This is a genomic window from Allobosea rubneri (assembly GCF_032464875.1).
GTDB classification, from domain to species: domain Bacteria; phylum Pseudomonadota; class Alphaproteobacteria; order Rhizobiales; family Beijerinckiaceae; genus Allobosea; species Allobosea rubneri.
Genome location: NZ_JAWDID010000041.1, coordinates 1 through 46,144, shown reverse-complemented (window position 1 = coordinate 46,144; position 46,144 = coordinate 1). Strand labels below are relative to the sequence as shown.

Annotated in this window: 35 protein-coding genes; 23 read left to right on the top strand and 12 right to left on the bottom strand. The window is 67.3% G+C overall.

Annotated elements, in window-relative coordinates; translation table 11 throughout:
* Positions 1–1,249, top strand: a 1,249-nt coding sequence (locus RKE40_RS21520) for a metallophosphoesterase family protein (protein ID WP_316020256.1), incomplete at its 5' end; no start/stop codon positions are given.
* On the opposite strand, the gene RKE40_RS21515 is transcribed toward RKE40_RS21520, so the two are convergent.
* The 11 genes from RKE40_RS21515 to RKE40_RS21465 form a co-directional block, all read right to left on the bottom strand.
* Positions 1,239–2,300 (bottom strand): AI-2E family transporter, encoded by a 1,062-nt coding sequence (locus RKE40_RS21515; protein WP_316020255.1) that lies wholly within the window; start codon positions 2,298–2,300, stop codon positions 1,239–1,241. The two genes, RKE40_RS21520 and RKE40_RS21515, sit on opposite strands and share 11 nt — an antisense overlap.
* A 42-nt stretch (positions 2,301–2,342) precedes the next feature.
* Complete coding sequence (locus RKE40_RS21510; RefSeq protein WP_390893478.1) at positions 2,343–3,410, bottom strand: patatin-like phospholipase family protein; 1,068 nt, start codon at positions 3,408–3,410, stop codon at positions 2,343–2,345.
* Between the two features lie 37 nt (positions 3,411–3,447).
* Positions 3,448–5,184, bottom strand: coding sequence for a hypothetical protein (locus RKE40_RS21505; protein WP_316020254.1), 1,737 nt, complete (start codon positions 5,182–5,184; stop codon positions 3,448–3,450).
* Positions 5,181–5,699, bottom strand: a complete 519-nt coding sequence (locus RKE40_RS21500) for a DUF1269 domain-containing protein (RefSeq protein ID WP_316020253.1) — start codon at positions 5,697–5,699, stop codon at positions 5,181–5,183. The genes RKE40_RS21505 and RKE40_RS21500 overlap by 4 nt, the downstream gene beginning before the upstream one ends.
* Positions 5,699–7,261, bottom strand: a complete 1,563-nt coding sequence (locus RKE40_RS21495) for a leucyl aminopeptidase (protein ID WP_316020252.1) — start codon at positions 7,259–7,261, stop codon at positions 5,699–5,701. Before RKE40_RS21495 ends, RKE40_RS21500 begins: the two co-directional genes overlap by 1 nt.
* Before the next feature lie 87 nt (positions 7,262–7,348).
* A complete protein-coding gene (locus RKE40_RS21490) occupies positions 7,349–8,497 on the bottom strand; it encodes an efflux RND transporter periplasmic adaptor subunit (protein WP_316020251.1) in 1,149 nt (382 codons plus the stop codon).
* Positions 8,494–11,589 carry an efflux RND transporter permease subunit gene (locus tag RKE40_RS21485; protein ID WP_316020250.1) on the bottom strand — a complete coding sequence of 1,032 codons (3,096 nt, stop codon included), beginning with the start codon at positions 11,587–11,589 and terminating at the stop codon, positions 8,494–8,496. Before RKE40_RS21485 ends, RKE40_RS21490 begins: the two co-directional genes overlap by 4 nt.
* Positions 11,586–12,692 carry an efflux RND transporter periplasmic adaptor subunit gene (locus RKE40_RS21480; protein ID WP_316020249.1) on the bottom strand — a complete coding sequence of 369 codons (1,107 nt, stop codon included), beginning with the start codon at positions 12,690–12,692 and terminating at the stop codon, positions 11,586–11,588. The genes RKE40_RS21485 and RKE40_RS21480 overlap by 4 nt, the downstream gene beginning before the upstream one ends.
* A 247-nt stretch (positions 12,693–12,939) precedes the next feature.
* Positions 12,940–14,148, bottom strand: coding sequence for an MFS transporter (locus tag RKE40_RS21475; protein WP_316020248.1), 1,209 nt, complete (start codon positions 14,146–14,148; stop codon positions 12,940–12,942).
* Positions 14,145–15,191: a helix-turn-helix domain-containing protein gene (locus RKE40_RS21470; RefSeq protein WP_316020247.1), complete on the bottom strand. Its 1,047-nt coding sequence runs from the start codon at positions 15,189–15,191 to the stop codon at positions 14,145–14,147. The genes RKE40_RS21475 and RKE40_RS21470 overlap by 4 nt, the downstream gene beginning before the upstream one ends.
* A 255-nt stretch (positions 15,192–15,446) precedes the next feature.
* Complete coding sequence (locus tag RKE40_RS21465) at positions 15,447–16,601, bottom strand: alpha/beta hydrolase (RefSeq protein WP_316020246.1); 1,155 nt, start codon at positions 16,599–16,601, stop codon at positions 15,447–15,449.
* Between the two features lie 374 nt (positions 16,602–16,975).
* Here RKE40_RS21465 and RKE40_RS21460 point away from each other — a divergent pair, with 374 nt between their 5' ends.
* The 19 genes from RKE40_RS21460 to fabI all read left to right on the top strand — a co-directional run bounded on the left by RKE40_RS21460 (position 16,976) and on the right by fabI (position 41,857).
* Positions 16,976–18,526 (top strand): AbgT family transporter, encoded by a 1,551-nt coding sequence (locus RKE40_RS21460; protein WP_316020245.1) that lies wholly within the window; start codon positions 16,976–16,978, stop codon positions 18,524–18,526.
* Positions 18,527–18,573: 47 nt separating this feature from the next.
* Positions 18,574–19,785: a M20/M25/M40 family metallo-hydrolase gene (locus RKE40_RS21455; RefSeq protein ID WP_316020244.1), complete on the top strand. Its 1,212-nt coding sequence runs from the start codon at positions 18,574–18,576 to the stop codon at positions 19,783–19,785.
* Between the two features lie 55 nt (positions 19,786–19,840).
* Positions 19,841–21,679, top strand: a complete 1,839-nt coding sequence (locus RKE40_RS21450; protein ID WP_316020243.1) for an SLC13 family permease — start codon at positions 19,841–19,843, stop codon at positions 21,677–21,679.
* A gap of 258 nt (positions 21,680–21,937) precedes the next feature.
* Positions 21,938–22,726, top strand: coding sequence for an enoyl-CoA hydratase/isomerase family protein (locus RKE40_RS21445; RefSeq protein ID WP_316020242.1), 789 nt, complete (start codon positions 21,938–21,940; stop codon positions 22,724–22,726).
* 1 nt (position 22,727) lies between these two features.
* Complete coding sequence (locus RKE40_RS21440; protein ID WP_316020241.1) at positions 22,728–23,567, top strand: ABC transporter ATP-binding protein; 840 nt, start codon at positions 22,728–22,730, stop codon at positions 23,565–23,567.
* On the top strand, positions 23,567–24,445 hold the full coding sequence (locus tag RKE40_RS21435; protein WP_316020240.1) for a branched-chain amino acid ABC transporter permease: 879 nt from the start codon (positions 23,567–23,569) through the stop codon (positions 24,443–24,445). The genes RKE40_RS21440 and RKE40_RS21435 overlap by 1 nt, the downstream gene beginning before the upstream one ends.
* A 4-nt stretch (positions 24,446–24,449) precedes the next feature.
* A complete protein-coding gene (locus RKE40_RS21430) occupies positions 24,450–25,490 on the top strand; it encodes a branched-chain amino acid ABC transporter permease (RefSeq protein WP_316020239.1) in 1,041 nt (346 codons plus the stop codon).
* Between the two features lie 71 nt (positions 25,491–25,561).
* A complete protein-coding gene (locus tag RKE40_RS21425) occupies positions 25,562–26,743 on the top strand; it encodes an ABC transporter substrate-binding protein (RefSeq protein ID WP_316020238.1) in 1,182 nt (393 codons plus the stop codon).
* A gap of 30 nt (positions 26,744–26,773) precedes the next feature.
* A complete protein-coding gene (locus RKE40_RS21420) occupies positions 26,774–27,583 on the top strand; it encodes an ABC transporter ATP-binding protein (protein WP_291638071.1) in 810 nt (269 codons plus the stop codon).
* Positions 27,584–27,594: 11 nt separating this feature from the next.
* The gene (locus RKE40_RS21415) at positions 27,595–29,418 is read left to right on the top strand and encodes an AMP-dependent synthetase/ligase (protein ID WP_316020237.1); all 1,824 of its coding nucleotides are present in this window, start codon (positions 27,595–27,597) and stop codon (positions 29,416–29,418) included.
* A gap of 12 nt (positions 29,419–29,430) precedes the next feature.
* Entirely contained in the window at positions 29,431–30,612 is a 1,182-nt protein-coding gene (gene bktB / locus RKE40_RS21410; protein ID WP_316020236.1) for a beta-ketothiolase BktB, read from the top strand.
* A 5-nt stretch (positions 30,613–30,617) separates the two neighbouring features.
* Entirely contained in the window at positions 30,618–31,286 is a 669-nt protein-coding gene (locus tag RKE40_RS21405) for a TetR/AcrR family transcriptional regulator (RefSeq protein ID WP_316020235.1), read from the top strand.
* A gap of 248 nt (positions 31,287–31,534) precedes the next feature.
* Positions 31,535–33,835: a DUF3141 domain-containing protein gene (locus RKE40_RS21400; RefSeq protein WP_316020234.1), complete on the top strand. Its 2,301-nt coding sequence runs from the start codon at positions 31,535–31,537 to the stop codon at positions 33,833–33,835.
* An 8-nt stretch (positions 33,836–33,843) separates the two neighbouring features.
* A complete protein-coding gene (locus RKE40_RS21395) occupies positions 33,844–34,830 on the top strand; it encodes a phosphate acetyltransferase (RefSeq protein ID WP_316020233.1) in 987 nt (328 codons plus the stop codon).
* A gap of 3 nt (positions 34,831–34,833) precedes the next feature.
* Positions 34,834–36,048 carry an acetate/propionate family kinase gene (locus RKE40_RS21390; RefSeq protein WP_316020232.1) on the top strand — a complete coding sequence of 405 codons (1,215 nt, stop codon included), beginning with the start codon at positions 34,834–34,836 and terminating at the stop codon, positions 36,046–36,048.
* A gap of 123 nt (positions 36,049–36,171) precedes the next feature.
* Complete coding sequence (locus RKE40_RS21385; RefSeq protein WP_316020257.1) at positions 36,172–37,152, top strand: HlyD family secretion protein; 981 nt, start codon at positions 36,172–36,174, stop codon at positions 37,150–37,152.
* Positions 37,152–39,890: a ribosome-associated ATPase/putative transporter RbbA gene (gene rbbA, locus RKE40_RS21380; RefSeq protein ID WP_316020231.1), complete on the top strand. Its 2,739-nt coding sequence runs from the start codon at positions 37,152–37,154 to the stop codon at positions 39,888–39,890. The genes RKE40_RS21385 and rbbA overlap by 1 nt, the downstream gene beginning before the upstream one ends.
* A 1-nt stretch (position 39,891) precedes the next feature.
* The gene (locus RKE40_RS21375) at positions 39,892–41,076 is read left to right on the top strand and encodes an ABC transporter permease (protein ID WP_316020230.1); all 1,185 of its coding nucleotides are present in this window, start codon (positions 39,892–39,894) and stop codon (positions 41,074–41,076) included.
* Positions 41,077–41,080: 4 nt separating this feature from the next.
* The gene (gene fabI / locus RKE40_RS21370; RefSeq protein WP_066479676.1) at positions 41,081–41,857 is read left to right on the top strand and encodes an enoyl-ACP reductase FabI; all 777 of its coding nucleotides are present in this window, start codon (positions 41,081–41,083) and stop codon (positions 41,855–41,857) included.
* A 69-nt stretch (positions 41,858–41,926) separates the two neighbouring features.
* Here the strand turns inward: fabI and RKE40_RS21365 are convergent, their stop codons facing one another.
* Complete coding sequence (locus RKE40_RS21365; RefSeq protein ID WP_316020229.1) at positions 41,927–43,339, bottom strand: short-chain fatty acyl-CoA regulator family protein; 1,413 nt, start codon at positions 43,337–43,339, stop codon at positions 41,927–41,929.
* Positions 43,340–43,443: 104 nt separating this feature from the next.
* Here RKE40_RS21365 and RKE40_RS21360 point away from each other — a divergent pair, with 104 nt between their 5' ends.
* The 3 genes from RKE40_RS21360 to RKE40_RS21350 all read left to right on the top strand — a co-directional run.
* On the top strand, positions 43,444–44,973 hold the full coding sequence (locus tag RKE40_RS21360) for an acyl-CoA carboxylase subunit beta (protein WP_316020228.1): 1,530 nt from the start codon (positions 43,444–43,446) through the stop codon (positions 44,971–44,973).
* Positions 44,974–44,978: 5 nt separating this feature from the next.
* Entirely contained in the window at positions 44,979–45,143 is a 165-nt protein-coding gene (locus RKE40_RS21355; RefSeq protein ID WP_316020227.1) for a hypothetical protein, read from the top strand.
* A gap of 10 nt (positions 45,144–45,153) precedes the next feature.
* A partial coding sequence (locus RKE40_RS21350; protein ID WP_316020226.1) for an acetyl-CoA carboxylase biotin carboxylase subunit occupies positions 45,154–46,144 on the top strand: 991 nt, incomplete at its 3' end.

Genomic DNA, 46,144 nt, shown 5'->3' with positions numbered 1-46,144 from the left:
GGCCTGGCCGGCGACACGCTGGTCCGGCGAATTCGCCGACCTCGCCCAGCCCTTGCGGCTGATCGTGCCGTCGCTCGCCAATACGGTCACGGTCATGGCGGGCTATCTCGCGCTCGCCTCGCTCGTCTGGGGCCTCGCCGATGGCCTGATGGACCAGCCGCGCGATCTCGGCGGCTTCGACGAGGCTCCAGCGGGGGCGCGGCGCTGGCGGGTGGCGCATCTGTCCGACATCCATGTCGTCGGCGAGCGCTACGGCTTCCGGATCGAGAGCGGCCGCGCCGGCCCGCGCGGCAATGAGCGCCTCGCCCAAGTGCTCGACAGGCTGGACGAAATCCATGGCGAGGAGCCGCTCGACCTCCTGCTGATCACCGGCGACATGACCGATGCCGGGCGCTCGGCCGAATGGGCGGAGTTCCTCGACGCGATGGCGCGCCATCCGACGCTGGCGGAACGCTGCCTGATCCTGCCCGGCAACCATGATCTCAACATCGTCGACCGGGCCAATCCTGCCCGCCTGGAACTGCCGACGAGCCCGGGCAAGCGTCTGCGCCAGATGCGGACGCTCTCGGCGATGGCGGCGATCCAGGGCGAGCGGGTCCAGGTGCTCGATCGCGAGCGGGCGGGGTTTGCAGGCACGCTCGCGGCTGCGCTGGAGCCGCATCGCGAGGCGATCGGCGTCTTCGCCGATGCCGGCACGCTGCGGCTGTCGGCGGGGCTTTCCGCGGTCTGGGCCGATGTCTTCCCGATGGTGCTGCCGCCGGCCGAGGAGGACGGGCTCGGCGTCATCCTGCTCAACTCCAATGCCGAGACGCATTTCTCCTTCACCAATGCGCTCGGCCTGGTGGCGGAGGAGGATCTGCAGGCGATGCTCACCGTGCTGCGGCGCTTCCCGAAGGCGCGCTGGATCATCGGCCTGCACCATCACCCGGTCGAATACCCGCAGCCCGCCAAGGCCTTTTCGGAGCGGATCGGCACCGCCCTGATCAATGGCAGCCGCTTCGTGCGCCAGCTCAAGCCGATGGCGCACCGGCTCGTCGCGATGCACGGGCACCGCCATGTCGACTGGATCGGGCGCTGCGGTCCGCTGAAGATCGTCTCGGCGCCGTCCCCGGTGATGGAGGCGACGGACGACATGCCGACGGGCTTCTACATCCACACTTTGGCGGCCGCCGCCGATGGCGGGCTCGCCTTGCTCGCGCCGGAGCGGATCGAGATCGCGCCCCGGCCGGTCGCCACTCTCAGTTCCTGAGGACGGCGGCGTCGGCGTCCGATGCTTCGTCCTTCTCCGGCGATCCGAACAGCTCCGCGAGCCAGAGGCTCGACGGGTGCTGGGCGCAGAAGGTCAGGAAGGCGATGGTGATCGGCACGCCGATGAAGGCGCCAAAGACGCCCCAGAGATAGCTCCAGAAGAACACCGAAAACAGCACCATCGCTGGCGAGATCGAGAGCGCGCTGCCGGCGACGCGCGGCTCGATATAGCTGCCGACGGTGAACTGGATCAGGTTGAGGCAGGCGAAGACCCCGAGCATCGCCTGCCAGGAGCCGAACTGCGTCATCGCGAACAAGGTCGGGAACAGCGTGGCGACGAGCGGGCCGAGGAAGGGAATGTAGTTCAGCAGGAAGGCGATGAAGCCCCATTCCTCGGCGAGCTGCAGGCCGATGAGCTTGGCGAAGGCCCAGACCAGCACGCCGGTGATCACGCTCATCCAGGTCCGAACCAGCATGTAGCGGCGGATCTTGCGGGCGGTCGCCATGGCGCCGCCGAGCAGGACCTGGCTGGTCTCGCGGTTGCGCATGCCGCGCAGCTTGCGGCCGAAATCGTCGACCTCGAGCAGGCCGAGGATCACATAGACCATCACGACGATCCAGAAGCTCATCGTGGTGTTGAGGCGTCCGGTGATCGTCTGGGCGGTGCGCAGCATCCAGGAGACGTTGAAGTTCTCCGACCAGACGCCGGCGACCGCGATGCCATGGCCTTCGAGCCAGAGCACGCCCTGATCGTAGAACATCTGGAAGCGGGCGGCGTCGTTGACGATCCAGCGGCCGACGCGGCCGAAGGCCCAGGCGATCAGCCAGCCGAAGGCGAAGAAGACGACGATCATGACGGCGATGCTGATCACGAGCGCCAGCATCCGCGGCAGCACGGTCTGCAGGTGCTTCTGCAGCGGCCAGACCAGCGCGATGATAAAGAGCGCGAAGGCGACCGGCGCGAAGACCGAGCTCGCGATCGAGAGCGCGGCAACCGCCAGGATTGTGGCGATCAGGATCTGCGCACCGTGAAACATCTTGCCGGTCGTCATCTCTTGTCCTGGTTAGGCTTTTCATTGCGGCGGGAAGGCGTCTCAGACGCCCTCGGTCAACTCGTCGAGGTCGAGCGTCGAACTCTTGCCGATAGCATCGCGGTGCTCGCGGTAGAAGGTTTCAGCGGAGCGCCGGCCTTCATTGTGGAGCATGGTGAGGAATTCCCATTCGGCGTTCAGCTTGGAGGAGTAGCCGAGCTGCGCCATGGTCTCGCCGGTGATGCGGTGCAGGCGCATGCGGGCCCAGCGCGCACTTTCGCCGGTCGCTTCCTGGGCGCTCTGGCGCAGCAGCGCCATCATCCGCAGCTCCTTCAGCAGCACGGCGTTGAACGAGACCTCGTTGAGCCGGTTGAGGATGTCGCGGGCGGTGCGCGGCGTGCCCGGACGCTCGACCGGGTTGATCTGGACGAGGATGGTGTCGAGCGCGTCGCTCTCCCGGATCAGCGGCGTCATCGTCGGATTGCCGGAATAGCCGCCATCCCAATAGCTCTCGCCATCGATCTTGACAGCCTGGAACAGCGTCGGCAGGCAGGCCGAGGCAAGCAGCACGTCGGGCGTGATCTCGGCATTGCGGAAGACGCGCCCGCGGCCGGTGCGGACATTGGTGGCGGTGATGAAGAGCTTGATCGGGCTCTTCGCGAGTCCGTCGAAATCGATGACCTCGGCGAGGATGTCGGTCAGCGGGTTGGTGCCGGCCGGGTTGAGGCTGTAGGGCGAAACCACCCTCGACATCATGTCCATGGCGACGAAGAGCGGCGAATTGTCGAGCGTCCAGCGGCCGAGCAGGATGTCGAGCGGGCTGCGCTGGAAGGGGCTGAAGCGCGCCGCCTCCGATACTTTTCGCCAGAACAGGTCGAGCGCCTCGCGTGCGCCGGCCCGGCCTCCCTTGGCGAAGCCGGAAGCCAGCACCGCGGCATTCATGGCGCCGGCCGAGGTGCCCGAGATCGCTTCGATCTCGAGCCATTCCTCCTCGAGAATGCGGCAGAGGACGCCCCAGGTGAAGGCGCCATGCGCCCCGCCGCCCTGGAGCGCTAGGTCGATGCGCAACGAGGGGCGCGCGGAAGGCTTGCCGTTCTTGCCGGGGCGGACCGGTGAAGGAGTGCTGGTCACGTCGTACCCATCCTGATTGCAAGGCGTGCCGGGGGCGTCATGCCGACTTCACCAGGCCGGAGAACCCGGCGACCGCGAGCAGGCTCAGCGCCCAGCCGACCAGGGACTGGAAGTAGAAATAGTTGATCGCGACACGCCCGCCCGGCTTGCTTGGGTTCGGCCGCCAATAGGTTCTCTGGCCCATGTCGAGCACGGGCAACAGGGTGTCGAGCGAGTACATCCAGGGGCTGAAGGCGGGATAGCTCGACGCCTCCCAACGTGCGCGGAAGCAATCGAGCTGGGTCTGGCCGGGGGCCGCGAGCCCCTGCGAATGGTTGCTGGCGAGCAGGGTGCGATGCTCGCTGGTCTCGATGCCGCAGAGCGTCCATTCGGGGGCGCGCAGGACGACGGCGCTGTTCGGCATCACCGCGCCCTGCCGTTCGGCATAGGCGAAGATGCCGACGCCGAGGACCCAGAACAGCAGCAGCCAGACGAAGGCGAGGAGCGGCTGGCGGCCATAGGCGAGCGTGATGCCGAGAATGCCGTCGGTGGCGGTCAGCAGTGCCCGCAGAACCGGATTCTTCGCGCGCTCGCGTCTTGCCTGACGTTGCAGGCGCTCCTTGACGATGAGCACGGCGCGCGCGTCCTCGCCATGGCCCATCTCTCGGAACACCAAGGCGAGCTGCTCATAAGGCTGCGGCCAGAAATCCTCGCTCCAGCGCTCGGGCGCCTGGCGCGCCAGCCATTCGAGCCGGCTTCCGGCATCGACTGGCCCGTCGATGAAGGCGCCGTAGCGGCAGCGGTTCAGCAGCAGGTCGCCCGGCCCCGGCCAGCTTTCGGGCTCGTCATGGATGGTCCCGATGGTGGCTCCGGTCAGCGCCAGGGTACCGTTCACGGCGGCGCCTTGGCGCAGAAAGAAGGCGCCCTTGATCATGCTGCGGCTCAACTCGAGCGCCGTGCCGCCGGCAAGGCCGAGGGTCGCGCCGGAAGCGTCTACATCGCCGCCGATCTGCGCGACGCCGAGGCGCGTCTCGCCCTCGATGCGGGCGCTGCGCAGCACGACGCTGCCGCGAACCTCGACTTCGCTCGCCTCGATCGCCGCGCCTTCGTCGCGGGTGATCGCGGCGCCGGCGCAGTCGAGATCGGCCGTCAGGACCGCGCCGGAGAGATTGATCCCGCCGCGCATCGTCGCGCCGCGGGCGAGCACGTTGCGGACTTCGAGGCTCGCCGCGAGCAGGGCATGGCCGTCGGAGACGCGCAGGGTCGCGCCATCGCATTCGAGATTGCCACCGAGGCGTGCCTGGACGAGGTTGACCTCGCCGCCGACCTCCGCACCACGCAGATAGACGCCGCCGCGCGCTTCCAGCCGCTCGGCCTGCAGGCCCGGAAGCTGCGAGCCATCGAGGAAAAGGCGGTTGATGATCGCCGCCCGCAGCACCGGCGTCGCTTCGAAATGGCAGTCGTTGAGGCCGATGTCGCGAAAGACGCGGCAGGCTTCGAGATCGAGAATGTCCCTGATCCAGGCGCCGCTGATCCGGACGCCCTTCTCATGCGGCCGGCAGCCTTCCTCGCCCCCGAGCATGAGGAAGCGCAGGAAACCGGCGCGGACGACCCGCGCCGGATCGGGCTCGCTCGGGCGCGAGCCGTCGCCCAGCCGGTCGAAATTGCCGGTGAGCAGTTTGGCGACGACTTCCTCCTCCGCCGGCAGGAGCGGCCGAAAATCGTCGAGGCGCGCCGTCGGGTTGGCCCATTGGGCCAACTCGCCTCCCGCTCCGGCGCCCCATTCCAGCGTCATGGATTGGAAGGCGCCGCCGTCTCGGTCGCCGCATGCGCCGCCAGCGCCTCCCGCAGCGCCGCTTCCTTGGTCTCGTCGAAGGATGTGCGCATCAGCGTGCCGCCGACGCCCTTGAGATCGGCGAGAACCTTGTCGGCGGTCATCTTGCGGATCAGCAGGAAGAGGCCGGCCGAATTCGGCTGCAGCGCTCCCGCGGCATCCTTCATGAACTGGTCGTTGATGCCGACATCGCTGAGCTTGCCGCCGAGCGCGCCCGAGGCGGCGCCGAGCGCCGTGCCGAGCAGGGGAGCCAGGAAGATGAAGCCGATCAGCGTACCCCAGAGCGCGCCCGAGGCGGCGCCGGCGGTGGTGAGATTCAGCATCTGGTTGAGCTTGACCTGGCCCTTCTCGTCCTTGGTCACGACGACGGCGTCGCCGAGTTCGATCAGATATTCGCGCTGGAGAGAAAGGACCTTCTGGCGGACCTCCTCGGCCTTCTGCTCGGTCGGGAAGGCGATGAAGACGAGATCGCTCATCAGTGCAGCTCCATGTTTGCACGGGGGGGACGGCCCTGCATCGCCGCTCCGGCGGCGCGGCCGATGAGAAACTCGGCCAGCAGCGGGACAGGGCGACCGGTCGAGGCTTTGGCGGCGCCCGCGATCGAGGCGGTGCCGGCAATGTCGAGATGCGCCCAGGGATAGGCCTTGGCGAAGCGGGAGAGGAAGCAGGCGGCGGTGATCGCGCCCGCGGCCCGCCCGCCGAGATTGCCGGTTTCGGCGGGACTGCTGCCGGGCTGGCCGAAATAATCGTCCCAGAGCGGCAGCTGCCAGGCGCGGTCGCCGGATACGCCGCCGCAGCGCAGCAGCTCCGCAGCCAGCGTCTCGTCATTGGCGAACAGGCCGCTCGCATGCGAGCCCAGCGCCACGACGCAGGCCTCCGTCAGGGTGGCGACGTCGATCACGCAGGCAGGCTTGAAGCGCTCGGCATAGGTCAGCACATCGCAAAGCAGCAGCCGGCCCTCGCCGTCATGGGGGCGCAGTTCGATGGTCTGGCCCGACATCGAGGTCACGACATCACCCGGTTGGCCGCCATGGCCGCCGGGACTGTTCTCGGCCGCCGCGATCAGCCCGACGACGTTGAGAGGCAGACCGAGACGCGCGACCGTGCGCAGCACGCCGAGAACGCTGCCGGCCCCGCTCATGCTGAACTTCATACCCAGGGCATCGCTGCCCGGGGTTTGAGATGGCCGTTCGCCGTCGCAGGTTACGCCCTTGCCGACGAGCACGATCGGCTTGCCGCTGCCCCTGCGGCCATGGGGCTGCATGACGATGAGCTTGCAGGGGTTTGCCGAGCCGCTGCCGGCTTGCAGAAATGCCCCCATGCCGAGCGCCTCGAGCTCCCGGAGCTCGAGCACCTCGACCGCGAAGCCGAATTCCTTGCCCATATCCCTGGCGGTCTTGGCGAGGAAGTCCGGGGTGCAGATGCTGCCGGGCAGGTTTCCGAGATCCTTCGCCAGGGCGACGCCTTCCGCCACGGCGATTCCTTGCCGCAACGCGAGCACGAGTTCCGAGGTGAGGGTTTCGGGTAGGAGCAGCATGATGCTGCGCATCGGGCGGCCCCGCGCCCTCTGCCCTGGCGCATTGGGGCCAGGCAGGAAGAAGTTATAGCTGCCGTCGGCGAGATGTTGCCCGGCCTGCTGGACCCGCCAGCTGAGCGAGCGCCGCGGCACTTCGTTTTCCGCGAGCGTTACGACCGCCTCGGATACCACGCTCTCGGCAATGACCTTCGCCGTGGCGGCAAGGGCCCGCCAATAGGCGCGATCGCAGAAGGCCTCGCGCCTGCCGAGGCTGACCAGCAGCGTGCGGGCCGCGGTGGAGCCCGGCAGATGGTGGAGCAGCAGGGTCGCGCCGGGAGCCTCGCCGAGCTCGCCGCGGTCGACGATCGAGGAGAGTCGGCCCGCGGCCCTCTCGTCGAGGCGGCGGGCCGAGCCGCCGAGCGGCCCGCTGCTGAACAGGCCGATGACGAGCAGCTCCGTCTTCAGCCTTTCGGCCTCACCGACTGCGGGGACGATCTCCAGAGAATGTCTCCACGAGGGCATCGTTGCATCGCTCGATTGAGAGGGGGGCCTCCGCCTGGGGGCGGACGAAGCGCTGTTCTCCACGCGTCGCGGGCTGCGAGCCCCCGGTTACGAAGGAGGCACGGCCGGACGCCCGGCCGCCTGGCTGGCAGCTGCCGTGCGGCCAGCAGCCGTCGGCGCAGGGAGCTGGCGGACGCGCTGTCCGGGCAGCAGCATCTGGATGCCGCCGCTGACCACGATTTCGCCGGGCGCCAGACCCTGCGAGACGATCACCTGGCTCGGATCGAAGCGCAGCACGTCGACATTGCGCAGGGAAACCGTCGAGTTCGCGGGATCGACGATCCAGACCGCCGGAGAGACGCCCTGCTGGGCCAGGGCGCTCGCCGGAATCGCGATGATCGCGGCCGTGGCCGCTTCGATGGTTCCGACCACGGTCGATCCCAGCCGCATCGCCTCCGGCGGGTCGATCAGCCCGACCCGGACGGCGAAGGTGCGCGTCACCGGGTCGGCCTGCGGCGCGATTTCGCGGACACGGCCGAGCGCGGTCACGGCAGGGGCATCGGCGAGGGCGACGCGGACCGTGGTTTCGCCCGACTTCTTCTCGAGCAGGTTGGCGGGAATGTTGAAGACGGCGTCGCGGCCGTCGTCGCGGGCGAGCTGGGCGACGGCCTGGCCGGGCTGGACGACCTCGCCGGGCTCGACATTGCGGGCGGTCACGGTACCGGCGACGCCGGCCCGCAGCTCGGTGAAGCCGAGCCGGTCCTGCGCCAGTTCGAGCTGGGCCTCGGCATTCTCGAGCTGGGCCTGGGCCGCCTCCTGGGCCTTGAGTGCCTGGTCGAAGCGCGGCCGGGTGGTGAAGCCCTGGGCCATCAGCCGTTCCTGGCGCTCGAAGGTGCTGCGCGTGGTGTTCACCTCGCCCCGGGCGGCTTCCAGCGCCGCCTTGGCCGCGGTCAGGGCGTTGCGCTCGAGCGTCGGGTCGAGACGCGCGACGATCTGCCCGACGGCGACACGGTCGCCGACATTGACCGGCCGCTCGGTGACGCGGCCGCCGATGCGGAAGGCGAGGCCGACATTCTTCTCCGCCTGGATCTCGCCGCTGAGCTGGATCTCGTTGGCGAGCTTGCCGGCTTCGACCGTGACGACGCGGACGAAGCGCCCTTCGGCTGGCGCGGCCGGCTCGTTCTGGCAGGCGGCCAGCGAGAGCAGGAGAAGCGCTGCGACCGCGGGGCGAAAGCGCGATGCCGAAGGATGGGTCATGACGCAGAAGCTCCCGCGACGGGCTTTGTACCAGCCTTGGCTCCGGGCTTTTCCGCCTTGGGTGCGGCTGAGCCACGGGCGAAGACGGCGACATAGAGGACAGGCAGCAGGATCAGCGTCAGCAGCGTCGCGACCAGCAGCCCGCCCATGATGGCGAAGGCCATCGGACCCCAGAACACGGTCGGCGCGATGGGGATCATGCCGAGCACGGTCGAGACCGCGGTGAGCATGATCGGGCGGAAGCGGGTCGAGGCTGCGTCGAGCGCCGCATCGGTGATGCTCTTGCCGCTCTCGCGTTCGCTCTCGATCTGGCCGATCAGGATGACCGCGTTCTTGGTGATGATGCCGATCAGCGCGAGGATGCCGAGCAGGGCGACGAAGCCGAGCGGCATGCGCGAAAGCATGAGGGCGCTGACCACGCCGATCATGCCGAGAGGAGCGATGCTGAGCACGATCGCCAGCAGGCGGAAGCTGCGCAATTGCAGCATCAGCACCGTGAACATGATCAGCAGCATCACCGGCACGACCGCGATGACCGAGGCCTGCGAGGTCGCGCTTTCCTCGACCGTGCCGCCGAGCGCGATGCCATAGCCGGCGGGCAGGGTCTTGCGCAGCTCCTCGATGCCGGACGCCAGCCCGTTGACGACGGTTTCCGGCAGGATGCCCGGCTTGACGTCGGCGGCGACCGTCAGGGTCGGAACGCGGTCGCGGCGCCAGATCAGCGGCGAATCGAGCCCATAGCTGAAGGTGGCGAACTGCGAGAGCGGAACCTGCCGCCCGCTCGGCAGCGCGACCTGCATGGTGCGCAGCGTATCGAGCGAGAGGCGGTCGGCGTCCTGGGCCCGCACGACGACGTCGACGAGATAGATGCCGTCGCGAACCTGCGTCACCACCGTGCCGGAGACGACCGCGTTGACGATGCTCGCCAGGGCCTGCGAGCTCAGGCCGAGCCGGCGGGCCTCGTCCTGGTCGACCCGCAGGCGCAGCTCGCGCATCGGCTCGATCCAGTCGAAGTTCACCATCTCGGTCTGGGGGCTGGCGGCGAGGACCTGCCCGACCTTCATCGCGATCTCGCGCACCTCGGCGAGGTCGGGGCCGCTGACACGGTACTGCACCGGCCAGCCGACGGGCGGTCCGAGCTCGAGCGGCGAGACGCGCGAGACGACGTTAGGGAAATCCTTGGCGAGCAGCGCTTCCAACCTCTTCCGCAAGCGTTCGCGTGCGGCGATGTCCTTGGCGACGACCACGGCCTGGCTGAAGAACTCGTTCGGCAGCTGGGCGTTGAGCGGCAGGTAGAAGCGGATTGCGCCGCGCCCGACATAGGTGCTCCAGCGTTCCACGTCCGGATCGGCCTTGAGCGCGGCGTCGAGCCGGCTCGCGATGGTCTCGCTCGCATAGATCGAGGCATTCTGCGGCGCGGTGAGATCGACGAGCAGCTCGGGCCGGTCCGAGGCCGGGAAGAACTGGCGCGGCACCAGCGGCAGCGCCAGGAGAGAGGCGGCGAAGAGCCCGAGCGTGATGGCAATGGTCAGCCAGCGCAGGCGGATCGCGCCCGAAAGCAGGCTGCGGAAGCCGCGCTCGACGGGGCCGGGGCCGGCGGCTGCCTTCTTCGGCGCCTTCAGCATGGCGACGCCGAGCACTGGGGCGAAGACGACCGCGATGAAGAAGGAGACGATGAGCGCGATCGTCACCACCGCGAAGAGCGAGAAGGTGTACTCGCCGGCCGAGCTCGCGGCGAAGCCGATCGGGACGAAGCCGGCGATCGTGACCAACGTGCCCGCCGCCATGGCGGTGGCGTAGCGCTCGAAGGCGAAGGTCGCCGCCTTCTGCTTGTCCTCGCCGGCCGCCAGCCGCGTCACCATCGCATCCGTCGTCGTCATCGCATCGTCGACGAGCAGCGCCAGCGCGATGATCAGGGCGCCGAGCGAGATGCGCTGCATATCGATGCCGACGATCAGCATGCAGGCGAAGACGACCGCGAGCGTCAGCGGAATCGAGAGCGCGACGACGAGCCCCGGCCTGACGCCGAGGCTGATGAAGCTGACGACCAGGATGATCGCGATGGACTGCCAGAGCGAGGTCATGAAGTCGGCGATGGCGTGGTCGACGGTGACGGCCTGATCGGCAACCAGGTGCGGCTCGATGCCAAGGGGCAGGTCGGCGATGATCTTCGCCATCGCCGTCTTGATGTTGGCACCCAGCGCCAGAATGTCGCCGCCATCGCGCATGGCGATGCCGAGGCCGATGGCCTCGCGGCCGTTGACGCGGAACATCGGTTGCGGCGGGTCGGCATGGCCGCGGCGCACGGTCGCGATGTCGGAGAGGCGGACCATGCGGTCGCCGACCGGGAAGTTGACCTGGAGCAAGTCGGCTTCGGACTGGAAGGCACCGGAGACACGCAGCGAGATGCGCTCCTCCGGCGTCTGGATCATGCCGGAGGGACGCACGATGTTCTGGGCCTGCAGCGCGCCCAGGAGCGCGCCGCGGTCGATGCCGAGATTGGCGAGTTCGCGCACTGAGAACTCGACGAAGATGCGCTCGTCCTGCGCACCGATGATCTCGATCTTTGAGACGTCCGGCACCAAGAGCAGGCGCGAGCGCGCCGCCTCGACATGGTCGCGCAGTTCGCGGCCGGTGAAGCCGTCGGCGGTGAAGCCGTAGATGATGCCGAAGGTGTCGCCGAAGCGGTCGTTGAAGAATGGGCCGAGCGTGCCGGCCGGCAGGGTATGGCGCATGTCGGCGACGAGATTGCGCACACGGTACCAGGTGTCCTGGACCTCGCGGCCGGGTACGGACTCCTTGAGGTTGACGAAGATCGTCGTGATGCCCGGCGTGGTGTAGCTGCGGACGTTGTCGAGCCCCGGGGTCTCCTCGATCTGTCGCTCCAGGCGCTCGGTGACCTGGCTCAGCATGTCCTCCATGGTTGCGCCCGGCCAGGCTGCCGAAACGACCATGGACTTGATCACGAAGGACGGATCTTCGTTACGGCCGAGGCGGATGAAGGCGAAGATGCCGGCCAGCACCGAGATGATCATGAGATAGATCACGACCGAGCGGTTCTTGAGCGCCCATTCCGAGAGGTTGAAGCTCATCGCGATTCCGTCCCGGCCAGGCGCACCTGCTGGCCTTCCTTCAACAGGCTGACCCCGGCGGTGACGACGATGTCACCGAGTGCGAGGCCCTTTCCGATCAATGCCGTGGCGGGATCGGCTCTGATCACCTCGAGCTTGCGCAGCGACACGGTCAGCTTCGCGGGGTCGACCACCCAGACGCTGGCATCCTGTCCCTGTCGCGTCAGCGCCGTGGCTGGAATGGCGGTGGCCGAGATTTCGGCCCCGCGGATCGCGCCCGACACCGCCGTGCCGAGCCGGAAGGCTTGCGGAGGCTCGGAAAGGCCGACCCTGACCCTGAAGGTCCGCGTCACCGGGTCGGCCTGGGGCGCGACTTCGCGGACCCGGCCGTTGGCGGTCACGGCCGGGTCGCCGGCGAGCGTGACATGGACGCGCGCATCGGGCGGCAGCGCGCGGACGATATCGGCCGGCACTTCGAAGACGGCATCGCGTCCCTCGCGGCGGGCGAGCTGGACGATCATGCGGGCGGGTGCGACGACTTCGCCTGGCTCCGCACCGATGCGGGTGACGACGCCCGGCGCATCGGCCTTGAGGGTGGTGAAGCCGACGATGTCCTCCGCCGATCTGACGCGCGCCTGGGCCGCGTTTACCTGTGCCTGCGCCGCCGTGCGCCCTTGTTCGGCGGCCTCGAAATCGGCGCGGGTCGTGACATTGCGCTCGAGCAGGTGGGTCTGGCGCTCGAACTGGTTCTCGGCCTTGCGCAGCAGGCCCTCGGCGGCAGTGAGGGCGGCGCGGGCGGAGCGCAACTCGTTGAGCTCGTTCTCCGGGTCTAGACGGGCGACGACCTCGCCCTCGCGCACGTTGGTGCCGACGCTGACATTGCGCTCGGCGAGCCGGCCGCCGATGCGGAAGGACAGCGCGGCCTGATCCTGCGCCTCGATGTGGCCGGTGAAGCTGATGTCCCTGGCCTCGCGCGGCGTTTCCACCGTGATGGTGCGGACGAGCCGGGCAGCAGGCGGGGCGGCCGCCTGCTCGGACTGGCAGCCGGCGACAGCGAGCGCGATCGCTGCGAGCGCAGCCCCCTGCAGCAAGCGGGCGGTGCGGGACTTGTCAGGCGTGCCCATCCTACCGGCCCATGCGCCGAAACGGCCGCGTGCTGCGCAGGATGCGCATCGATGTCAGCGCGCAAGCGGACCTCATGTCCTGCAAGCCGTTCAAAGGCATGATCCTGTTCCTCTGGCAACCGCACAACGACGGCGCGGAACCTCGTGCCGGGCAAGGTCCGTCGCACCGCGCGCTTCGGGTGACGGTGGGAACGCTACCAACAGACCGGCAGGGGCGGATTAGCTCAGAATCCCAACTCTGCGCTGGTCATCCCAATCTTTGGACAGGCTGCTCGGCATCGCCTGCGAGGGGCAAGCCGAGCGAAGTCCTGCCCCTGAAGCCAAGCGCGACCGGGATCAGAAGCAGGAAGCCAGCAGCTGAGACGGCGGCCATCAGGCAGTAAACATGCTCGCCCCATTCACCGTAGAGATAGCCCGCCAACGTGGTCAGGACGGCCATGATCCCGGCCCAGCTGGCTGCCAGCCAGGCTTGCGCCTGAGCCAACATCCCCGCGGGAGCGATCCGCGCGAGCAGGAAGACGCTGCTCAGATGCGTCGCTCCGAAGGTCAGTCCATGGGTGAACTGGAGAAGGACCAGGAAGCCGATCTGCGGATCCTGCGCCATCCCGGCCCAGCGCAGCGTCGCGATGGCCGCGCTGGCGGCGAGCAGGGCGGCCGCACCCGCCGAGCCTCGCACGACATAGCCCAGCAGGCTGAAGAAGGTGATTTCGGAGACGATGCCGGCGGCCCAAAGGGAGCCCATGGCTCCGCCGGATATGCCGAGGCTTTGCCAATGCAAGGTGCTGAAACCGTAGACTGCGGCATGGCTTGCCTGGACGAGGCTCGCTCCGGCGATGGCAAGAACGAGCAGATGCGGCCTTTCAAGTTTCCCGACCGGTTGCATCGGGGTAGTCGCGCGTTCCGGGACGCGCACGACCGCCACCGCTACGGCTGCGAGCGCCGTCACCAAGGCCGACAGAAGCAGCATTCCGATAATCGACGCGGCAGGAAGCCAGTCCAGCATCCAGCCGACAGAGAGGTTCGCGATCGCGAAGCCGGCCGAGCCCCAGAGGCGGATGCGCCCATAGCGCAATTCCGGAGTCTGCAGCTCCTTGAGGCTTCGCAAGGTGACGGCGTCGGTCAACGCGATCAGCGGCCCCTGGGCAAGCGCAATGGCGATGACCAGCAGGAGGATGGGCAGGAAGCCGCCGGCAAATGCCAGCAGCCCCGTGCCGACGGTGACCGTCACCGCGCAGATGACCAGGGCGGCTCTCGCCCGCCCGCTGCGGTCGGCCAGCGCGCCGACGACCGGGTTCGCGACGATGCGGGCCAGCAGCGGCGCGGCCAGCACAATCCCGATAGCCTCGTCGCTGAGCGACTGGGCGCGCAGCCAGAGCGGGAAAAACGGCAGGTTGACGCCGAGCTCGAAGAACAGGGCTGCGTAGAGGAAGGACAGGCGGCCGGTGGCCGCCTTCATGCCTCATGCTCGGCGTCAACCGGGCCGGTCTCGGGCGGGCGGACGTCGAGGGGCGTGGCGGACAGCTTCGTCAGGCTCCGCTCGCGCGCTTCGCTCGGACTGTGGCCGAACTCGCGCCGGAACGCCCGGCTGAAGGTCGAATGGTCGACGAAGCCGACCTCGTTGCCGATGATGTGGATCGAAGGGGAATCGCGGTGCGAGCTGAGCCGGCGATAGGCTTCGCGCAGTCTTTCGCGGTTGATGAAATGGGCGACGCCGCCAGTGCTCTCGAACAGGCGGTAGAGCTTGGATCGCGACATCGCCATCAGCCGCGCCAGTTGCTCGGGGCCGAATTCGGGCGAGGCCATGTTCTGGCGCACGACGAGACGGGCGCGGTCGATCAGGAGCGAGCTGAGGGACGCGTCGGCAGCTTCGGAGCGCTCGGCGCGCGGGGCGATGCAGGCTGCGACGAGGGCCCTGGTCGCCGTCGCCAGGCCCTGCGCCTGTGCGGGCGGGATGTGCGGCAGCTGCCGGGCGAGGTTGTCGATATAGCCTGCGAGCAGCGCGCCGAGCTGGGGGTTGATGTCGAGATCGTGGGCCTGATCGAAGTCCTCTAGCTCTTCCCGGCAGAAATCGCGCGGCAGAAACAGGGTCAGTACCTCCGTGTCCTCGGCCTGGCCTTCGAAGGGCAGGGCGAGTGAACGGAAGCTGAGGCTCTCCTGTCGCGTGGCCTCGCGGGACGGCGAGCCGTTGCGCGGCGCATGCGAGCGCGCCAGCACGACGCACCAATGGTCGAGGAAGGATCGAGGCCGGTGCCGCCAGCGGCGGGCAGGAGCGTTGGCGTACAGCGTCCGCGTCAGGACGATGTTGCCGAACGTCCAAGAGGAGAACTCGGCCGCGAAACTGTCGGAAGCCTCAATCGTCGGCAGGAGGTCGATCGTGTCCGCGAGCAGGGCGCGCCAGGCATCGAACTGATCTTGTGGCGGAATATCCTTGGTCGAGAAGCTCTGGGCGAAGACTGGCGTGACCGAGCTTCGCGGGGTGGGGTGTGAGAGTGCTGTCACGGCATCTTCCTCCCAGCCGCGTGACGCCAATCTATAGCGCGATGATCAATGGTGTCGGTGCTCAAGGGAAGGCCAAAAAATGGGCCGGCCTGTATTGGTTCATGCAGGTGCTCAACTTTCGGTCAATTTGATATTCTTGTTCTAATTCTGAACCTTCAACTGCGGAAGGCCGGAGTCCGATCGCATGCGTTCTCTATCAAGCGTTTAGAAGGAGGAAGCAACTGCCGGGTCGGCTCGACCCGACATAACTGTCTCCTAGCGTATCGAGGCCGCGTCGAAGATCCGGATTGGCGCGGTGACGAGCAGGCTTGCCGCCGAGCCGAGAGCATCTGCTGCGGCAAGCGGCGGCGAAACATCCGAATCGGTGATGACCTGGCCCTGCAGCAAGCGGTCGCCGATCAGGCGGACCGCGTCGGGGCTGGCGGCATAGAGATCGTGATTGATGCGGTCGCCGGCATTGATGGCGGTGAGATCGAGAACGGTGATGCCCGACAGCCCGGCAAACTGCTGCTGGTACTCATCGCGGGTCAGATCGATGCCGCCGAGGCGCGTCGCCCCCCTGGAGATGAAGCGCGAGAGCTGCAGCGCCCGGTCATGTTGGGCGACGAAGAGGGTGATCTGCGGCCGCCGCTTGCCCATATCCTCGACTTGGCGCCGGAACACGCCGACATCGAGATCGGGCGAGGCGAGGATGAGGTTGCTGATCTTGCGGGGCACGCCGCCCTGCTCGAGCGCGAGCTGGCGGACGGCCTCGACGGCGGGCCAGCTGCCCATCGAGTGGGCGAGGATGACGATGTCGCTGACGGACGGGCTGTTCGCCGCAGCCTTCAAGAGATAGGCGAGGTCCGAGCGCGAATAGGACGCATTGTCGAAGTCGCGGGCATAGTCGAGCAGATGGCCGCGCGATGGCCAGGAAAACAGGGCCGGCAGCGCATTAGCATCGGCATCGTGCGCCAATTGTGCGAAGCGGAAGACCGCCCGGTCGAACGGCGTGTTGAAACCGTGCACGAAGACGAAGACGCGCCGTTTCCGGCCGTTCGCCTTATTGAACCAGGACGCCAGCTGCGGCTTGGCGATCGGCGTCACCGAGCTGACGGTGAAATCCGTCTCCGGATTGCCCGGGACAGAACGCGGCAACTGGATGGTGCCGACCTCGCGGTCGCGCGGGATCGAGACGACGATGTTGGAGAAGGAGACAGTGTCTCCGCGATCGCCGCTGAACAGCACGCCCGGCTCGGCCGAAGGCGCGCGCGTCGTCGCGGTGAGCATGTTGACCCGGTCGGTGCCCGGCACGGGCGGTACGGTCTGCAGCATGCCGCGCGGCGTCCCGGCGCAGGCCCCGAGGCCAAGCGCGCAGACCAGGGCCATGACGGCATTCCGCAGATGGCGGCGGTCCAGACCCGGTGTCACCGCCATGTCCCGGGATGGAAAGGCCGGGGCGCGAGAGCGTGAGATGTACAGCACAAGAGAGCTTCGCTTCGATTTCCGCGCATCGGTGTCACTTCTGCCATCCGCGCAGCGGCTGTGAATCGGAGGCTCACTCAAGGTCATGACAGGATAAAGAAGCCATCCCGCAGCAGCAAGCGCGTGGAAGCCGAGCTTTGGCAGGCTCCCGGCGGCAACTTTGGGACAGGCGGCCCACTTTTTGGGATTCTGTGCCGATGCCCATTCCGCAAGGCAATCTAAGTTCCCGAGAATATGCACCGGGACTGCCCGGTCATCACATTTGTCACGACGCAGTCCTTCCAGGGTGCGCCAATACCAGGCTCGGGGGAAAAGGCACCATGACTGTCGAGAGCACCGCACCCAAGACGACGATGCAGCGATTTCTCGATACCGTCGAGAAAGTCGGGAACATGGTGCCCCATCCGGTCATCATCTTCCTGATCCTGATCGGTATCGTGATCGTGCTCTCCGCCGTGCTGAGCCTGTTCGGCGCGGCGGTGACCTTCGAGCGCATCAATCCCGACACGCACAAGGTCGAGACGGCGAGCACGGCGATCCGGAGCCTTCTGAATGTCGAAGGCATCCGCTTCATGTATTCGTCGCTGATCCCGAACTTCATGAGCTTCACCGCGGTGGGGCTGATGATCGTCGCGATGATCGGCGCCGGCGTCGCCGAGGAATCGGGGCTTGTCACCGCGCTGATCCGCAAGCTCGTGATCGTCTCCCCGGCCTGGGCGCTGACCTATATCCTCGCCTTCGTCGGCATCCTCGCCTCGATCGCAGCGGATGCCGGTTATCTCGTGCTGATCCCGCTCGCCGGCATCGCCTATCTCGCCGTCGGGCGGAATCCGCTGGCGGGCCTGGCGCTCGGTTTCGCGGCAGTGGCCGGCGCCTTCACCGTCAACATGCTGATCAAGCCGCTCGACGCGGTGCTGGTCGAGTTCACCAACGACGCGGCTCGCCTCGTCGATCCCAACCGGACGATCGGCCTTGCCTCCAATCTCTGGTTCTCGATCGCCTCGGTGATCTTCCTCACCGTTGTCGTCGCCTTCATCACCGACAGGATGATCGCGCCGCGTCTTGGCGCCTACGATCCTTCAAAGGCCGCCGAGGGCACCACGACCGAGCAGGGCGCCGTGCTCTCGGAATCGGAGTCGCGCGGCCTGCGCTATGCCGGCTTCGGCATGCTCGCCCTGATCGCGGTCTTCCTGGTGCTCACCATCCCGTCCTGGGCGCCGCTGCGCAATCCGACGACCGGCGAGCTGATCGGCAACTCGCCCTTCATGAACGGGCTGATCGCGCTGATCATGCTGATGTTCCTGGTCAGCGGCTGGTGCTACGGCATCGGCGCCGGGACGCTGCGGACCCTAACCGAGGTGATCGCGGCGATCGAGAAGTCGATCAAGAGCATGGGCGGCACGATCTTCCTGTTCTTCGTGCTCAGCCAGTTCGTCGCCTATTTCACCTACACCAATATCGGCACGGTGATGGCGCTGAGCCTGTCGGGCGTCCTGCAGGCGGCCAATATCGGCGCATTGCCGCTGCTGCTCGGCTTCATCGTCGTGGTCGCGATCATCGACCTCCTGCTCACCGGCGCGATCGCCAAATGGGCGATCTTCGCGCCGGTCTTCGTGCCGCTGCTGATGAAGCTCGGCGTCGAGCCGGAGGCGGTGCTGGCGGCCTATCGCGTCGGCGATTCCCCGATGAACGCGATCACCCCGCTCAACGCCTATTTCGCGCTCGTCGTCGGCTTCGCCCAGAAATACGACCGCAATGCCGGCGTCGGCACCATCGTCTCGCTGATGCTGCCCTATGTCGTGTGGATGTTCGTGCTGTGGACCGCACTCTTCGCGGTCTGGAAGATGCTGGGCCTGCCCTGGGGCCTCTGATCGAAGCCAATTCCGCACTGAAAAGCCAATCCAGACCCAAACCTCGGATGGATGTCATGAGCACTGCCAATATTCCCCTCGACGTCGAAGGCGCGATCGACCACCTGATGAACTTCCTCTCGGTCGAGGGCGTCACCGGCGAGGAGGCCGCAATCGCGGCCGCCGTCAGCGAAGCGCTGAAGAAGGCCGGCGTGCCTGCTTCCGCGATCCGCTTCGACGATGCCAACACGCGCATCCCGGTGCCGACCCAGACCGGCAACCTGATCGTCGATCTGCCGGGCACCAAGCCCGGCCCGCGCCTGATGTTCTCGACCCATCTCGACACTGTGCCGCTCTGCGCCGGCGCCAAGCCGAAGCGCGAGGGTGACCGGATCGTCTCCGATGGCACCACAGCGCTCGGCGGCGATGCCCGTACCGGCGTCGCGCTGCTCGTCGTGCTGGCGGAGACGCTGATCAAGCACAAGCTGCCGCATCCGCCGATCACGCTGCTGTTCACGGTTCGCGAGGAGAGCGGCCTGCACGGTGCCCGCGAGCTCAACCCGGCCGAACTCGGCGGGCCGGTCATGTGCATCAATGTCGACGGCCAGCTCGCCTCCGAGCTGATCATCGGTGCAGTCGGCCAGGAGAACTGGGAAGTCGAGATCAAGGGTAAGGCCTCCCATGCCGGCGTCGCGCCGGACAAGGGCATCTCGGCGACCCTGGTCGGCGCGCTCGGCCTCGCCGAGGCGAAGCGCACCGGCTGGTTCGGCAAGGTCGTCAAGGGCGACGAGTTCGGCACCAGCAATATCGGCATTTTCGGCGGCAAGAACGGCAAGCCGGCCGGCGACGCCACCAATGTCGTCACCGACTACGCCTTCCTGAAGGGCGAGGCACGCAGCCCCGAGCTCAGCTTCGCCACCAAGATCGTCGACGGCTACGAGGCGGCCTTCGCCAAGGCCAAGGCCGAGGTGACCGACCATGAGGGCGAGACTGCGGAGGTGACCTTCCGCCGGGCGGCTGCCTATCCCCCCTTCAAGCTCGCCGACGACGCCCTGGTCGTGAAGCGCGCGACCAAGGCGCTCGAGCTGCTCGGCATCAAGCCGACCTATCTGTTCTCGAATGGCGGGCTCGACGCGAACTGGCTCGACAAGGCCGGGATCCCGACCATTACCATCGGCGCCGGCCAGGCCGAGATCCATACGATCAAGGAATACGTCAAGCTCGACGAATACGAGAAGGGCTGCCGCCTCGGCATCCTGATGGCGACGCTCGAAGACTGAGACGGAGCGAGCGGGACGGTGACGGCCCAAGCAGACGCAACAAGGAGCTGAGCGCGTGAGCCCGATTGCCTATACCGCCCTGATCATCGCAGTCGCGGTCGTCCTGTTCGTCACGAACAAGGTGCCGGTCGTGCTGGTGGCAATGGGCACGGCGCTCTCGCTCTGGGCGACCGGCGTGCTGACACTGCCGCAGGCGCTGGGCGGGCTCGGCGACCCCGCCGTGATCTTCATCGCGTCGCTCTTCATCATCAGCACCGCGCTCGAGGTCACGGGGGTGACGGCCTGGGCAGGCCAACTCCTGATCAAGGGCGCGGGTGAGGAGAGCCGCACGCGCCTTCTCCTGCTGACCATGACGCTCGTCGCCCTCCTGACCGCGCTGATCAGCGTCAACGGCGCCGTCGCGGCGCTGATGCCGGTCGTCGTGGTCATCGCGGTCAGGTTGCGCCGGAACTCGTCGCAGCTCTTGATGCCGCTCGTCTTCGCGGCCCATGCCGGCTCACTGCTGGCGCTGACCGGCACACCCGTCAACGTACTCGTCTCCGAGGCGGCGGCGGATGCCGGCGTCGGCGGATTCGGTTTCTTCGAATTCGCGCTCGCGGGCATTCCGCTACTGCTCGGCTCGATGGCGATCATGATCCTGTTCGGCGAGAAGCTGCTGCCCCAGCGCAACGGCGCGACCATGCCGGCCGATTTCAGTCGGCACGCCCGAACGCTGGTCGAGCAGTACGGGCTCGCCAGCGGCGTCTTTCAGCTGCGCGTGCGTCCGACCTGCCCCTATATCGGCCAGCCGGCGACCGCGGTCGATGTCAGCGGCTTTCCCGGCTTGCAGTTCGTCGCGATCCAGGAAGGCGAGAGCGGCGGCCCGCTACGCCGCGGGACGATCGCCGAGGGTGACTTCATTCTGCTGCGCGGCGAGGCCGAGGCAGCCGCCAACCTCTCGGTCAAGATGCATCTCGCCTTCCGCGACGAGGGCGCCGCGGCCGGCGAGGGCGAGGAGACGCTGTTCAACCGCCGCTCCGGTCTCGCCGAGGTGGTGATCCCGCCGCGCTCGGGCCTGATCGGCCAGAGCGTGTTCCCGGGCATGGTCACCGAAAGCGGCGACCTGATCATCCTCGCCGTCCAGCGCGCCGGCAACGAGGTCGTCGCCGCGAGCGCGACCAGCGATGGCGGCGGCATCGTGCTTCAGACCGGCGACACCATGCTGCTTCAGGGCACCTGGAAGGCCCTCGACACCCATCTCGACGATCCCGACGTGCTGGTCGTCAGTTCGCCGGAGCTCGTCAGGCGCCAGGCGGTGCCGATGGGGCCGGGCGCCAAGCAGGCGATCGTCATCCTGTTCGCGATGGTGCTGATGCTGGCGACCGGCATCGTGCCGCCGGCGGTGGCCGGGCTGCTCGCGGCCGGCGCCGTGATCCTGTGCGGCATCATGAATGTCGAGCAGTCCTATCGCGCGATCTCGTGGACGACGGTGATCCTGGTCGGCGCGATGATGCCGCTCTCGACGGCGATGGTCGAGACCGGTGCCGCCAAGATGCTGGCCGAGCGGCTGGTCTACATGGTCGGCGATGCCGGGCCGATGGCGCTGCTCGCCGGCCTGTTCGTGCTGACCGCGATCATGGGCCAGTTGATCAGCAACACCGCGACGGCGCTGATCGTCATCCCGATCGGCGTCGCGGCCGCGGCCAGCATGGGCATCTCGCCGCGTCCTGTGCTGATGAGCACCGCGGTCGCGGCGGCCGGCGCCTTCCTGACCCCGATCGCCACACCGACCAACCTGATGGTGATGGGGCCGGGCGGCTACGCTTTCGGCGACTACTGGAAGCTCGGCCTGCCGCTGCTGATCTGGTTCTTCGTGGTCGCGGTCTTCATCGTGCCGCTGATCTGGCGCTTCTGAAGCGCGGCTCCCGCGGCAGCTGCCGATCTGCCTCCTATTGCCGGCCGGCGCGAATACCGCGCCGGCCGTTTGCTGTTTGCCGCTGGGGCATGAAGTTGACCTTCGGCTCGTTCCCATTCGACAATCTTCGCCGTGCAGAAATGCGCATAGCGCGGTGCGTGCTGCTTTGGCTTACTCGCGAGTAAGGTCATGAACAGCGAGTACGAGCGCTGGAGATACCGCGGCGATCAATGATCGCGGGCTCGACGGGAGGATGCGATGAACGAAGCCGGGGCTCCTGTGCTCCTGGCGGTCGAGGGGGCCGTTGCGGTCATTACCCTCAATCGCCCGCAAGTGCTCAACGCGATCGACGCGGCGACCGCGCGCGCCTTTGGCGACGCGGTGGCTGATGTCGCCGGCGATCCCGCCGTGCGCTGCGTGTTGTTGCGCGGCGAGGGCCGGGCCTTCTGCGCCGGCGGCGATGTCTCCCGTTTCGTCGATGGCGACCCGCTCGGTGCGGTCGAGGCGATCATCGATCCGCTCCATGCCGCGTTGAAGCAGCTCGATTCCCTCTCCGTGCCCACGGTCGCGGCGGTGCAGGGCGCCGCCGCCGGCGCCGGTTTCAGCCTCGCCCTGGCCTGCGATCTCGCGTTCGCCGCCGACGATGCTGTGTTCACCCTGGCCTATGCCCGCATCGGAGCGAGCCCGGACGGCTCGGCGACCTACCGGCTGCCGCGGCTGGTCGGGCCGCGCAAGGCGCTCGAACTCGCCATGCTGGCCGAGCCGGTCAGGGCCCCCGAGGCGCTCGCGCTCGGCCTGGTCAACCGCGTGGTGCCCGCCGCGGCGCTGCAGGACGAGGCGCTAGCACTGGCGAAGCGGCTCGCCGCCGGCCCGACCGGCGCCTATGGCCGGATCAAGGACCTGATCGGCCATTCGCTCGACAACGCGCTCCCCGCGCAGCTCGATCGCGAGCGCGAAGCCTTCCTCACCGGCGTCGCCACGGCTGACTTCAAGGAGGGCGCGAGCGCGTTCCTGGCGAAGCGGCCGGCCCGGTTCGAAGGGCGCTGAGATGGCGGCAGCGACGCCCGCCGGTGTGCCCGCCCGGCCGATCCTGGAGGTCGCGGGCGTCTCGCTCGCCTTCGGCGGCGTGCGCGCTTTGACCGACGTCTCCTTCCAGGTGCCGGAAGGCTCGATCACCGCGGTGATCGGGCCCAATGGCGCTGGCAAGACCTCGCTGTTCAATACGATCTCCGGCTTCTACCGGCCGCAAGCCGGGCAGATCAGCTTTGCCGGCGAGAGCCTGACCGGCGTACGTGCGCCGGAACGGGCGGCGCGGGGCCTCGCCCGCACCTTCCAGAACATCGCGCTGTTCCGCGGCATGACCGTGCTCGACAACATCAAGCTCGGCCGGCACGCGCATCTGCGCACCGGCGTGCTCGACGCCCTGTTTTACTGGGGCCGGGCGCAGAAGGAGGAGCTGGAGCTGCGGGCCGAGATCGAGGAGCGGATCATCGACTTCCTCGAGATCCAGCACATCCGCAACGCCTCGGTCGCCACCCTGTCCTACGGGCTGCAGAAGCGTGTCGAGCTCGCCCGGGCGCTGGCCATGCGTCCGCGCATCCTGATGCTCGACGAGCCGGTTGCCGGGATGAACCGCGAAGAGACCGAGGACATGGCCCGCTTCATCCTCGACGTGAAGGAGGAATGGGGCGTGACCATTCTGATGGTCGAGCACGACATGGGCATGGTCATGGACATCTCCGACCATGTCGTCGTGCTGAACTTCGGCCAGGTCATCGCCAGCGGCACCCCGCGCGAGGTCCAGGGCAATGAGGCGGTGATCGCGGCCTATCTCGGCTCAGGCGATGTCGGCGAGCTGTCCCGCCGGATCAAGGCGGAGGCGGTGTGATGGACACGCTCTTCCTCTTCGAAGTCACCTTGGCCGGGCTCGGCGCCGGCGCGCTCTATTCCCTCACCGGCGTCGCCTTCGTGTTGATCTACAAGGCGACCCGCGTGGTGAACCTCGCCATCGGCGAGATCCTGATGCTGGGCGGCTATGCCTTTCTCGGTTTCGCCGCCGGGCTCGGCTTCTCGCCCTGGCTCGCTCTGCCGCTCGCGATCGCCGCCGGCGGTGTCCTCGGCTGGCTGGTCGAGCGCACCATGATCCGGCCGATGCTGGGCGAGAGCCCGATCTCGGTGTTCATGGTGACGATCGGCCTCGGCTCGATCCTGGCCGGCGTCGTCCAGCTCGGCTGGGGTGCCGATCCGCTGCGTCTGCCGGAGTTCCTGCCGAATGCGCCGATCTTCATCGGCGAGGCCTATCTCGCGCCCAAGGTCGCGTTCGGCTTCGCCGCGGCGGCGATCGTGATCGGGCTCTTCCTCGCCCTGTTCCGCTTCTCGCGCGGCGGCGTCGCGCTGAAGGCGACGGCGGCCGACCCGGGCGCCGCCTATTCGGTCGGCATCGACGTACCGCGCGTCTTCTCGGTCGCCTGGATCCTCGCCTGTGCGACGGCCGCCGGCGCCGGCGTGCTGGTCGGCGCGATCGGCGGGATCTCGCCGACCATGGGCGTGTTCGGCCTTTCCGTCCTGGTCGTCGTTATCATCGGCGGGCTCGATTCGATCGCCGGGGCGCTGGTCGGCGGCCTCTTGATCGGGCTGGTCGAGGCGCTGGCCGGCGCCTTCCTCGGCGGCGAATTCAAGCTCGTCGTCACCTTCGCTTTGCTGCTCGTGCTGCTGATGGTCCGGCCCTACGGCCTGTTCGGCACGCATGAGATCGAGAGGCTTTAGAGCCATGCGGATCGGCACGCTCAAGACCAGCTATGCCGCCGACGAGGCGCTGTTCGATAGCTCCGTGCAGCGCACTCTGCTGGTGCTGCTCGCGCTCGCTGCGGTCGCCTTCCCCTTCGTGGCGAGCCCGTACTGGCTCTTCCTCGCCTGCCTCTGCGCCATCAATGTCGCGAGCGCGACGGGGCTGAACCTGCTCACCGGCTATACCGGGCTCGTAAGCCTGGGGCAGGCGGCGTTCATGAGCGTCGGCGCCTACACGGTCGCGGTGCTGGAGATCCGGCTCGGCACGCCGTTCCTGCTCAACCTGCTGATCGGCGCGGGGCTCGCTGCGATGATCGGCATCCTCGTCGGCATTCCCAGCCTCAAGGTGAAGGGGCTCTACCTCGCCATCGCGACGATCGCAGCCTCGGTCATCCTGCACTTCCTGTTCTCGCACTGGTCGCTGACCGGGGAGGCGCGGGGCCTGTCGATGCCGCCGGCACGGTTGTTAGGGATCAGTCTCGACCAGCCCTTCTCGCTCTACTGGCTGATCATGCCGGTGACCTGCCTGATGGTGCTTGGCGCCGCCAACCTGCTGCGGACCCGCATCGGGCGCGCCTTCATCGCGATCCGCGACCGTGACATCTCGGCCGAGGTGCTCGGCATTCCCCTGCTGCGCTACAAGCTGACCAGCTTTGCGATCTCGTCCTTCTATGCCGGCCTCGCCGGCGGGCTCTGGGCCTATTTCTTCCGCGTCGTCACGCCGGAGAGCTTCCCGCTGGTCAACTCGATCTTCTACCTCGCCGCGATCATCGTCGGCGGCATGGGGACGATCCTCGGCGGCATCCTCGGCGCGGTCTTCATGACGCTGGTGCCCGAGCTTCTGAAATTCGTCGCGAACTGGGCGACGCCGATCTACCCCGACGCGCTCGCGGCGCTGGCGCCGGTGCGCACCATCGTCTTCGGCGGGCTGATCGTCGGCTTCCTGATCTTCGAACCGCGCGGCCTCGCCGAAATCTGGCGGCGGGTGCGGCGCTTCTTCCATCTCTGGCCCTTCAGGACCTGAAGGCGCACGGGACACGTGCCTTTGACGAAACGGCCGTCGCCAAGAACGGCCACATCAGCGGGAGGACGATAATGAGCAAGATGAAGTTGAACAGGCGGGAGCTTCTGGCCGGGACGGCGGCAACGGCCGCGATGGCCTTCGGGATGGGGCCGCTCGCGGCGCAGGAGGGCGGCGACATCGTGCTCGGCGGCTCGATCCCGCTGACCGGCGTCTTCGCCTTCGCCGGTGTCGGCATCCATGCCGGCATCCAGGACTATCTCAAGATCCTGAACGATGGCGGCGGCATCAAGGGCCGCAAGATCAGGTACGTCGCCGAGGACACCGCCTACAAGGTCGACGCCTCGGTCGCCGCCTTCAACAAGATCACCAGCCAGGAGAAGGTCTCGCTCTATTATGGCGACTCGACCGGCTTCTCGAAGACGATCAATCCCGAGCTCGAGCGCCGCGGCACCATGATCATGGCCGGCGCCTCCTTCGCGACTGAGCTCAACGATCCCAAGAAGTACCCGCTGCAGTTCATGGCCGGGCCGGACTACACCGAGATGTTCGGCATCCTCCTGCGTTACATCGCCAAGGAGAAGCCGGGCGCGCGTGTCGCCTTCATCTACTCCGACACCGAGTTCGGGCGCGACCCGATCGTGCCGGGCGAGGCGGTCGCCAAGGAGCTGAAGCTCACCGTCGTCGAGAAGATCGTGACCCCGCCCGGCAGCGTCGACGTCTCGACCGAGGTACTGAAGCTGCGCCGCGCCAATCCCGACTTCACGATCTTCCACGGCTATGTGCTGGCGCCGATCCCGGAATTCGTCACGCAGGCGAAGCAGATGGGCATGAAGAGCCAGTTCATGGGTACCTTCTGGACCATGGACAATTCGACGGTGCAGCGCATGGGCGACGCCGCCGACGGCTTCATGGGCGTGATGCCCTACCGCTACTATTACGACAAGGACGGCACCTCGCCGATGCTGGAGAAGATCCGGCAGATGCGTACCGAGTACCAGTCGACCGGCTATCTCCAGGGCTTCGTCACCGCCATGCTGATGGCCGAGGCGGTGAAGCGCACGCTCGACGCTGGCAAGGAGCTGACGGGGGCCAATCTCAAGGCCGGGCTGAACAGCATCAAGGACTTCGACACTGGCGGCCTGTTCGGCGTGCCGATCTCGATCCCCGGCAATTCCGTGCCGGTCGGCCGGATCTATCGCTTCGACAGCAAGGCCAAGCAGATGCTGCCGGCCTCCGACTGGATCAAGCTTTGATCCTCAGGCGCAGGGTGAGGGGCTGAAGGCATGGCCGGGACCGCGGTGCTCGACGTCAACAATGTCGAGGTCGTCTACAACAGGACGGTGCAGGTGCTGCGCGGCCTGTCGCTGCGCGTGCCGCAGGGGCAGATTGTCGCCCTGCTCGGCTCGAACGGTGCCGGCAAGTCGACCCTGCTCAAGGCCGTCTCGAATCTGCTCGCGCTCGAGGATGGCGCCGTCACCGGCGGCGCCATCCATTTCCAGGGCGACGACATCGCGAGCCTTGCGCCGCACGGCCTCGTCCGGCGCGGCCTGTTCCATGTCATGGAGGGGCGGCGCATCTTCGAGGATCTGACGGTCGAGGAGAACCTCACCGCGGCGACCTTCGCGCTGACCGGGCGCAAGCTGCCGGCGGCGGATTTCGATCTGGTCTACAGCTACTTCCCGCGTCTGCACGAGCGCCGGAAGGGGCTGGCGGGCTATCTCTCTGGCGGCGAGCAGCAGATGCTCGCCATCGGCCGGGCGCTGATCGCGCGGCCTTCGCTGATCCTGCTCGACGAACCCTCGCTCGGCCTCGCGCCGAAGCTGGTCGAGGAGATCTTCACGATCATCGCCCGGATCAATGCCGAACAGGGGGTCTCGATGCTGCTGGTCGAGCAGAATGCGGCGGTCGCCTTCGCGGTGGCGAATTACGGCTACATCCTCGAAATGGGCAAGGTCGTGATCGACGGTCCGGTCGAGAAGCTGGTCCGCGACCAGGACGTGCGCGAATTCTATCTCGGCCTCGGCGGCGCCGGGGGCGAGCGCAGCTATCGCGATATCAAGCATTACAAGCGCCGCAAGCGCTGGCTTTCGTGAGGTCGGCAACGATGCGCGAGCTTCCCAATCTCACCCTGCCGCAGATGCTGCGCGAGAATGCGCGGGCGATGCCCGAGCGCGTCGCTCTCAGGCAGAAGGACTTTGGCATCTGGCTGCCGATCAGCTGGGCCGAATATGATCGCCGAGCCCGGCATTTCGGGCTTGGTCTGCGGGCGCTAGGCCTCGCCGAAGGCGGGCATGTCGGTATCCTCTCCGAGAACCGGGCCGAATGGGTGGTCGCCCAGCTCGGCGCCGGCATGGTCGGGGCGGTGGCGATCGGCGTCTATGCGACGAGCCCGGCCAACGAGGTCGCCTATGTGCTGGGGCATGCGGAAGTCGAGATCGTGGTCTGCGAGGACCAGGAGCAGGCCGACAAGGTGCTGGAGCGCATCGCGGAGCTGCCGCGGCTGAAGCGGATCGTGGTGATCGATCCCAAGGGCTTGCGGCACTACGGTTCGGAGCTGATCATCTCCTTCGCCGATGTGCTGAAGAGCGGGGCCGAATACGAGATCGCGCATCCTGGCCTGGTCGAGGCCTGCCTTGCCGCCCAGACTCCGGCCGCTATCGGCCTGATGGTCTACACCTCCGGCTCGACCGGCAAGCCCAAGGGCGCGATGCTGAGCTACCGCAACATGCGGGCCCAGGCTGCCGGCGTGATCGAACGGCTCGGCTACGATGCCGATACCACCAACCTGTCCTATCTGCCGCTCTGCCATGTCGCCGAGCAGATGCTGAGCACGATGGCGCCGATCTATTCCGGCTCCTGCGTATCCTTCGGCGAGTCGATCCGTACCGTGCAGGAAGACCTGCGCGAGATCGCGCCGAGCCTGTTCCTCGGCGTGCCGCGGATCTGGGAGAAGCTGCACGCTGCGATCCACATCAAGCTGATGGAGGCCGGCGGCTGGCGCCGGCGCCTGTTCGAGGCGGGCCTTGCCGCCTGCGAGCCCTTCGCCACCAAGCCACCGGCTGCACGCAGTCTGCGCGAGAAGGCGGTCGCCGGCTTCTACCATCTCGTCATCTTCCGGGCGCTGCAGAACTTCATCGGCCTGCGCAAGGTGAAGGTCGCGCTCACCGGCGCGGCGCCGATCCCGCCGCGCATCGTCCAGTTCTTCCGCACGCTCGGTGTCCCGCTCGTCGAGGTCTATGGCCTCACCGAGACTTCGGGAATGTCCGTCGGCCAGCGCCGTGAGCGCCTGCTGCCCAGCTCGGTCGGCGAGGCGGTTGCCGGCGCCGAGCTCAAGCTGGGTGCCGAAGGCGAACTCCTGCTGCGCGGAGACATCGTCTTCGAGGGCTATTTCCGCAATCCCGAGGCGACCGCCGCCGTGCTGCGCGATGGCTGGCTGCACACCGGCGACGTCGCCGCGATCGAGGACGGCCAGACAAGGATCGTCGACCGGCTGAAGGACATCATGATCACCGCCGGCGGCAAGAACCTCAGCCCGTCCGAGATCGAGAACACAGTAAAGGGCAGCGCCTTCATCAAGGAGTGCATCGTCGTCGCCGATGGCCGGCGCTATCCCTCGGCGCTGATTCAGATCGACGGCGAAACCGTCGGCAAATGGGCCGAGGAGAACCGCATCGCCTTCACCCATTTCCGCAGCCTCGCCGAGCACAGCCGCGTGCGCGAGCTGGTCGCCGCCGAGATCGAGCGGGCCAATGCCCAGCTCGCGCCGGTCGCGCAGCTCAAGCGCTTCCACCTCCTCGTCAAGGAACTCGACCATGACGATGATGAGGTCACCGCGACGATGAAGGTGCGCCGCGCCAACATCGCGAAGAAATACGCCGCCGAGATTGAAGGGCTGTACAAGCCCGAGCGGCAGGCCGAATCCGCCTGAAGGAGCAGTTTCATGAGCCGACATGTCGTCATCACCGCGGGCGTCCGCACTGCCATCGGTACCTTTGGCGGGGCGCTGTCCGGCCATGCTCCGACGCAGCTCGGCGCGCTCGTCGTCGGCGAGGCGCTGAACCGCGCCGGGTTGCCCGCTGCCGAAGTCGGCCATGTCGTCTTCGGCAATGTCATCCTGACCGAGTCGAAGGATGCCTATCTCGCCCGCGTCGCGGCGGTCGAGGCCGGGATTCCGGTCGAGATTCCCGCGATGACGCTGAACCGGCTCTGCGGCTCCGGCGTTCAGGCGATTATCTCGGCAGCGCAGGCGATCATGCTCGGCGATTGTGAGACCGCCGTCGCCGGCGGCGCCGAGACGATGAGCCGGGCGCCGCATCTGCTCGCCACGGCCCGCTTCGGCCAGCGCATGGGCGATGCGGTCGTCGCCGACCATCTGACCGGCGTGCTGACCGACCCGTTCGGCAATGGCATCATGGGCATCACGGCGGAGAACGTCGCCGAGCGTTTCGGCATCGACCGCGAGGCGCAGGACGCCTTCGCCGCCGAAAGCCAGCGCCGCGCCGCCGAGGCGATCGCCGCCGGCCGCTTCAAGGAGCAGATCCTGCCGGTCGAAGTCCGCAAGGGCCGCGACATGATCAGCTTCGATACCGACGAGCACCCCAAGCCTGCGACCACGACGGAGTCGCTCAAGGGCCTGCGCCCGACCTTCAAGAAGGACGGGACGGTCACCCCCGGCAACGCCTCGGGCATCAATGACGGCGCCGCCGCCATGGTGCTGATGGAGGAAGGCCGCGCCGGCCGCGAAGGGAAACCGGTGCTGGCGCGCCTCGTCGGCTACGCCCACGCCGGCGTCGAGCCCGGCGTGATGGGCATCGGCCCGGTGCCGGCTGTGCAGGCTCTGCTCAAGCGCACCGGGCTCGCCCTCGGCGATTTCGACGTGATCGAGTCGAACGAGGCCTTCGCCGCCCAGGCCTGCGCCGTCGCCAAGGAACTCGGCTTCGATCCGGCCAGGGTCAACCCGAATGGCGGGGCGATCGCGCTCGGCCATCCCGTCGGTGCGACGGGCGCGATCATTACCCTGAAGGCGGCCTATGAGCTCCAGCGCACCGGCGGTCGCTACGGGCTCATCACGATGTGCATCGGCGGTGGTCAGGGCATCGCGCTGGCCATCGAGCGGGCCTGAGCCGGATGGCGGCGCCACTCTGGAAGACGCAGGCGCAGCGCGAGCAGGAGCGCGCGCTTAAGCGCGAGGCGGTGCTGCGGGCTGCGGCGCGCGCCTTCAGCGAGCAGGGATTTCACCGGACCTCGCTCGACGATGTCGCAGAACGGCTCAACGTCACCAAGCCGACCATCTACCATTACGTCCGCAGCAAGGACGAAATCCTGTTCGAATGCGTGCGCATCGGGCTGGAGCGGCTCGATTCCGCCTCCGCCTCCGCCGAGGCGCAGCGTGGCGGCGGCTGCGGGCTCGACCGGCTGATCGTGCTCTGGACCGAATATGCGCGGATCGTCACCGAGGATTTCGGGCGCTGCCTCATCCTGGTCGGCGAGGACCCGTTGCCGGCCGAGACGCGCAAGGAGCTGCGTGCCCTCAAGGGCAAGATCGACAAGCGTTTTCGCGGGCTGATCGAGCAGGGTATCGCCGACGGCTCGATCCAGCCCTGCGATTCCAAGCTGCTCGCTTTCGCTGCGGCCGGCGCGCTTAGCTGGATCGCCCGCTGGCACGACCCGGCGGGCTCCTTGCCGGTCGATGAGATCGCCCGCCAGACGATCGGCTTTTTCGTGAACGGCATCGGGCTGAATGGCGCGGGAGCGGGACGCAGCCGCCATGCCGGGCAGCACGCGAGCGCGGTCTAAACGGGCGCTTCGCACTGCCTGGATCGTGGACTTCTCAGGCCGTATGGCGGCTTGGCGCGGCGGCACGCTCTCCCGGCCGCTAAAATTCGAGATTGATTGACATCAATTACGCGTGTTCCCGAACACCGCATTGAGGCGGGCAGCGGCCAGGGTCGTTGCTAAAGCGTCTTACGCTGGCGATAGTGCAGTGCGGCAAGCTGCTGCGACGCTCCGACGTACAAGCCCTGTGGCGCGTAGGGAAAAGCGATATGACCGGTCCCTTCTCGGTGAACCCATCCGCCGGTGCAAAGGCGGAAGCGCTGTTTCGCTCCGATCTCGGCGACTATCTGATCGATGTCGCCCAGCGCAACGTCCTGATGCTCGATGTGCTGCGAAGGCGCGGCGACAATTATCTCGAGCATGTGGCGATGATCGCCCCGCATGTCCTGGGCTTCAGCTTCGAGCCCGTGATGAGCGGCCGCAACCTGCCGCGCCCGGTTAACTACTGGCTGGTCCGGATCATTCCGCCGGAGGGCGTCGTCACCAACGAGGCGTCTCGCCCCTTCATCGTGGTCGATCCGCGCGCTGGCCATGGGCCGGGGATCGGCGGGATGAAGCCCGACAGCGAGATCGGCGCGGCGCTCGCAGCCGGCCATCCCTGCTATTTCATCGGCTTCCTGCCCGATCCGGTGCCGGGCCAGACGATCGAGGATGTCGGCTGCGCCGAAGCCGCCTTCATCGAGGCCGTGATCAAGCGCCATCCCGATTATCCCGGCAAACCCTGCGTCATCGGCAATTGCCAGGCCGGCTGGGCCGTGCTCGGGCTCGCCGCCGCTCGCCCCGATCTGATGGGGCCGATCATGGCCGCGGGCGCGCCGTTGGCCTATTGGAACGGCAAGGACGGCCTCAATCCGATGCGTTATTCGGGCGGCATGCTCGGCGGCTCCTGGCTGGCTTCGCTGACGGGTGATCTCGGCGCCGGCATCTTCGACGGGGCCTATCTCGTCCAGAATTTCGAGAAGCTGAACCCGGCCAATACCTGGTGGAGCAAGCTCTACGATGTCTGGTCGCAGGTCGATACCGAGGCCGAGCGCTTCCTCTCTTTCGAGAAATGGTGGGGCGGCCATGTGCTGCTCAATCGCGAGGAGATCGAGTTCATCGTCGAGGAACTCTTCGTCGGCAACAAGCTGACCAAGGGCGAGGTCAAGCTGTCCTCCGGCAAGACGATCGACCTGCGCGAGGTCACCTCGCCGATCGTGGTGTTCTGCTCCTGGGGCGATAACATCACTCCGCCGCAGCAGGCACTGGGCTGGGTCACCGATCTCTATGCCAGCGATCTCGCGCTGATCGCGGCCGAGCAGACCATCGTCTACTGCATCCACCCGCAGGCCGGCCATCTCGGCGTGTTCGTCTCGAGCTCGGTTGCAAGGAAGGAGCATACCGAGCTCACCGAGAACATGGACCTGATCGACATCCTGCCCCCCGGGTTATGGGAGGCGGTGATCACGCCGCGCGAGCCGGGGCAGGATTATGCCGACCTCGCTGCCGGCAAACATGTGCTGCGCTTCGAGCCGCGCAAGCTCGACGACATCCGCGCTCTCGGGCTGAACACGGCCGAGGATGACCGGCGTTTCGCGACCGTTGCCAAGCTTTCGGAGATCAACGCCGATCTCTACAAGACCTGGCTGCGTCCCTGGGTGAAGGCCGTCGCCAACGCGCCTTCCGCGGAATTGTCGCGCAGGCTCAATCCGCTGCGCTCGCAATTCGAGGCGTTCTCGCACAACAACTCGTTCCTGCGCGGCGTTCCGGCCTTGGCGGAGCAGGTCCGCCGCAATCGCCGCCCAGCGGCTGCCGGCAATCCGTTCCTCGCCTGGCAGCAGATGGCATCGCAAAACATCGCCGCCTCGCTCGATCTGTTCCGTGACATTCGCGATTCCGCGACCGAACTCCTGTTCAAGCAGGTCTATGGCTGGCCGGCCCTTCAGCAGGCGCTCGGCGTCAGCGACGAGACGGCGCGCCCCGTGCCGGCCGACCGCGAACGCGGCGTCGCCGAGCTGGAGGCCGGGCTTGCCGGCTTGCGCCAGCGGGTCAGCGATATCGATGCGAACATCGCCGTGCTGCGTGCCTTCATGTTCGTCCTGGCGGCAGGCAAGAGCCTGGATGAGCGCATCTTCGCCGCTCTTCGACGCCTGCAGAAAAAGCACCAGAGCCTGGAAGGCACGACGCTCTGGCAGTTCAAGGCCAAGGTCCGGGAGCAGTTCTTCATGCTGCGCTTCGACCGGGAGGAGGCTGTCGCCGCGATCGCGCGCGTTCTGCAGAAGCAGGCGCCGCCGATCTCGCTGGAGGAGTTCCACGGCATCCTGACTGCCGCCGGCCCGCTCGAAGGGGAAGCGCTCGCCCGCTACGAACGCGTCAGCAGGATGTTCCCGGATCACGCGCCGGGGCGCGAGCCGCCGGCGCCGGCGGCGGGAACGCCGCCCCCGACGGTTCGCGCAGCTCCGCCCAAGCCGGCAGCGCAGCGGCGCAGGCCCGGCACCGGAACGCGCCGCCGTACCGCCCCGCAGAAGTGAGCCTAACGATGGCCCAGACCTCCACGCTCGCCGCCGAAGCCGGTCAGTCCCGGCGCTCCGCTGCCAACGGCGACAAGTATGAGCGCCTGATCGCCAAGGCGCGCGAGATCCCGCCGGCATTGACCGCGGTCGCGCATCCCTGCGACGAAGCCTCGCTGAGGGGCGCGCTCGACGCGGCGGCGCAAGGCTTGATCACGCCGATCCTTGTCGGCCCCACCGGCCGGATCATCGCGACCGCGAAGCAGGCCGGCCTCGATATCGCCGGCTTCGAGATCGTCGACACCCCGCACAGCCATGCCTCGGCGGCCAAGGCGGTCGAGCTGGTGCATGCCGGCAAGGCGGCGCTGCTGATGAAGGGCAGCCTGCACACCGACGAATTGCTGGCCGAGGTGACCAACAAGGAGACCGGGCTGCGGACGGGCCGGCGCATCAGCCATGTCTTCATCATGGACGTGCCGACCTATGCCGAGCCGCTCTTCATCACCGACGCCGCGGTCAACATCTTCCCCGATCTCGAAGCCAAGCGCGACATCATCCAGAACGCGATCGACCTGCATGTCGGGCTCGGGCTCGGCACGCCGCGGGTCGCGATCCTGTCGGCGGTCGAGACCGTGACGACCAAGATCCCGAGCACGCTGGAGGCGGCTGCCCTCTGCAAGATGGCCGATCGTGGCCAGATCTGCGGGGGCCTGCTCGACGGGCCGCTCGCCCTCGACAATGCGATCAGCCCGGAAGCCGCCAGCATCAAGGGCATCGTCTCGCCGGTCGCGGGCAAGGCCCAGATCCTTGTGGTGCCGGACCTCGAAGCCGGCAACATGCTGGCGAAGAACCTGACCTTCCTGTCGGGCGCCGATGCCGCCGGCATCGTGCTCGGCGCGCGCGTGCCGATCATCCTGACCAGCCGTGCCGACAATGTCCGCACCCGGCTGGCCTCCTGCGCCGTCGCCGGGCTCTACGCCCACGCGCTGGCCCAGACGCGTCCGATCGGAGGCTAGGCGGTGAGCGAGGTCCTGTTCGTCGTCAATGCCGGCAGTTCGAGCATCAAGTTCAAGCTCTACCGGGTGATCGGCGATGATATCGCGCTGGTCTTCGGCGGCGCCGTCGACGGCATCGGGACGAGGCCTCGGCTCAAGGCGAAGGACCATGCCGGTGAGACGCTGATCGAGCGCAGCTACGCCGCGGATGAGGTCGCGAACTCCTCACAGGCGCAGCGCATCATCGCCGACTGGGTCGGCGGCGAGATGAAGGACGCGCAGCTCATCGGCATCGGCCATCGCGTCGTCCATGGCGGCCCGGTCTATTCGGCGCCAGTGCTGGTCGACGACGCAGTGATGCGGACGCTGGAGACCTTCATCCCGCTCGCGCCGCTGCACCAGCTCAGCAATCTCGACCCGATCCGCGTCCTGCGCGAGCGCCGGCCCGATCTCCCCCAGGTCGCCTGTTTCGATACCGCCTTCCATCGCGGCCATCCCGAATTGTCGGACCGCTTCGCCCTGCCGCGCGGTCTCTATGACGAGGGTGTCCGGCGCTACGGCTTCCACGGCCTCTCCTACGAGTACGTTTCGCAGGCGCTACGCGGTATCGCGCCGGAGATCGCCGACAAGCGTGTGATCATCGCCCATCTCGGCTCCGGCGCCTCGGTCTGCGCCCTTGAGGGCGGCCGCAGCATCGAGACGACGATGGGCTTCACCGCGCTCGACGGGCTGCCGATGGGGACGCGCTCCGGCTCGCTCGACCCGGGCGTCGTGCTGCACCTGATCGAGCAGAAGGGCATGAGCCCGGCGGAAGTCGGGCACATGCTCTACCATGAGAGCGGCCTGCGCGGCCTGTCCGGGATCAGCAACGATGTCCGGGCGCTGCTCGAGAGCGACCGGCCGGAAGCGGCGATGGCGATCGACTTCTTCAGCCTGCGTGTGGCGCAGGCCTTCGCCAGCCTCTCGGTCTCGCTCGGCGGCCTTGACGCGCTCGTCTTCACCGCTGGCGTCGGCGAGAATGCCCATCAGGTCCGCCGCAATGTGGTGGAGCGTCTGCACTGGGCGGGACTGTCCCTCGACGACGAAGCCAACCGTCGCAACGATAGCAGGATCGAGGCCAGCGACAGCCGCGTTCCGATCCTCGTCGTCCCGACGGATGAGGAACGCATGATCGGCCAGCACACGCTACGCCTCTTGCGGCAACCGAAACTCGCAGCCGCTCTCGCCGCTCGGCCGTAGGATTGCATGACGAAGCAGGCCGTTGCCCCCGCGCCGGCCCGAGCTCGGAGAATGAAAATGAGATTCGCAGGCTTATCGACCGCGACGGCCCTGGCCGTGACGCTCCTGACCTTCGGCAGCGTCATGACCCCGGTCTCTCACGACGTCTCGCTGAGCACCTCGGCGCAGGCCCAGTCGCGGATCAAGGAGTTCCTGCAGCGCCTGCGCAGCGGCTCACTGCCCGCCGGCATCGCCAAGTCGAACGGCCGTATCGAGGCGACGCAGATCGACGTCGCGGCGAAATATGCCGGGCGCCTGTCGCAGGTGCTGGTCAATGAGGGCGACGACGTCACCGCCGGGCAGGTCGTCGCGAAGATCTCCTCGCCGGAATACGAGGCGCAATTGCGCGGCGCCCAGTCGCAGGTGCTGAAGGCCAAGCAGGGGCTAGCCGAGGCGAACGCCCTGATCGTCCAGCGCAAGAGCGAGATCACCCTCGCCCAGGCCGAGCTGGAGCGCGGCCAGCAACTCGTAGACAAGGGCTATCTGACCCGCCAGACCTTCGACCAGCGCGTCGCCAAGGCCGACACCGCGAAAGCCGCGCTCGTGGCGGCGGAGGCCCAGCGCGACCAGGCCGCGTTCGCGATCAAGAGCGCCGAGGCCGAGGTCGACCGGATCGAGGCCGTGCTGGTCGACATGACCCTGGTCGCCCCGCGCAGCGGGCGGGTGCAGTACCAGCTCGCCCGGGCAGGCGAGGTCGTGGGTGCCGGCGCGCGCATCCTGACGCTGCTCGATCTCAGCGACGTCTACATGACGATCTATCTGCCGGCCGCCCAGGCGGGGCTGCTGGCGCTCGGCGACGAGGCGCGGATCACCGTCGACCCGCTGCCGAACTACGTCATCCCCGCCAATGTCAGTTTCGTCGCGGCTGATGCGCAGTTCACGCCGAAGAGCGTCGAGACCGCTGACGAGCGCGAGAAGCTGATGTTCCGCGTCAAGCTGCAGATCGATCCGCGCGTTCTGAAAAAGTACCACCGGCAGGCCAAGACCGGCGTGCGCGGCATGGGCTTCGTCCGCACCAGCGCCTCGATCCAGTGGCCCGAAGATCTCAGCGTGAAGCTCCCCTGATGAGCGACGGTTACATTGCCAGGGTCGAGAACGTCTCGCACCGCTACGGCAAGACGGTCGCGCTCGACGACGTCTCGATCGCGTTTCCGGCGCGCCGCATGGTTGGCGTCATCGGTCCCGACGGCGTCGGCAAATCGGCGCTGCTGGCTCTGGTCGCCGGTGTCCGCCAGATCCAGACCGGCGTGGTCACGGTCTTCGACGGCGACATGGCCGACAAGGCACATCGTGAGCAGCAGGGCGCGCGCATCGCCTATATGCCACAGGGGCTCGGCCGCAACCTCTACCCGACGCTGAGCGTCTTCGAGAACATCGACTTCCATGGACGGCTGTTCGGCCAGGGCGAGGCCGAACGGCGACGGCGCATCGACGAATTGCTGCAGGCGACGGGGCTCGACCCGTTCGAGGACCGCCCGGCCGGCAAGCTCTCGGGCGGCATGAAGCAGAAGCTCAGCCTGTGCTGCGCCCTGATCCACGATCCCGATCTCCTGATCCTCGACGAGCCGACCACCGGCGTCGATCCGCTCTCGCGCGGCCAGTTCTGGGATCTGATCAACACGATCCGCGGCAGGCGCCCTCAGATGAGCGTCATCGTCGCGACCGCCTATATGGACGAGGCCGAGCGCTTCGACTGGCTCGCCGCCATGGATGACGGCAAGGTGATCGCCTCCGGGCCGGTCGGCGAAATCCTTGCGAAGACCGGGCAGAAATCGCTGGAGGCGGCGTTCATCGCGCTGCTGCCCGAGGCGAAGCGGGCGCATCACCAAGAGGTGGTCGTGCGGCCGCGCCCTGCGAGCGACAGCGATGTGCCGGCGATCGAGGCCGAGGGGCTGACCCGCCGCTTCGGCGATTTTACCGCCGTCGACCATGTCAGCTTCCGGATCCAGCGCGGCGAGATCTTCGGCTTCCTCGGCTCGAATGGCTGCGGCAAGTCGACGGTGATGAAGATGCTCACCGGCCTGCTGCCGGCGAGCGAGGGCACGGCCAAATTGTTCGGCAAGCCGATGGGCTCGAACGATATGGAGACGAGGCGGAACGTCGGCTACATGTCGCAGGCCTTCTCGCTCTACACCGAGCTGACCGTCCGCCAGAACCTCGAGCTGCACGCCAAGCTCTACCATCTGCCGAGCGAAGAGATCGAAGGCCGCATCGCCGAGCTGCTCGAGCGTTACGATCTCAAGGACGTGGTCGATGCCCGTCCCGACAGTCTGCCGCTCGGCATCAAGCAGCGCCTGCAGCTCGCCGTCGCGGTGCTGCACCGACCGGCCATGCTGATCCTCGACGAGCCGACCTCGGGCGTCGACCCGATCGCGCGCGACGCCTTCTGGCGCACGCTGATCGACCTCTCGCGCGATGACGGCGTCACGATCTTCCTCTCGACCCATTTCATGAACGAGGCGGAGCGCTGCGACCGGATCTCGCTGATGCATGCCGGCAAGGTACTGGCCGTCGGCACGCCGGAGGAGCTGGTCAAGGAACGGGGCAGTGCCTCGCTGGAGGACACCTTCGTCGACTATCTCGCCGAGGCTGCCGGCATCGACCGCGCGGCCAAGACCGAGGCGCCCGATCCGGACGCTCCGATGCCGACGTCAGAGCCGATCCGCCCGCCGCGCCGCTTCGATCCCAAGCGGCTCTGGGCCTATTCGCGGCGCGAGACGATGGAGCTGCTGCGCGATCCGATCCGGCTCGCCTTCGCCTTCCTCGGCCCGCTCGTCCTGATGATCGCCTTCGGATTCGGCATCTCCTTCGATGTCGAGAACCTGCGCTTCTCTGCGCTCGACCACGACAACACGCCCGAAAGCCGGCAACTGATCGAAGCCTTCTCCGGCTCGCGCTACTTCGACGAGCGGTCGCCTCTGCGCAGCTCCGATGAGCTCGACCAGCGCCTGCGCACCGGCGAACTGCAGCTCGCCATCGAGATCCCGCCGGGCTTCGGGCGCGACCTGCAATCGGGCCGGAAGCCCGAGGTCGCGGTCTGGCTCGACGGGGCGATGCCGTTCCGCGCCGAGACGACCAAGGGTTATGTCACCGGGCTCGCCGCGCAATACGCCAAGGAATGGCTGGTCCAGAACAGCACGGGCACGAGCGCGGCCAGCCTGATCAACATCGAGACGCGCTTCCGCTACAACCAGGCCTTCAAGAGCGTGAATGCCATGGTGCCGAGCGTGATCATGCTGATGCTGATCCTGATCCCGGCGATCATGTCGGCCATCGCGGTGGTGCGGGAGAAGGAAACCGGCTCTATCGCCAATTTCCAGTCGACGCCGATCACCAAGTTCGAGTTCCTGTTCGGCAAGCAGCTGCCCTATATCGCGATCGCGATGATCAGCTTCGTGCTGCTGGTGCTCCTCGCGCTCTTCCTGTTCGGCGTGCCGATCAAGGGCTCGGTCGCGCTGCTGGCCCTGGGAACGTTGCTCTATGTCACGGCGACGACCGGCTTCGGCCAGCTGATCTCGACGTTCACCAAGACGCAGGTCTCGGCGGTGTTCGCGACCGCGATCCTCTCGATCATCCCGGCGGTGAATTTCTCGGGGCTGCTCGTCCCCGTCGCCTCGCTCTCGGGCGGGGCGCGGCTGATCGGGCTCGGCTTCCCGACGGCTTGGTACCAGCCGATCAGCGTCGGTGCCTTCACCAAGGGGCTCGGTTTCGACGACCTCGCCTTCAACCTCGTGATGCTCGCGGGCTTCGGGCTGCTCTTCCTCGCGCTTTCGCAGCTGCTGCTGCGCAAGCAGGAGCTCTGAGATGAGCGCCGAAACCTCCAGGGCGACGCCGGTTCCGGCACAGCCACCGCTCTCCGGCCTGCGTGTCCATCTGGCCAACATCTGGCAGCTCGTGATCAAGGAGCTGCGCAGCATCCGCGCCGATCCGGTGATGCTGATCCTCCTGGTCTATTCCTTCAGCATCGCCGTCTACACGGTGGCGACCGGTGCCTCGACCGAGGCGAAGAACCTCTCGGTCGGTATCGTCGACGAGGATCGCTCGGATCTCTCCCGCCAGATCCGCAACGCGCTGAACCCGCCGCTGTTCAAAAGCGCGGTGCTGATCGGCGCGCGCGAGATCGACGAGGAGATGGACCATGGCAGGCTGGTCTTCGTGCTGGAGATCCCGCCATCCTTCCAGGCCGATCTGCTCTCCGGCCGGCGCGCTTCGGTCCAGCTCAATGTCGACGCCACCGCAATGACGCAGGCCGGCAACGGCGCGGTCTACATCCAGTCGATCATCGCGCAGGAGGTCACGAACTTCCTGGCCGGCCGCGAGACGGTGACCAGCGCCCCGGTCAATGTGGTGATCCGCGCGAAGTTCAATCCGAACCTGGATTCCGCCTGGTTCACCTCGGTGATGCAGGTGATCAACAGCATCACCTTGCTGACGGTGATCCTCACCGGCGCCGCCCTGATCCGCGAGCGCGAGCAGGGCACGGTCGAGCATCTCCTGGTGATGCCGGTGGTGCCGACCGAGATCATGCTGGCGAAGATCATCGCCAACGGGCTCGTCATCCTGGTCGCGGCCGGGCTGTCGCTGGCGCTCGTCGTGCAATGGTGGCTGCAGGTGCCGATCGCCGGCTCGCTGACGCTCTTCCTGGCCGGTGCCGGACTCTATGTCTTCGCCGTCGCGGCGCTCGGCATCATGCTCGGCACGCTCGCGACCACGATGGGGCAGTTCGGGCTGCTCGCCATCCCTATCCTCGTGCTGATGCAGCTGCTCTCGGGGTCGAGCACGCCGATGGAGAGCATGCCGGTCTGGCTGCAATACACCATGCAGGTGATCAGCCCGACGCCGCATTTCGTGGCGTTCGCGCAGGGGGTGCTCTATCGCGGCGCCGGGCTTTCGGTGGTCTGGCTGCAGCTCGTCGCGCTGATCGTCATCGGCGGTGTCTACTTCACCTACGCGCTCAGCCGTTTCCGCCGCGTGATCTTCGGAGACTGATCCCATGACGCCGATCGGTGAACTCGTCCGTGGCAAGAAGGGTCTGATCGTCGGCATCGCCAATGAAGGCAGCATCGCCTTCGGCTGCGGAAGGGTGCTGCACCGGCTCGGTGCCGAACTCGCCGTGACCTATCTCAACGCCAAGGCAGAGAAATGGGTGCGACCGCTCGCCGAGGAACTCGCCAGCCCGATCATCATGCCGCTCGATGTCGAGGTCCCCGGCGAGCTCGACGCGGTGTTCGCGGCGATCGCACGGCAATGGGGCAAGCTCGACTTCGTCATCCATTCGATCGCGTTCGCCCCGCGCGACGACCTGCATGGCCGTGTCGTCGATGTCTCGCGCGAGGGCTTCGAGCAGGCGATGCGGGTGTCCTGCTACTCGCTGATCGAGATGACGCGCGCCGCCGAGCCGCTGATGGCGGCGGGCGGCACGATCCTGACGATGAGCTATTACGGCGCCGAGAAGGTGCTCGATAACTACAACATCATGGGACCGGTGAAGGCCGCGCTCGAGAGCACGACGCGCTATCTCGCCCATGAGCTCGGCCAGAAGGGCATCCGCCTGCATGCGCTCTCGCCGGGGCCGCTGAAGACGCGCGCCGCCGGCGGCATCGCCGGTTTCGACGAATTGCTGTCTCAGGCCGCCGCCCGGGCGCCGCAGGGGCGCGTCGTCACCATCGATGAGGTCGGGCAGGTCGCCGCCTTCCTGATCAGCGACGCGGCCACGGGCATGACCGGCAACACGATCTATGTCGATGCCGGCTACCACATCATGGGGTAGGGCATCGGGTCGAAAGTCGGATCCGCTCTTCGGTTGAATCCGATGTTTCCGCAGCGTGGCGGGGGCGCTTCAGCCCAGCCGGTAAGGCAGGATACCGCGCTCCCAGGGGTCGACGATCACGGCGCGGTCGAGCGGCGGCATGGCGCGCTGCGGGCAGTCCGGCCGCTCGCAGAGCCGGCAGTTGATCCCGATCTCGGCGATCTTGCCGCTGCTGCGGATGGCATCGGCGTAGATCAGCTCGTCGGCATAGGCCATCTCGCAACCGATACCGATGGCATAGCGCGAGCGCACGGCGTCGAAGCGCGACTCGCCCTTGCTGATCGCCCGCGCGATCGAGAGGTATTGCCGGCCATCCGGCATTTCCGCCCGCTGCACCAGGAAGCGGTCCGGCATCTCGAAGGCCTCGTGGATGTTCCAGATCGGGCAGGCGCCGCCATAGCGGGCGAACTGGAAGCGCGTCGCGCTATGACGCTTGGTGATGTTGCCGGCGCGGTCGACGCGCAGGAAGTACATCGGGACGCCTTCCTGCCCGGAACGCTGAAGCGTCGAGAGGCGATGGCAGACCTGTTCCAGGCTGGCGCCGAAGCGGATGGCGAGGCGCTCGACATCGTGCCGCATCCGGCGGGCCTCATCACGAAAGGCGCCATAGGGCATGGTCAGCGCGCCCGCGAAATAGTTCGAGAGCGCGACCGAGCAGACGAGCGCGCTGTCGCGGTTGAGGAAGCCGGCCTGCTCGACGATGGCGTCCGCCGTCTCGCCATGGGTGAGCCGGGCGACATGGCGGGCGAGGGCGAAGACCTGGCTGGAGACCGGCAGCGCCTCGTTCAGCGTGATCCTGCCGGCCCCACGCTCCAGCCGGCTCTGGGCGGGATGGCTGTCGGGCGGGCATTCGACGACGGCAAGCCCGTGCTCGCTCGCGAGATAGGTCTCCATGCGCTGGCGGGGATCGCCGGGGATTTCGGAAATCCGCGTCGCCAGAGCTTCGGCGGCGAGGTCGAGCGCGTCGACATAGTTGCCGATGAAATGGAAATAGTCGCGGACCTCGTCGAAGGCCGAGATCGGCCGGCGCGGCTGCGAGGGCTCGGGATGTACGGCCTCGTCGAGGGCGCGATAGCGCGCCTCGAGGCTCTGGTACTGCGCGTGCAGGTCGAGCAGGGCCCGGCCGATCTGCGGCATCTGGACGGCGGCGGTGCGCAGTTCGCGCGGATTGACCTCGATCGCGGCAAAGAGCGGGTCCGCCAGCGTCTCGCGCAGATTGGCTGCGAGGCGGTCGCCGAGATCGTCGGTGAAGATCGAGAGATTGACCCTGAAGACACGGGCGAGGTCGACGACCATCGTCCCGGACAGGCTGCGCTGGCTCGCCTCGATCTGGCTGAGATAGCTCGGCGAGATGTTGAGGCGCCGCGCCAGTTCGAGCTGTGTCCAGTCGCGTTCCTCGCGCAATCTGCGAATGGTCGCGCCGGCGAAGAGCTTGCGTCTCAACTTTTCTGTTGGCGAATTTGTTAATTTTGCCATTTCGCAATTTTGCACAAAATCCCTTGCCGTCACAAGGCGCGCGACGGATAGGGCAGGCGAGGGAGACGGCCATGCAAGACATCCTGAACGATCTCGAAGCCCGCCGCGCGGGCGCCCGTCTTGGTGGCGGTGAGCGGCGGATTTCGGCGCAGCATGGGCGCGGCAAGCTGACGGCGCGCGAGCGGATCGAGCTTCTGCTCGACAAGGACTCCTTCGAGGAGTTCGACATGTTCGTGCAGCATCGCTGCGTCGATTTCGGCATGGACAAGGCCGAGAAGATCCCCGGCGACGGCGTCGTCACCGGCTGGGGCACGGTCAATGGCCGCACCGTCTTCGTCTTCTCCAAGGATTTCACTGTCTTCGGCGGCTCGCTTTCCGAGACCCACGCCCAGAAGATCATCAAGATCCAGGACATGGCGCTGAAGATGCGCGCCCCCATCGTCGGCCTGTTCGACGCCGGCGGCGCCCGCATCCAGGAGGGCGTCGCGGCGCTCGGCGGCTATGGCGAGGTCTTCAAGCGCAATGTCCAGGCTTCGGGCGTGATCCCGCAGATCTCGGTGATCATGGGCCCCTGCGCCGGCGGCGACGTCTATTCGCCGGCGATGACCGACTTCATCTTCATGGTCCGCGACACCTCCTACATGTTCGTCACCGGCCCCGAAGTGGTGAAGACCGTCACCAACGAGACCGTGACCGCCGAGGAACTCGGCGGCGCCAGGGTCCACACCTCGAAATCCTCGGTCGCCGATGGCTCCTTCGAGAACGATGTCGAGGCGCTCTTGCAGGTGCGCCGGCTGATCGACTTCCTGCCAGCCAACAACACGGCGGGCGTGCCGGAATGGCCGTCCTTCGACGTGCCGGACCGGGTCGATACCAGCCTCGACACGCTGGTGCCGGACAATCCGAACAAGCCCTACGACATCAAGGAGCTGATCCTGAAGACGCTCGACGAGGGCGATTTCTTCGAGATCCAGGAGGCCTACGCCAAGAACATCGTCACCGGCTTCGGGCGGATCGAGGGCCGCACGGTCGGGGTCGTCGCCAACCAGCCGATGGTGCTGGCCGGGGTGCTCGACGCCGATGCCTCGCGCAAGGCGGCGCGCTTCGTGCGCTATTGCGACGCCTTCGAGATCCCGATCGTCACCTTCGTCGACGTGCCGGGCTTCCTGCCGGGCACGGCGCAGGAATATGGCGGGCTGATCAAGCACGGCGCCAAGCTGCTCTTCGCCTATAGCGAATGCACGGTGCCGCTGGTCACGGTGATCACCCGAAAAGCCTTTGGCGGCGCCTATGACGTGATGGCGTCGAAGCATATCGGCGCCGACGTCAACTATGCCTGGCCGAGCGCCCAGATCGCGGTGATGGGCGCCAAGGGCGCGGTCGAGATCATCTTCCGGGGTGGCGACGCCGAGACCATCGCGCGCCAGACAAAGGAATATGAAGACCGTTTCATGAGCCCGTTCGTCGCGGCCGAGCGCGGTTATGTCGACGAGGTGATCATGCCGCACTCGACCCGCCGCCGCATCGCCCGTGCGCTGGCCATGCTCCGCACCAAGAGCCTCGAGCGACCCTGGCGCAAACACGACAATATCCCCCTGTGAGCGGGGTGAGCGCCGATCAGAACGTCGAGAGTGATCTCGACCGGATCGCGGCGCTGCTCTGGGCCGTCGGCGACACATCCGCCGATGCCCAGGCCCAGGACCATCTTCTGAGCGAGATTTCGCGGCTCCTCTGGGACGCCAGCGAGCCCAACCAAGCCGTCGAGCGATAGGAATCCACCGATGTTCACGAAGATTCTGATCGCGAACCGTGGCGAGATCGCCTGCCGCGTGATCAAGACGGCGCGGCGGATGGGGATCGCGACGGTTGCGGTGTATTCGGATGCGGACCGCGAGGCGCTGCATGTCGAGATGGCCGACGAGGCCGTGCATATCGGGGCGGCGCCGGCGGCCGAATCCTATCTTCAGATCGAGAAGATCATCGCCGCCTGCAAGGCGACGGGCGCCGAGGCGGTGCATCCGGGCTATGGCTTCCTCTCCGAGCGCGAGGCCTTCGCCCGGGCGCTGAAGGAGAACGGCATCGTCTTCATCGGGCCGAACCCCGGCGCGATCGCGGCGATGGGCGACAAGATCGAGTCGAAGAAGGCGGCGGCGGCGGCGAAGGTCTCGACCGTGCCCGGGCATCTCGGCGTGATCGAGGACCCCGACCATGCCGTGACGATCGCCGACGCGATCGGCTATCCCGTGATGATCAAGGCCTCGGCCGGCGGTGGCGGCAAGGGCATGCGCATCGCCCATTCGGCCGGCGAGGTCGCCGAGGGCTTCGCCCGGGCGCGCTCGGAAGCGGCCTCGTCCTTCGGCGACGACCGGGTCTTCATCGAAAAGTTCATCGTCGATCCCCGGCATATCGAGATCCAGGTGCTCGGCGACAAGCATGGCAATGTGATCTATCTCGGCGAGCGCGAATGCTCGATCCAGCGCCGCAACCAGAAGGTCGTCGAGGAGGCGCCGTCGCCGCTGCTCGACGAGGCGACCCGCCGCAAGATGGGCGAGCAGGCGGTCGCGCTGGCCAAAGCGGTGAACTACGACTCGGCCGGCACGGTCGAGTTCGTCGCCGGCCAGGACAAGTCCTTCTACTTCCTCGAGATGAACACGCGGCTGCAGGTCGAGCATCCGGTCACCGAGATGATCACCGGCATCGACCTCGTCGAGCAGATGATACGCGTCGCCCATGGCGAGACGCTCGGTATCCGCCAGGAGGATGTGAAGCTCA

Coding starts and splice junctions, on each gene's coding strand:
- RKE40_RS21515 (WP_316020255.1), bottom strand. CDS start 2,300: ATGACGACCGGCAAGATGTTTCACGGTGCGCAGATCCTGATCGCCACA.
- RKE40_RS21505 (WP_316020254.1), bottom strand. CDS start 5,184: ATGACGCTGGAATGGGGCGCCGGAGCGGGAGGCGAGTTGGCCCAATGG.
- RKE40_RS21500 (WP_316020253.1), bottom strand. CDS start 5,699: ATGAGCGATCTCGTCTTCATCGCCTTCCCGACCGAGCAGAAGGCCGAG.
- RKE40_RS21495 (WP_316020252.1), bottom strand. CDS start 7,261: ATGCCCTCGTGGAGACATTCTCTGGAGATCGTCCCCGCAGTCGGTGAG.
- RKE40_RS21490 (WP_316020251.1), bottom strand. CDS start 8,497: ATGACCCATCCTTCGGCATCGCGCTTTCGCCCCGCGGTCGCAGCGCTT.
- RKE40_RS21485 (WP_316020250.1), bottom strand. CDS start 11,589: ATGAGCTTCAACCTCTCGGAATGGGCGCTCAAGAACCGCTCGGTCGTG.
- RKE40_RS21480 (WP_316020249.1), bottom strand. CDS start 12,692: ATGGGCACGCCTGACAAGTCCCGCACCGCCCGCTTGCTGCAGGGGGCT.
- RKE40_RS21475 (WP_316020248.1), bottom strand. CDS start 14,148: ATGAAGGCGGCCACCGGCCGCCTGTCCTTCCTCTACGCAGCCCTGTTC.
- RKE40_RS21460 (WP_316020245.1), top strand. CDS start 16,976: ATGACTGTCGAGAGCACCGCACCCAAGACGACGATGCAGCGATTTCTC.
- RKE40_RS21455 (WP_316020244.1), top strand. CDS start 18,574: ATGGATGTCATGAGCACTGCCAATATTCCCCTCGACGTCGAAGGCGCG.
- RKE40_RS21445 (WP_316020242.1), top strand. CDS start 21,938: ATGAACGAAGCCGGGGCTCCTGTGCTCCTGGCGGTCGAGGGGGCCGTT.
- RKE40_RS21440 (WP_316020241.1), top strand. CDS start 22,728: ATGGCGGCAGCGACGCCCGCCGGTGTGCCCGCCCGGCCGATCCTGGAG.
- RKE40_RS21435 (WP_316020240.1), top strand. CDS start 23,567: ATGGACACGCTCTTCCTCTTCGAAGTCACCTTGGCCGGGCTCGGCGCC.
- RKE40_RS21430 (WP_316020239.1), top strand. CDS start 24,450: ATGCGGATCGGCACGCTCAAGACCAGCTATGCCGCCGACGAGGCGCTG.
- RKE40_RS21425 (WP_316020238.1), top strand. CDS start 25,562: ATGAGCAAGATGAAGTTGAACAGGCGGGAGCTTCTGGCCGGGACGGCG.
- RKE40_RS21420 (WP_291638071.1), top strand. CDS start 26,774: ATGGCCGGGACCGCGGTGCTCGACGTCAACAATGTCGAGGTCGTCTAC.
- RKE40_RS21415 (WP_316020237.1), top strand. CDS start 27,595: ATGCGCGAGCTTCCCAATCTCACCCTGCCGCAGATGCTGCGCGAGAAT.
- bktB (WP_316020236.1), top strand. CDS start 29,431: ATGAGCCGACATGTCGTCATCACCGCGGGCGTCCGCACTGCCATCGGT.
- RKE40_RS21405 (WP_316020235.1), top strand. CDS start 30,618: ATGGCGGCGCCACTCTGGAAGACGCAGGCGCAGCGCGAGCAGGAGCGC.
- RKE40_RS21400 (WP_316020234.1), top strand. CDS start 31,535: ATGACCGGTCCCTTCTCGGTGAACCCATCCGCCGGTGCAAAGGCGGAA.
- RKE40_RS21395 (WP_316020233.1), top strand. CDS start 33,844: ATGGCCCAGACCTCCACGCTCGCCGCCGAAGCCGGTCAGTCCCGGCGC.
- RKE40_RS21385 (WP_316020257.1), top strand. CDS start 36,172: ATGACCCCGGTCTCTCACGACGTCTCGCTGAGCACCTCGGCGCAGGCC.
- rbbA (WP_316020231.1), top strand. CDS start 37,152: ATGAGCGACGGTTACATTGCCAGGGTCGAGAACGTCTCGCACCGCTAC.
- RKE40_RS21375 (WP_316020230.1), top strand. CDS start 39,892: ATGAGCGCCGAAACCTCCAGGGCGACGCCGGTTCCGGCACAGCCACCG.
- fabI (WP_066479676.1), top strand. CDS start 41,081: ATGACGCCGATCGGTGAACTCGTCCGTGGCAAGAAGGGTCTGATCGTC.
- RKE40_RS21360 (WP_316020228.1), top strand. CDS start 43,444: ATGCAAGACATCCTGAACGATCTCGAAGCCCGCCGCGCGGGCGCCCGT.